The organism is Paenibacillus borealis, from assembly GCF_000758665.1.
Lineage (GTDB): Bacteria > Bacillota > Bacilli > Paenibacillales > Paenibacillaceae > Paenibacillus_AQ > Paenibacillus_AQ borealis.
Genome location: NZ_CP009285.1, coordinates 5,017,425 through 5,074,896, shown reverse-complemented (window position 1 = coordinate 5,074,896; position 57,472 = coordinate 5,017,425). Strand labels below are relative to the sequence as shown.

General features: G+C 51.3%; 61 protein-coding genes (1 of these 61 running past the window's edge). 52 read left to right on the top strand and 9 right to left on the bottom strand.

The window, feature by feature from the left end:
* On the bottom strand, positions 1-75 hold the 5' end (the start) of the coding sequence (locus PBOR_RS21480; RefSeq protein WP_042215195.1) for a LysE family translocator. 507 nt of this gene lie to the left of the window's left edge; 75 of the gene's 582 nt are visible here — the first part of the coding sequence; the start codon lies at positions 73-75; its stop codon lies beyond the left edge, outside the window.
* Between the two features lie 179 nt (positions 76-254).
* On the opposite strand from PBOR_RS21480, the gene PBOR_RS21475 reads away from it, so the two are divergent.
* Positions 255-647: a hypothetical protein gene (locus PBOR_RS21475; protein WP_218918846.1), complete on the top strand. Its 393-nt coding sequence runs from the start codon at positions 255-257 to the stop codon at positions 645-647.
* A 15-nt stretch (positions 648-662) separates the two neighbouring features.
* Here PBOR_RS21475 and PBOR_RS38490 read toward each other — a convergent pair whose 3' ends face one another.
* Positions 663-848 carry a DUF6199 family natural product biosynthesis protein gene (locus tag PBOR_RS38490; protein WP_483823614.1) on the bottom strand — a complete coding sequence of 62 codons (186 nt, stop codon included), beginning with the start codon at positions 846-848 and terminating at the stop codon, positions 663-665.
* Positions 849-970: 122 nt separating this feature from the next.
* Between PBOR_RS38490 and PBOR_RS21465 the strand changes: the two genes are divergently transcribed.
* Positions 971-1,420, top strand: coding sequence for an HIT family protein (locus PBOR_RS21465; RefSeq protein ID WP_042215189.1), 450 nt, complete (start codon positions 971-973; stop codon positions 1,418-1,420).
* A gap of 83 nt (positions 1,421-1,503) precedes the next feature.
* Here PBOR_RS21465 and PBOR_RS21460 read toward each other — a convergent pair whose 3' ends face one another.
* On the bottom strand, positions 1,504-2,088 hold the full coding sequence (locus PBOR_RS21460; protein WP_042215187.1) for a TetR/AcrR family transcriptional regulator: 585 nt from the start codon (positions 2,086-2,088) through the stop codon (positions 1,504-1,506).
* Positions 2,089-2,248: 160 nt separating this feature from the next.
* On the opposite strand from PBOR_RS21460, the gene PBOR_RS21455 reads away from it, so the two are divergent.
* The 4 genes from PBOR_RS21455 (at position 2,249) to PBOR_RS21440 (ending at position 5,956) form a co-directional block, all read left to right on the top strand.
* Entirely contained in the window at positions 2,249-2,989 is a 741-nt protein-coding gene (locus tag PBOR_RS21455) for an SDR family oxidoreductase (RefSeq protein ID WP_042215185.1), read from the top strand.
* A 197-nt stretch (positions 2,990-3,186) separates the two neighbouring features.
* Positions 3,187-4,020, top strand: coding sequence for a helix-turn-helix transcriptional regulator (locus PBOR_RS21450; protein ID WP_042215183.1), 834 nt, complete (start codon positions 3,187-3,189; stop codon positions 4,018-4,020).
* A 103-nt stretch (positions 4,021-4,123) separates the two neighbouring features.
* On the top strand, positions 4,124-5,332 hold the full coding sequence (locus tag PBOR_RS21445; protein ID WP_042215181.1) for a multidrug efflux MFS transporter: 1,209 nt from the start codon (positions 4,124-4,126) through the stop codon (positions 5,330-5,332).
* 27 nt (positions 5,333-5,359) lie between these two features.
* On the top strand, positions 5,360-5,956 hold the full coding sequence (locus PBOR_RS21440) for an isochorismatase family protein (RefSeq protein ID WP_042215179.1): 597 nt from the start codon (positions 5,360-5,362) through the stop codon (positions 5,954-5,956).
* Between the two features lie 75 nt (positions 5,957-6,031).
* On the opposite strand, the gene PBOR_RS21435 is transcribed toward PBOR_RS21440, so the two are convergent.
* Entirely contained in the window at positions 6,032-6,499 is a 468-nt protein-coding gene (locus PBOR_RS21435) for a DUF5677 domain-containing protein (RefSeq protein ID WP_157764095.1), read from the bottom strand.
* Between the two features lie 216 nt (positions 6,500-6,715).
* On the opposite strand from PBOR_RS21435, the gene PBOR_RS21430 reads away from it, so the two are divergent.
* On the top strand, positions 6,716-7,675 hold the full coding sequence (locus PBOR_RS21430; protein WP_042215175.1) for a LacI family DNA-binding transcriptional regulator: 960 nt from the start codon (positions 6,716-6,718) through the stop codon (positions 7,673-7,675).
* Positions 7,676-7,693: 18 nt separating this feature from the next.
* Here PBOR_RS21430 and PBOR_RS21425 read toward each other — a convergent pair whose 3' ends face one another.
* Positions 7,694-8,125, bottom strand: a complete 432-nt coding sequence (locus tag PBOR_RS21425; RefSeq protein WP_042215173.1) for a flavodoxin domain-containing protein — start codon at positions 8,123-8,125, stop codon at positions 7,694-7,696.
* Positions 8,126-8,281: 156 nt separating this feature from the next.
* On the opposite strand from PBOR_RS21425, the gene PBOR_RS21420 reads away from it, so the two are divergent.
* From PBOR_RS21420 to PBOR_RS21345, 16 genes are all read left to right on the top strand, one after another.
* Positions 8,282-8,974 (top strand): hypothetical protein, encoded by a 693-nt coding sequence (locus tag PBOR_RS21420; protein ID WP_052429588.1) that lies wholly within the window; start codon positions 8,282-8,284, stop codon positions 8,972-8,974.
* Between the two features lie 32 nt (positions 8,975-9,006).
* Positions 9,007-9,696, top strand: coding sequence for a response regulator transcription factor (locus PBOR_RS21415; RefSeq protein ID WP_042215172.1), 690 nt, complete (start codon positions 9,007-9,009; stop codon positions 9,694-9,696).
* Complete coding sequence (locus PBOR_RS21410) at positions 9,693-10,697, top strand: sensor histidine kinase (protein WP_042215170.1); 1,005 nt, start codon at positions 9,693-9,695, stop codon at positions 10,695-10,697. The genes PBOR_RS21415 and PBOR_RS21410 overlap by 4 nt, the downstream gene beginning before the upstream one ends.
* 98 nt (positions 10,698-10,795) lie before the next feature.
* A complete protein-coding gene (locus PBOR_RS21405) occupies positions 10,796-11,551 on the top strand; it encodes an ABC transporter ATP-binding protein (RefSeq protein WP_042138379.1) in 756 nt (251 codons plus the stop codon).
* Positions 11,548-13,485 carry an FtsX-like permease family protein gene (locus PBOR_RS21400; protein WP_042215169.1) on the top strand — a complete coding sequence of 646 codons (1,938 nt, stop codon included), beginning with the start codon at positions 11,548-11,550 and terminating at the stop codon, positions 13,483-13,485. The genes PBOR_RS21405 and PBOR_RS21400 overlap by 4 nt, the downstream gene beginning before the upstream one ends.
* Before the next feature lie 133 nt (positions 13,486-13,618).
* A complete protein-coding gene (locus PBOR_RS21395; protein WP_042215167.1) occupies positions 13,619-14,254 on the top strand; it encodes a hypothetical protein in 636 nt (211 codons plus the stop codon).
* Positions 14,236-15,015 carry an MOSC domain-containing protein gene (locus PBOR_RS21390; protein WP_081972135.1) on the top strand — a complete coding sequence of 260 codons (780 nt, stop codon included), beginning with the start codon at positions 14,236-14,238 and terminating at the stop codon, positions 15,013-15,015. Before PBOR_RS21395 ends, PBOR_RS21390 begins: the two co-directional genes overlap by 19 nt.
* 237 nt (positions 15,016-15,252) lie before the next feature.
* Positions 15,253-16,194 carry an ArsR/SmtB family transcription factor gene (locus PBOR_RS21385; protein WP_342671072.1) on the top strand — a complete coding sequence of 314 codons (942 nt, stop codon included), beginning with the start codon at positions 15,253-15,255 and terminating at the stop codon, positions 16,192-16,194.
* Positions 16,195-16,406: 212 nt separating this feature from the next.
* Positions 16,407-18,176, top strand: coding sequence for a glycoside hydrolase family 2 protein (locus PBOR_RS21380; RefSeq protein ID WP_042215165.1), 1,770 nt, complete (start codon positions 16,407-16,409; stop codon positions 18,174-18,176).
* Between the two features lie 138 nt (positions 18,177-18,314).
* Positions 18,315-19,958 carry a 3-keto-alpha-glucoside-1,2-lyase-like domain-containing protein gene (locus PBOR_RS21375; protein WP_042215164.1) on the top strand — a complete coding sequence of 548 codons (1,644 nt, stop codon included), beginning with the start codon at positions 18,315-18,317 and terminating at the stop codon, positions 19,956-19,958.
* A 598-nt stretch (positions 19,959-20,556) separates the two neighbouring features.
* Positions 20,557-21,870 (top strand): ABC transporter substrate-binding protein, encoded by a 1,314-nt coding sequence (locus PBOR_RS21370; RefSeq protein ID WP_042215162.1) that lies wholly within the window; start codon positions 20,557-20,559, stop codon positions 21,868-21,870.
* 98 nt (positions 21,871-21,968) lie between these two features.
* Complete coding sequence (locus PBOR_RS21365) at positions 21,969-22,892, top strand: carbohydrate ABC transporter permease (RefSeq protein WP_052429587.1); 924 nt, start codon at positions 21,969-21,971, stop codon at positions 22,890-22,892.
* 13 nt (positions 22,893-22,905) lie between these two features.
* The gene (locus PBOR_RS21360; RefSeq protein WP_042215159.1) at positions 22,906-23,718 is read left to right on the top strand and encodes a carbohydrate ABC transporter permease; all 813 of its coding nucleotides are present in this window, start codon (positions 22,906-22,908) and stop codon (positions 23,716-23,718) included.
* 91 nt (positions 23,719-23,809) lie between these two features.
* Positions 23,810-25,609, top strand: coding sequence for a cache domain-containing sensor histidine kinase (locus PBOR_RS35620; protein WP_167549560.1), 1,800 nt, complete (start codon positions 23,810-23,812; stop codon positions 25,607-25,609).
* A 1-nt stretch (position 25,610) separates the two neighbouring features.
* Complete coding sequence (locus tag PBOR_RS21350) at positions 25,611-27,212, top strand: response regulator (protein WP_042215157.1); 1,602 nt, start codon at positions 25,611-25,613, stop codon at positions 27,210-27,212.
* 81 nt (positions 27,213-27,293) lie between these two features.
* Positions 27,294-28,565: an ABC transporter substrate-binding protein gene (locus PBOR_RS21345; protein WP_042215155.1), complete on the top strand. Its 1,272-nt coding sequence runs from the start codon at positions 27,294-27,296 to the stop codon at positions 28,563-28,565.
* Between the two features lie 23 nt (positions 28,566-28,588).
* Here the strand turns inward: PBOR_RS21345 and PBOR_RS21340 are convergent, their stop codons facing one another.
* The gene (locus tag PBOR_RS21340; RefSeq protein WP_042215153.1) at positions 28,589-29,386 is read right to left on the bottom strand and encodes a lipase family protein; all 798 of its coding nucleotides are present in this window, start codon (positions 29,384-29,386) and stop codon (positions 28,589-28,591) included.
* 129 nt (positions 29,387-29,515) lie between these two features.
* Between PBOR_RS21340 and PBOR_RS35615 the strand changes: the two genes are divergently transcribed.
* The gene (locus tag PBOR_RS35615; protein WP_052429585.1) at positions 29,516-30,391 is read left to right on the top strand and encodes an alpha/beta fold hydrolase; all 876 of its coding nucleotides are present in this window, start codon (positions 29,516-29,518) and stop codon (positions 30,389-30,391) included.
* A gap of 77 nt (positions 30,392-30,468) precedes the next feature.
* On the opposite strand, the gene PBOR_RS21330 is transcribed toward PBOR_RS35615, so the two are convergent.
* The gene (locus PBOR_RS21330; RefSeq protein ID WP_042215151.1) at positions 30,469-32,340 is read right to left on the bottom strand and encodes an LTA synthase family protein; all 1,872 of its coding nucleotides are present in this window, start codon (positions 32,338-32,340) and stop codon (positions 30,469-30,471) included.
* 182 nt (positions 32,341-32,522) lie between these two features.
* On the opposite strand from PBOR_RS21330, the gene PBOR_RS21325 reads away from it, so the two are divergent.
* The 7 genes from PBOR_RS21325 (at position 32,523) to PBOR_RS21290 (ending at position 37,593) form a co-directional block, all read left to right on the top strand.
* Positions 32,523-32,777 (top strand): hypothetical protein, encoded by a 255-nt coding sequence (locus tag PBOR_RS21325; protein WP_039293813.1) that lies wholly within the window; start codon positions 32,523-32,525, stop codon positions 32,775-32,777.
* Positions 32,774-33,904, top strand: a complete 1,131-nt coding sequence (locus tag PBOR_RS21320; protein ID WP_042215147.1) for an SGNH/GDSL hydrolase family protein — start codon at positions 32,774-32,776, stop codon at positions 33,902-33,904. The genes PBOR_RS21325 and PBOR_RS21320 overlap by 4 nt, the downstream gene beginning before the upstream one ends.
* A 1,002-nt stretch (positions 33,905-34,906) precedes the next feature.
* A complete protein-coding gene (locus PBOR_RS21310; protein WP_042215142.1) occupies positions 34,907-35,440 on the top strand; it encodes a TetR/AcrR family transcriptional regulator in 534 nt (177 codons plus the stop codon).
* Positions 35,441-35,452: 12 nt separating this feature from the next.
* Positions 35,453-35,776 (top strand): DMT family transporter, encoded by a 324-nt coding sequence (locus PBOR_RS21305; RefSeq protein WP_042215140.1) that lies wholly within the window; start codon positions 35,453-35,455, stop codon positions 35,774-35,776.
* A 3-nt stretch (positions 35,777-35,779) separates the two neighbouring features.
* Entirely contained in the window at positions 35,780-36,133 is a 354-nt protein-coding gene (locus PBOR_RS21300; RefSeq protein ID WP_042215138.1) for a DMT family transporter, read from the top strand.
* Between the two features lie 149 nt (positions 36,134-36,282).
* Complete coding sequence (locus tag PBOR_RS21295) at positions 36,283-37,029, top strand: N-acetylmuramoyl-L-alanine amidase family protein (RefSeq protein ID WP_042215135.1); 747 nt, start codon at positions 36,283-36,285, stop codon at positions 37,027-37,029.
* Positions 37,030-37,068: 39 nt separating this feature from the next.
* Complete coding sequence (locus PBOR_RS21290) at positions 37,069-37,593, top strand: DNA topology modulation protein (protein WP_042215133.1); 525 nt, start codon at positions 37,069-37,071, stop codon at positions 37,591-37,593.
* Positions 37,594-37,684: 91 nt separating this feature from the next.
* On the opposite strand, the gene PBOR_RS21285 is transcribed toward PBOR_RS21290, so the two are convergent.
* Complete coding sequence (locus PBOR_RS21285; protein WP_042215131.1) at positions 37,685-38,218, bottom strand: CDP-alcohol phosphatidyltransferase family protein; 534 nt, start codon at positions 38,216-38,218, stop codon at positions 37,685-37,687.
* Positions 38,219-38,378: 160 nt separating this feature from the next.
* Here PBOR_RS21285 and PBOR_RS21280 point away from each other — a divergent pair, with 160 nt between their 5' ends.
* From PBOR_RS21280 to PBOR_RS21240, 9 genes are all read left to right on the top strand, one after another.
* Positions 38,379-39,260, top strand: a complete 882-nt coding sequence (locus PBOR_RS21280) for an AraC family transcriptional regulator (protein WP_042215129.1) — start codon at positions 38,379-38,381, stop codon at positions 39,258-39,260.
* A gap of 109 nt (positions 39,261-39,369) precedes the next feature.
* Positions 39,370-39,990: an immunity protein Imm33 domain-containing protein gene (locus PBOR_RS35060; RefSeq protein ID WP_047171601.1), complete on the top strand. Its 621-nt coding sequence runs from the start codon at positions 39,370-39,372 to the stop codon at positions 39,988-39,990.
* A 242-nt stretch (positions 39,991-40,232) separates the two neighbouring features.
* Positions 40,233-41,105, top strand: a complete 873-nt coding sequence (locus PBOR_RS21270; protein ID WP_042215127.1) for a hypothetical protein — start codon at positions 40,233-40,235, stop codon at positions 41,103-41,105.
* A 98-nt stretch (positions 41,106-41,203) separates the two neighbouring features.
* A complete protein-coding gene (locus PBOR_RS21265; protein WP_042215125.1) occupies positions 41,204-41,674 on the top strand; it encodes a hypothetical protein in 471 nt (156 codons plus the stop codon).
* A 22-nt stretch (positions 41,675-41,696) separates the two neighbouring features.
* Entirely contained in the window at positions 41,697-42,221 is a 525-nt protein-coding gene (locus tag PBOR_RS21260) for a hypothetical protein (protein WP_245647854.1), read from the top strand.
* 181 nt (positions 42,222-42,402) lie between these two features.
* Positions 42,403-43,434 carry a daunorubicin resistance protein DrrA family ABC transporter ATP-binding protein gene (locus tag PBOR_RS21255; protein ID WP_042215121.1) on the top strand — a complete coding sequence of 344 codons (1,032 nt, stop codon included), beginning with the start codon at positions 42,403-42,405 and terminating at the stop codon, positions 43,432-43,434.
* A complete protein-coding gene (locus PBOR_RS21250) occupies positions 43,431-44,243 on the top strand; it encodes an ABC transporter permease (RefSeq protein WP_042215117.1) in 813 nt (270 codons plus the stop codon). Before PBOR_RS21255 ends, PBOR_RS21250 begins: the two co-directional genes overlap by 4 nt.
* A 521-nt stretch (positions 44,244-44,764) precedes the next feature.
* Positions 44,765-45,262, top strand: coding sequence for a hypothetical protein (locus PBOR_RS21245; RefSeq protein WP_042215115.1), 498 nt, complete (start codon positions 44,765-44,767; stop codon positions 45,260-45,262).
* 27 nt (positions 45,263-45,289) lie between these two features.
* Positions 45,290-45,814, top strand: a complete 525-nt coding sequence (locus tag PBOR_RS21240) for a hypothetical protein (protein ID WP_042215113.1) — start codon at positions 45,290-45,292, stop codon at positions 45,812-45,814.
* Between the two features lie 13 nt (positions 45,815-45,827).
* Here PBOR_RS21240 and PBOR_RS21235 read toward each other — a convergent pair whose 3' ends face one another.
* Positions 45,828-46,805: a biotin--[acetyl-CoA-carboxylase] ligase gene (locus tag PBOR_RS21235; RefSeq protein WP_042215112.1), complete on the bottom strand. Its 978-nt coding sequence runs from the start codon at positions 46,803-46,805 to the stop codon at positions 45,828-45,830.
* Positions 46,806-47,023: 218 nt separating this feature from the next.
* On the opposite strand from PBOR_RS21235, the gene PBOR_RS21230 reads away from it, so the two are divergent.
* From PBOR_RS21230 to PBOR_RS21175, 12 genes are all read left to right on the top strand, one after another.
* On the top strand, positions 47,024-47,575 hold the full coding sequence (locus PBOR_RS21230) for a biotin transporter BioY (RefSeq protein WP_042215110.1): 552 nt from the start codon (positions 47,024-47,026) through the stop codon (positions 47,573-47,575).
* An 8-nt stretch (positions 47,576-47,583) separates the two neighbouring features.
* Positions 47,584-49,074: a class I adenylate-forming enzyme family protein gene (locus PBOR_RS21225; RefSeq protein WP_042215108.1), complete on the top strand. Its 1,491-nt coding sequence runs from the start codon at positions 47,584-47,586 to the stop codon at positions 49,072-49,074.
* A 5-nt stretch (positions 49,075-49,079) separates the two neighbouring features.
* Positions 49,080-50,231: a thiolase family protein gene (locus tag PBOR_RS21220; RefSeq protein ID WP_218918928.1), complete on the top strand. Its 1,152-nt coding sequence runs from the start codon at positions 49,080-49,082 to the stop codon at positions 50,229-50,231.
* Positions 50,228-50,608: an FAS1-like dehydratase domain-containing protein gene (locus PBOR_RS21215; protein WP_042215103.1), complete on the top strand. Its 381-nt coding sequence runs from the start codon at positions 50,228-50,230 to the stop codon at positions 50,606-50,608. The genes PBOR_RS21220 and PBOR_RS21215 overlap by 4 nt, the downstream gene beginning before the upstream one ends.
* A 5-nt stretch (positions 50,609-50,613) precedes the next feature.
* A complete protein-coding gene (locus tag PBOR_RS21210) occupies positions 50,614-50,958 on the top strand; it encodes a MaoC family dehydratase (RefSeq protein ID WP_052429584.1) in 345 nt (114 codons plus the stop codon).
* Complete coding sequence (locus PBOR_RS21205; protein ID WP_042215099.1) at positions 50,955-51,791, top strand: SDR family NAD(P)-dependent oxidoreductase; 837 nt, start codon at positions 50,955-50,957, stop codon at positions 51,789-51,791. The genes PBOR_RS21210 and PBOR_RS21205 overlap by 4 nt, the downstream gene beginning before the upstream one ends.
* On the top strand, positions 51,778-52,578 hold the full coding sequence (locus PBOR_RS21200; RefSeq protein ID WP_042215097.1) for an energy-coupling factor transporter ATPase: 801 nt from the start codon (positions 51,778-51,780) through the stop codon (positions 52,576-52,578). The genes PBOR_RS21205 and PBOR_RS21200 overlap by 14 nt, the downstream gene beginning before the upstream one ends.
* A complete protein-coding gene (locus tag PBOR_RS21195; protein WP_042215095.1) occupies positions 52,563-53,423 on the top strand; it encodes an ATP-binding cassette domain-containing protein in 861 nt (286 codons plus the stop codon). The genes PBOR_RS21200 and PBOR_RS21195 overlap by 16 nt, the downstream gene beginning before the upstream one ends.
* Positions 53,413-54,201, top strand: coding sequence for an energy-coupling factor transporter transmembrane component T family protein (locus tag PBOR_RS21190; protein ID WP_042215092.1), 789 nt, complete (start codon positions 53,413-53,415; stop codon positions 54,199-54,201). Before PBOR_RS21195 ends, PBOR_RS21190 begins: the two co-directional genes overlap by 11 nt.
* Positions 54,202-54,595: 394 nt before the next feature.
* Positions 54,596-54,772: a GNAT family N-acetyltransferase gene (locus PBOR_RS38630; RefSeq protein ID WP_218918927.1), complete on the top strand. Its 177-nt coding sequence runs from the start codon at positions 54,596-54,598 to the stop codon at positions 54,770-54,772.
* A 48-nt stretch (positions 54,773-54,820) separates the two neighbouring features.
* Positions 54,821-55,699: an aminoglycoside phosphotransferase family protein gene (locus PBOR_RS21180; RefSeq protein ID WP_218918845.1), complete on the top strand. Its 879-nt coding sequence runs from the start codon at positions 54,821-54,823 to the stop codon at positions 55,697-55,699.
* A 159-nt stretch (positions 55,700-55,858) separates the two neighbouring features.
* Positions 55,859-57,415, top strand: coding sequence for an ABC-F family ATP-binding cassette domain-containing protein (locus PBOR_RS21175; protein WP_042138297.1), 1,557 nt, complete (start codon positions 55,859-55,861; stop codon positions 57,413-57,415).
* Positions 57,416-57,472: the final 57 nt, after the last annotated feature.

Here is a 57,472-nt window from a genome sequence, read left to right as displayed (position 1 = left end):
TAGAATGACAATATTGGTAGGGCCGGGTGTGAAGGTTACCACAATACAATAGATGATAAAAGAAACGATATTCATGATGACCTCCAGGTGAAGTAGTCACATGAATATACACCCGGCAGGGAAATGGCTATAGTACATTATTGCAGGTATCACTAGAATAAAGGGCTGAATGCTTGCGCAGGGAGGTTGATAACACAGATGACCGCGAGCTTCCTACAGGCTCTTTCGGAAAGAGGGGGACACTTGAGGAGAAGATGTTTGAAGTCTATGAGACGGAAGAGGATGCGGCAGGTCTGTATATAAGTGGGCCTATGACGAACCAGGACTCCTCGCATCTGTTCAAGAAGGCGCTGGTCTACCAGGTGAATCCCGATGGAGGGGGCTTCGCAATAAACACCGGGAAGCAGAAGCTGCATCCCGGTGCTGAAGTGACAGGCAGGAAATGCCTGACGGAGCTATTCCATTATCTGAACAGTAACCTGTTGCCTGGCGAACAGGTTGAACTCTATTCCTGCACGGCCTATGGTACAGACCGTTTCCTTGAGCCTAGGTGCAAAGAGCTTGACCGTAACATTCACCTATCTGCATTTCAGCTGAAAGAGGATTTCGAATGGCTTCCCCGCCAGTTCATCGTGATCAGCAACTAAGCTGCACGGCAAATTTTACAGCAGGTTCAATATTCCCATTATCATAACGAAGGATCCGATCCATAAAGTTACGGCCCCGGAGAAGCGCATGGAGCTAATATAGGCGTCGCTGGGTTCGGCATCACCCTTCGTTTTCCAGCCTTCACTCATCCGCCAGCTGAAGGTGGGATTTCTGCGTACATATAAGCCAAATGCGTTGATGGCAATTCCGAATATTAAGATGACGATTCCGGCAAAAGTTCCGATGATAATCAGCTCCTCTGTATATTCACTGTTAGTAGTTATTAATTAATACGTTACTTGTCTAATGGGAGGTTTCACAAATGGAAGATTGTTTGATTTGTAACCGCATTCGTTTGATTAAAGAAGGCACGAATAAGTACTTTGTAGCCGAGCTGGAAACAGGGTATGTGGTGCTTGGAGACCATCAATATTTCGAAGGCTATACCTTGTTTCTGGGCAAGGAGCATAAGCGCGAGCTGCATGAGTTAGACGGCGGTTATAAGCAGAAGTTTCTGGTTGAAATGAGCCTCGTGGCAGAAGCGGTGCATCATGCATTCAAGCCGCACAAGCTGAATTATGAGCTGCTGGGCAACGGCGACTCGCATATGCACTGGCATATTTTCCCGAGACAGTTAACGGAACCGAATCCGACCCATCCCGTCTGGTGGACGCCCAGAGAAACGATGTACTCAGACAGCTGCAGACCAAGCGAGGAAAGACTGGCAGAACTGAAACAGGCATTATTAACCGAACTGAATAAGTTAATCTGATTCAGCGTACATAGTTGTTAAGCCGGAGGCCTGTTCCCCCGGCTGCGGATCCCGCATCTTTCCCTGGTGGAAGTGGTGCGGGATTATTTATGTCCGCTATACATTGTATTATCCTCAAATAAGCTTCGTACCTGCTGCGCCATCTCTTCGGGGGGATGCGGCATCCGGTTCCGGATCCACCACTCCACGGTGCCCACGAAGGCGGAGGCCATGAAATGGGCAATCAGCTGCGCATCCATCCCTTCAGGGACAGATTTCTCCATCTCCAGCTTACGAATTACATTCGCCGAGACGATCTCCAGCAGGCGTTCGCGGAATATTGTGGTCCGCGGATTGGCAAGCATCGCAGAGAAGAACAGGAAATTCTGTTCGAAATACTGGAATATCGGCTTCATCTCGCTGATCAGACCAGCATCGCCGTCCGGAGAGCCTGTCATATTACAGGACAGGAACATTGTGCCCAGGTGATCCTCGATGCATCTGTTGAGCAGATCATATTTGTCGGTGTAGTGCAGATAGACGGTTCCCCGGTTTACATTCGCCCGCTCAGCGATATCGTTTATCGTGATTTGCTCCAGTTCCTTCTCGGCAAAAAGCTCCAGGAACGCTCTGTTAATCGCTTCTCTTGTTCTCAGAATCCGTCTGTCGGTTTTGATTCCGGTACCCATTATGCTTTGCCTCCTCCAGTTAATGAACATATGGCCTGCGCCTGTTGTATATGGGACATTTCCGCTTACATTAGCGATTGAATTGTCTGACCTTCTCTATATAATAATAATCAACACCAGTAAGATAATCAACACACGTTGAATAAAGGAGAGGTCACAAGTGGAAAATACATCATCCAAGGTTATCATCATTACAGGAGCTTCAAGCGGAATAGGTGAAGCTGCAGCCCGGCTGCTGGCTCAGAAAGGTGCAAAGCTAGTCCTGGCAGCCAGAAGAACAGACCGTCTGCAGGTACTCGCCAGAGAGATTGTCCAGGAAGGCGGCGATGCGGTGTATCTGCAGACCGATGTAACTTCTGCGGAGGAGATGGAGAAGCTGGCAGGGTTTGCCCTCCAGCAATACGGGCGGATTGATGTACTGGTGAACAACGCCGGGGTAATGCCCGCATCCATGCTCCAGGAGCTGAAGGTACAGGAATGGGATCAGATGATTGATGTCAATATCAAAGGTGTGCTGTATGGCATCGCTGCGGTCCTGCCGGTCATGCGGGAGCAGCAGTCAGGGCATATTATCAACTTGTCGTCGGTAGCGGGTTATAGCGTGAGCCCTTCATCTGCCGTCTACAGTGCGACCAAATATGCTGTGCGCGCCATCTCCGAGGGATTGCGCCAGGAAGAATCAGCTTCTTCCCGTATCCGTTCGACCATTATCTCGCCGGGGATGACGGACACAGAGCTGACCCACACGATCAGCAGTCCGGAAATCCGGGCAATGGCGGGCGAGATGAACAGCATGGCTATATCTCCTTACAGTATTGCCAGAGCAATTGCTTACGCGATTGATGAACCTGAGGATACCAGTGTGAATGAGATTGTGATCAGACCCACGATCCTGCCGTAAGGCTGCGCTGTGACAATCAGTCGAAGCCGGTCAGCGGGGAAATGATACAAGCAGCGCAGCTCCTGTGAGCGGGAGGCGCTGCTTTTTGCTATATTGGCAGGGTGAGTTCAATAAAGGAATTATAAGGTGTGAAGCGAATTGTCTCAGAGAGTAACCATTACTTTCAACACATCTTGTATGGACATACGGAGGGAAACGTGAACATCAACAATCTTTTTTTTCATATCCATTACTGCAACTTCAGGAGATTCAAGGATACCCGGAAATATTCGACCCGAATCGCCCGTACTCTCGATCATCATGAGCTGATCCTGGTCATTGGGGGACAAGGCAGTGTGATGGTGGATCATAAGAAACATCAGTTCAAGGCAGGAATGCTGTTCTACATCCGGCCCGGTGAATTTCATTCGATGGAGTTTGATCTTGAGGACCCGCTCTGCTTCCTGGCTGTACATTTCAGTTATGCGCAGGTGAATCTGATGGAGGGAAGGTGGACTCTGGGGGAAGAGCCGGAGATGCTCCCGCTGCACACCGCACAGGACTTGACGGATTATTATCAGATTGAAGAGATCTTCAGCAAACTGGTTGAAGGCTGGAATGCCAAGCTGCCGGGTTATGAATTTACCGCGAAGACAGCACTGCAGCAGCTCCTGATTGCGATTTACCAGAACCACAAGCGTCATAATCAGAATTTCTCCACCTCCCTGAAGGTTGAGAAGGTCATCGGGTATATGCAGGAGCATATCAGCACAAGAGTCACCTTGCCGGAATTGGCCGGTCTGGTACAGCTGTCACCTGCGTATTTGTCCAGGGCGTTCAAGGAGATTACCGGCTATTCGCCTATAGAATTCTTCAGCAGAATCAAAATGGACAAGGCCAAGGAGCTGCTTCTCGAAGGCAGCGGCAAAAAAGTGAAAGAGATCGCCGGGGAGCTCGGGTACGCGGATGAATTCTACTTCAGCCGGATTTTCAAACGGATTGAAGGCATCAGCCCTTCTGAATTCAACAGCAAAAATGTCCATGAAGTTTAAAATAATGCATGGTATGGAGCCATTCCGGCTGATAATATGAGGATGTTATTGTGAAGTGCGCGCACACAATAGTGGATTCATAACAGAAGGAAGGCTTGTTGTCATGCCGGTATGGAGAAGAAATCTGATCGTATGCTGGTTCGGCATGTTCGTGACAGGTGTGGGAATGAGCCAGATTGCGCCGGTACTGCCGCTCTATATTCAGCAGCTGGGAGTGGATCATGCAGACTCCGTTGCACGGCTGTCCGGGTTTGCCTTTGGCATCACCTATATCATATCCGCTATCTTCTCACCCGTCTGGGGAATGGCTGCCGACAAGGTCGGGCGCAAGCCGATGCTGCTGCGGGCGAGTCTCGGGATGGCGCTGATTATCGGCTGTATGGGGTTTGCGCAACATGTGTATGTCTTAATCGGGTTGCGTCTACTGCAAGGGACAGTCACTGGTTACGGCACGGCCTGTACGACACTTATTGCCACGCAGACGGACAGGGAACATGCGGGGTATGCGCTGGGCACCTTGTCTACGGCGAACATCGCCGGTTCCCTGCTGGGACCGACCATCGGCGGCTTTATCGCCGAGAATCTGGGTGTGCAGAATACTTTTTTTGTGACCGGCATCCTGATGCTGATTGCCTTTGCCCTGACGCTGGCCTTCGTGAAGGAATCGTTCACCCGTGAGAATAACAAGACGCTGCGGATGAAGGAAATATGGGGCAGCGTCCCGCAGAAAAGCCTGACGCTTACCTTGTTCGTAACCTTCTTCATCTTATCGGTGGCCCTATACTCGATAGAGCCGATCATGACGGTCTATGTAACCCAGTTATCCCAGACCGCCAGTCATGTGGCGCTGATCGCCGGACTTACCTTCTCGGCTTCCGGGCTGGCCAATATTATGGCTGCGCCAAGACTCGGCAGGCTGTCGGACAGGATCGGTGCACATAAGGTAATCCTATTCGCTCTGATTGCGGCCGGACTGATTTTTATCCCGCAGGCTTTTGTCCGGAGTCCCTGGGAGCTGATGGGGCTGCGTTTCCTGCTGGGCCTGGCGGCCGGCGGACTGGTGCCTTCGGTATCCATCATGGTCAAAAAGATCACCCCTGCGGCGCTGACCGGGAGAGTGTTCGGCCTCAATATGTCGGCAGGTTATCTGGGCGTGTTCGGCGGTTCCGTGCTGGGCGGACAAGTGGCTGCGGCATTCGGCACGCGGTATGTATTTATAGTTACGAGCGGCTTGCTGCTGATTAATGCTGCCCTGGTGTACTTCAAAGTCTACCGGAAGCTGAATGCAATCAGTCTGGCAGCAGCAGAATAAAATCACACAATAAGAGGAGTGGAGAACATGGAAGAGTTGCATGAAACTGCAGCGTTAACCCTAGAAGCAGCCAGGACGGCATTAGTGGTGATCGACCTGCAGAACGGCATCGCCGGAGGCGGCCGTCAGGCTGCTCCTTATACGGCTGCTCAGGTAATAGGGAATGCGGTGAAGCTGGTGGATGCTTTTACGCAGAAAGGGGCATTTGTAGTACTGGTCAAGGTATCTACTCTGGACGGCAGGGACATGGTCAGACCTGTGACCGATTCCGTTTCGGCAGCCGCCGATTATCCTGAAGGCTGGGACCATATTGTTCCGGAAATTGCTGAGTTCAAGAATACGTATACGATAACGAAACGGCAATGGGGGGCCTTCTTTGGTACAGATCTTGACCTGCAGCTGCGCCGCCGCGGCATCCAGAGCATCGTACTCTGCGGCATTTCCACCAGTATTGGCGTAGATACTACAGCCAGGGAGGCCTATCAGCACGGCTATCAGCAAGTGTTCGCAGAGGACGCGATGACAGCAAGCACCAGGGAAGAGCATGATTATGTCTGCGGAACGATCTTCCCGAGAATAGGCCGGGTACGGACCAGTGAAGAAATTGCAGCAGGTTTGAACTAAGCACAAGTTACAGCTTACTTTATGAGCCGGGCTATGCAGTATTCAGGATTGCCTCCTGAGCTGCTGGCCCGGCTCTTATCTGTTCCGGACGGTTTCCAGCATAAGGGCTGTCAGCTCACAGGATTTGGCCAGCAAATACCCGGCTTCATACGGGAAGGAATAGCCTGAAAGGGGATGTTCGATGACAGGCAGCCATTCCTGCATATTGGTTTCATCTGCCATCAGCACGATATCGAAATTAAGCGGCCGGGGAGCTGAGGCGTCGTCATCCATATATAAGACAGCCCTTTCTTCAGGCAGGAGCAGAATGAATTTCAAGGTAATCGTATATTCGAGCATCAGGCGCAGTATGCAATAAGCCTCTTGGAAGAACCCAGAATTCAGCAGCAGGCGTTCTGCCAGCAATGATGTATGGAATTTGGTCATCAGCTCAAGCGAGACAAGAGACTCCATCGTCTGCGGAAAAGGGTGTTCGATCAGCTGCGTACCCATGCATCCGGCCAGATTCTCATACGTACCCCACAATTCCCTGTGGTGATTCATGATACAGGCCCCTGCTTCCTCGTTGTACATGTTCCATTCACCTCTTTTACATTACTTAACCATGATTCCGCCTGATTACAGAACCACTGTAATCTATGAAACGCCTTTCATGTCAAATGCTTTATTTATGTTCTGAATGTAACGGATTCCGGCGGTTTGGGGTAGAATTAAGAGGAAGTACAGACTGTACATAATACGCTGGGGGAAGGTGGGACTATGGCGAATATCAAAGATATTGCGAAGCTGGCCGGAGTATCGGTTACAACGGTATCCCGTGTTCTTAACGGTCACCCTTATGTAAGCATGGCGAAGCGGGAAGCAGTTCTGCAGGCGATGGAAACGGCCGATTATGAACGGAATATAAACGCAGTACATCTAAGCAAGGGCAGAACGAATCTGATCGGGGTAGTTGTTCCGTATATTACAAGGCCATATTTCGGGATGGTCGTGGAAGGTATCGCAGACGAGGCCATCAAGGACAATTATAAGCTGGTACTTATTCAGTCCAACTATGAAGCGGAGCGGGAGCTGGATGCACTGATGATGCTGAAGCTGAAGCAGATTGATGCGCTGATCATCTGTTCGCGGACCTGCAGCTGGGAGACTGTCGAGGAGTATACGCAGTACGGTCCTATTATTGTCCTGGAGGACGGCAGGGGACATCAGGTTTCTTCTATTTTTATGGATCATTATCAGAGCTTCACCCGTGCGCTTACCTATCTAAGGAGCAAAGGCCATCACAAAATCGGCTATTGCCTGGCCAGGCAGTCCAGTCCCAACAGCAATTTAAGGGAGGCGGCTTACCGGGATTTCTATAGAAGCCGGAATGAAGCTTATAACCATGATTATATGTTCTACGATTGTGTACAGCTGGAAGACGGGGAATGGATTATGCAGCGGATTCTGGAGATGGACGACCCTCCAACTGCCCTACTCGTAACAAGTGATCAGGTGGCGGCGGGAATTCTGGCCTTTTGCCGGGAGAACGGGATTGATGTGCCGGGACAGCTCGCCATTGTTGGCTTCGATAATCAGCCGATTGCCCGGATGATGCATATCACGACCTTCGAGATTCCGCTGGTGGAGATCGGCCGGAGGGCTTTTCTGCAGGCGGTAGGCGGAGGCCGGGCCCATGAAGAGATTCATCTGAACATGATTGAGCGGCAGACGGTATGAGTGAAGGCTAGGGCAGGTTTATTTGAAATGTTCTGAAAAAGTACGGATTCTCTCGACAAAAATACCTTTGAGCTGATCCGCATCCTTAGCGGGAGCGGCATAGGCTTTATACCCGCCAAAAGACTCGATACAAACGGATGCCTGCCTCAGATCCTCCGGAATATTATCTGTGATAATCTCTTCGGTTTTCTTGGGCTTCTCATTGCAGATATAGTAACCCATTTGCTTGTCGAGCAGCGCGGGTTTATTTTTTTTGATGAAATCGCGGACCGGCTTATAGATCTTGCCATCGCGTACACCGGCACCCAGAATGATGCGTTCATACTTCTCGATGTCCGGCTTCTCTGACTCCAAATTACATAACGTGCTTCCGGGGATATATTCTGCCAGCAGGAACGCGCATTGCTCTGAAGCTCCAGATTTGGTAGCGTATAGAATTAGTGATGCCATTCATGAGCCCTCCCAGTCGAAAAAATATCTTCGAATTCAATTATCTTGACTATCAAGATATATTTAATATTCTAAGACTTGCCCAAGCCTTTGTCAATTCATCAATGTGAAGTATAATTATCCAATAATTACAATTTCCAGCGGGGAGTAATGGGGATGAAGAAGCTTAGGATGATGGCATGGGGGCTGGCGGTTATGTGTGCTGCAGTTTTGTTGGCAGGCTGCAAGAATGAGGGGAATACCGTTAATAATGCTGCTGGTGTGACTGCTGGTATTACGGCGGTTAATGCAGCGGGGGATGCAACGGTTAAAGAAACAGATGATACAACAAATAATACTGCGGGTGAAACTGCCGGTAATGCAGCGGCCCTGACGCTGGACATGAGAGGTTTCTATACAGGGTTTACCGGACTGCCTAAGGATTATACAATGATGGATGCCGCAGCCCGCGGATATGTGGTTAAGCACAATTTAGAGGTAGTTGCAGGCGGGGCAGTATGGGACCAGTTTGTTGCAGCGTCTGCGCAAGGGCTGAATACGGGAGTTCGGCTGGCCAGTTTTTATGATAATGAAGGGGGCAGCAGTTCTTCTTATTCCGACCTATTCTTTCAGAGTGGCAAGTATTATTTATTTGAGGATGCCGCTGGGAGCCGGAAACAAGAGCCGTTCTCCTATTTACTGACGTTGAAGGGGAAGTTTGGAGGTCCCTCGAGAGACACAACAGTTATTCTCTTGACGAATGACAACACGTTAACCTTCGACAAGTATATGACAGCACTCTACTCCAGTAACTCTGAGGTTATCAAAAGTATTTTACCGTATCAATTTGTTAGTTACCAAGTGGATTAACGAATAGCATTTCTGCAGAAGGAGCGTCCATTTTGTTCAAAATCATGCTTATTGAAGACGACATCACGCTGTTCGGGGAGATCAGGGAAAGACTGTCCCAGTGGTCTTATGAAGTGTACGGAATCACGAATTTCGGCAAGGTTCTTCAGGAATTCACGGAGGTGAAGCCGGATCTGGTGGTGATCGATATTCAGCTGCCGCAGTTCGACGGGTTCCACTGGTGCCGGATACTGCGGGCTCACTCTAACGTGCCGATTATCTTCCTCTCCTCCCGCGATCATCCGAGTGATATGGTCATGTCCATGCAGCTGGGAGCGGATGACTTCATTCAGAAGCCGTTTCACTTCGAAGTGCTGATTGCCAAAATTCAGGCCACGCTCCGCCGGGTCTATAACTATAGCACCGAACGCACAGAACTGAAGACCTGGCGCGGGGCAGCGATTGAATTCGTGAAGAATACGGTCACTAACAATCAGGGGGCAGCGCTGCTGACGAAGAATGAGATGCTGATCCTCAAAATATTAGTGGAGCGCAAGGACCGCATTGTTGACCGTGAAGAGATGATTAAGAGCTTATGGGACAATGAGCATTTCGTGAGTGACAATACCCTCACCGTAAATGTAAACCGGCTGCGCAAAAAGCTGGAACCGCTGGGGCTTGAAGCTTTCATTGAAACGAAGGTCGGACAGGGGTATATGGCGACCGAAGAGGCGGCAGAATGATAAGGAAATACATAACCGAGAAGCGGAGCTGGCTGCTGCTGCTTGCCGTTCTGCAGCTCATTATTATATTCGTGGCTTATGTTGATGCGGCTATCCCGTTGCTGCCGGTGCTGTACATTGTGCTGTTGAATGTGCTGTTATGTCTGGCCTTCGTATTTCTGCGGTATTCCAAGGAGACAAGGTTCTACAGAAGTCTGGAAGCCTGGGATCAGACCTATGACCTTCATGCCGTGATTGAGCCCGGCAGTCCGCTGGAGCGGATCGTCCATGAGGCGGTTATCGCCCAGACTGACAGGTACAAACGCGAATCCTCCGCGAACTACCAGCTGCTGGAGTCTGAGAAGGACGAGCTGCTGTCCTGGATTCATGAGGTCAAAACGCCCCTCACCGCCATGCAGCTGATGATTGAGCGTCTGCCGGATGAAACTCTGCAGAGACAGCTGATGTACGAATGGCTGCGGATTCATCATCTGCTCGACCAGCAGCTTCATCAGAAACGGATTCCCTTTATGCGCAATGACCTGTTCATTGAGAATGTAAGTCTGGAGCCGGTTCTCAATAAGGAAATCCGGGCGCTGAAATCATGGTGCATTTCCAAGGGAATCGGTTTTGATGTGGAGCTTGAGGTGGAAGAGGTGCTGACAGACGGCAAATGGCTGGCCTTCATGCTCAGACAGCTGCTCACGAATGCAGTGAAATACAGTGCTGCCTCCGATATCCTCATCAGAAGCGGTGAAAAGGACGGCCATACCGTGCTTACCATCGAAGACAGCGGCCAGGGCATTGATCCCAGGGATCTGCCGCGGATCTATGACAAAGGCTTCACGTCATCGCGCGGCCGCCAGGATGGCGCAGCTACCGGAATGGGCCTCTATCTGACCCGGCAGGTGGCGGAGCCGCTGCTGATCAGCATTCATGCGGCATCCGTACCCGGGGAAGGGAGTATATTTACGCTTACTTTTCCCCGGGAGAACGACTTTCAGAGAATTACAGGCATGTGACAATAATGTCACATGCTTCTTCACATTGTTCGGCGAAGCGCAGGAAAATAAACCCCGGCCCGCTTATGATTGAGCTATAGAAAAGGAGTGGGTGAACGATGGTTATTATGCAGGCTAACAAAATCTATAAAACCTATGGCAATAAATTTAATAAGCAAGAGGTCTTGAAGGGGATAGATCTACAGGTGAATAAAGGGGAGTTCGTGGGAATCATGGGTCCTTCCGGTTCCGGGAAAACGACGCTCCTGAATGTCCTGTCCTCGATCGACCGGGTCAGCCAGGGGACTATTGAGATAGAGGGCAAGGAATTCACAGGGATGAAGGAGAAACAGCTGGCGGAATTCCGCAAGCAACATCTCGGATTTATCTTTCAGGATTATAATCTGCTGGATACGCTGACTGTGAAAGAAAATGTGCTGCTGCCGCTCTCGATCACCGGGATCCCGAAGAAAGAGGCGCATCAGAAGTTCGAGCAGGTGGCGGGCGAGCTGGGAATCTATGAACTGAAAGACAAATATCCGGCGGAAATTTCCGGCGGGCAGAAGCAGCGTACCTCGGCGGCGCGGGCGTTCGTGCATGATCCGAGTATTATTTTTGCCGATGAGCCTACAGGGGCTCTGGATTCTAAATCTGCGTCCGATCTGCTGAACAAGCTCGCCGATATGAACCTGAAACGCCAGGCCACTATTGTCATGGTCACCCATGATGCCGTTGCCGCGAGCTACTGCAGCCGGGTAGTATTCATCCGCGACGGGCAAATCTACACACAGCTGAACAAAGGCGATGAATCGCGGCAGTCCTTCTTCAACGATATTATTAACACCCAGGGCGTGCTTGGCGGTGCTGCGCAATGAGTCTGAATTACATCATCCTGCGTAATCTGAAGAAGAATATCAGGAACTATTATCTGTATGTCTTCGCTCTTGTGTTCAGCGTGGCCCTCTATTTCTCATTCGTGACGCTGCAATCCGACCCGGCTATGGATGCCGTCAGCGGTTCGATCAAAGGGGGTGCAGCCATTGGCGCTTCCTCCATACTGCTGATAGCCATTGTCGCGATCTTCCTGCTGTATGCCAATACGATCTTCATCAAGCGGCGCAGTAAGGAGATTGGGCTGTTCCAGCTGATCGGGCTGACGAAGGGGAAGATCTTCCGGCTGCTGAGTGCGGAGAACCTGATTCTGTATTTCGGGTCTATGATTCTGGGCATTGGTGCGGGCTTTGTGATGTCGCGGCTGATCCTGATGATCCTCTACAAAATTCTTGCCGTAGAAGCCCAGGCGAAGCTCCGTTTCTCTCCGGAGGCGCTTCAGCGGACGATTCTGGTCTTTGCTGCCGTGTACGTGCTGATTATGATCATGAACTACACCTTCATCAAAGCGCAAAGCATCCTATCGCTGTTCCAGGCGACATCCACTACCCAGGAGCGTATCCGCAAAATGCCGCTGTGGGAGATTATTCTCGGAGTGCTCGGCATCGGTTTTATTGCCGGCGGTTATTATGTATCCACACAGCTGTTCAGCGGCAAGTTTGTCACTATGACCGGCCTGATGGCCGCCATGATCGTCATCCTCGCTCTGGTCATTGCCGGCACTTATCTGTTCTATAAAGGCTCGGTCAGCTTCATATTTAATACGATCCGCAATAGCAAAAAAGGCTACTTGTCGATCAATGAAGTCTTGTCGCTCTCGTCTATTATGTTCCGGATGAAGTCGAATTCGCTGCTGCTGACGATTATTACGACGGTCTCTGCACTCGCTATCGGTTTGCTGTCCCTCAGCTATATTTCGTACTATTCGGCGGAAGCCACAGCCAAGCAGAGCTCCCCGCATGATTTCGGCTTCGCCAGAGCGGCCGTGAAGGAGAGATTCGTCCAAGCCCTGGATGAGCAGCACATTAAGTACACAGAGATTGAAATCCATCCGGTTCAGATCGAAGTGGACGCGCAGCATATCATGAGCAAAAATAATTTCGACAATCCAGATGACCTCATCCTCAGCACCTCCGTTGTCAGCGACAGCAGTGTGGAAGGTATCGACGTATTACCCGGGGAAGTCCGGATTATGGGCTACGACAGCACCCTGGACAAATTCATGGGACTTGATCCCGGAGAAGTCGGACTAATGACTGCTAACGGCAGTATTAAGCAGCAGTTAATCAGCTTATCTGCGGATGCGATCCTGCCCTACTATTATAGCGGCGGCGCCGGTGTGTTTGTAGTCGATGAGTCCGTGTATCAGGAATTGGCTAAGTCGCTGGACCCGAAGCTGCAGATGAAGAAAGAAGCGGATAACTATTACGGCATTGAACTGCTTGACCGCACTCAGAGAGATGCAGCATATCAAATCTATGTGGACCAGCATCCGGCAGCACCAAGCTTCGCCCAATATGAATTTGAATTGAACCAGCGTACGAATATGGGGCTCATTATGTTCATCGTCGGTTTCCTGGGCTTGACCTTCCTTATTACCTCCGGCTGTATTCTCTATTTCAAGCAGATGGATGAAGGCGAGGAGGAGAAGGGCGGATACACGATTCTGCGTAAGCTGGGCTTCACTCAGGGAGACCTCCTGCGCGGCATCCAGTTCAAGCAGCTGTTCAATTTCGGCATTCCGCTGGTCGTCGGCCTGTGCCACAGCTACTTCGCGGTGAAATCCGGCTGGTTCTTCTTCGGCACCGAAATGCTTACCCCGATGTTTGTGGTAATGGCAGTTTACACTGTGCTGTATTCGATCTTCGGCCTGCTCTCCGTGCTGTATTACAAGCGGGTGATCCGGGAATCACTATAAGTCATCACCCGAAGCCAAGGCCCCACTTTGTGGGGCTATTTTGCGAAACTTTGTGCAGTGGAAGGAACTGGACAGGTGTTTGCCGAAACGGTAAAGTGTATGGTCTATACTGTTTATACTGCAGGAGGCATCTATGAATTATAGTGAAGCGTTAAAAGCGGTATGTGAGCGTTACGCCGAATCTGGTGCAGACTGCAAATGGATCATCGTAGGCTCAGTCGCTTCGGTACTGCAAGGTGCGGGGATGACTCCAGGGGATCTCGATCTGTATGCACAGAGCGCAGGAGATGCGGCGGTTATTGCTTCTGTCCTTGAACCCTTTAGCTTAACGGTTAAACCTTCCTTGACATGGGAACAACCGGGCTGGTTATCGTCAATCGAGGAGCCATTGTTCACGCAGTCTTTTGCTTCAGGGTTCACCTGGACCAAAGGGAAATGGATCATTGAAGATTTTGATGTGGAAGTGGTACATATTTCTGATTCAGCGGGCATTCCTGATTCGGAAGACGGTGAGGGAATCTGGGAAGGCGGGCAGGCGATCTGGAGCTATGCTAAGCTGCTGCCTTTTGCCGGATATACCGTTCCTGTAGTCCCGCTGGAGATTCAGCTGGAGTCGAATATCCGGAGAAACAGGATGGACCGGGCAGAAGCCATACTCCGTGTGTTCAAGGATCGGGGCTACAATGAAACCTTACTGCAGAAGGCATTATCGGATAAGAGCAGAAGGATAATTGAAGATTCGGAGAATGGATGGAACATTACATTATAGACAGAAGAGGTGCGGAATTAGTGTCCATTACAGTTGGTGAAATTACGGCGATTAACCGCTATCCGGTGAAATCCTTTGCGGGAGAAGAGCTGGAAGCTTGTCAGATAGAATCTTACGGGGTACAGGGAGACCGGTACTGTGCTTTCTATGATATGACGAAGAAGGATTGGTGGCAGTATGTTACGGCCAGAAAGATCCCCAATATGCTTAATTATCAAGCGGAATATATCGGAGGGGATATCCGTGTGACGGCGGCAGACGGCAGAGTGTTCGGCTGGGATACGGAGCTGCTGAATGAAATCCAGAGTCTGACCTCCACGCAAATTACGATGTCCGGGTTCAAAGCGCCTCACCCGGAGGCGAAACATCCGCAGCTGTTATCTGTGGACGGGGCCAGTATTCTGCTTGTGACCGATAAGAGCATGAAGAAGCTGGAGGCGTTATGGGGCAAGCCTGTTGATCAGCGCCGCTTCCGGGGGAACTTCGTCGTGGAAGTGAGTGAGGATTCCCTTGGGGAAGAGGAATGGCTCGGCCGGCGATTATCGATAGGCGGTGCGGAGCTGCAGGTGGACAGCTATTGCGACCGCTGCGTTATGATTACGATGAACCCGGATACCCTGGAGCGGGACAGCTCACTGCTCAAGCAAGTGAATAAGGAGTTCAATCTGAACTTTGGCGTGTATGCTTCCGTGATCCGGACCGGGGAGGTCCGGCTGGGTGATCAGGTGGTTCTGCTGCCGGAAGGGTCCGCGGCGGAGTGAGTGCCCTAAGTTGACGCGGAACAGACATGAATGTTGTAGATAATGCAACTCTGATCCATCAATATGCGGGCATTCGGAAGGATTGTTGTACGAAATACAAGAATTCTTCTGGTAAGCCGCCTGAAGGCGGGGGAATGCTGCCTTTTATACAACATTTTTCGATTTGGGCTGATTTTATGAGGGGAATGTTGTATTTAGTGCAGGAATAGTTATAGATCTCAAATAGACAGTAAAGCGGTGATCGATATTCTGGAATTATCCATGGAACATCCTGATGAGCTGGTGAAAGTAACGCATGCGCTGTCTACAGAGCTTAGACTTAGAATGCTGGAGCTGCTCAACAGCCGGCGAATGAATGTAGTGGAGCTGGCGGAGGCGCTGGAGATACCGGTATCCACCTCCGCCTCGAATGTGAAGGTGCTGGAGCAGGCAGGGCTGATTGAGACCGAGCTGCTGCCTGCTTCGCGTGGCTCCATGAAGGTCTGCAGCCGTATCTATGATGATATCAAGATCATCATTAATGTGCCGGAACGCCGCGCACAGGCGGAGCAAGGGGACTATTGCTACGAGATTGCAATGCCGATCGGCAATTTCACGGCATGCGAAGTGGCGCCAACCTGCGGCATGGTCAGTGAGACAGGGCCGATTATTGTGGAGGACTCGCCGGCGGGATTTTTCCATCCGGACCGTGTTCAAGCCCAGCTGCTCTGGCTGCGAAAGGGGTATCTCGAATACCGCTATCCGCTGGAAATTCCACAGGGGGCAGCGGTCCGCCTGATCCAGTTCTCGATGGAGATCTGCTCCGAGGCGCCTAATTATGAAAACGACTGGCCTTCGGATATTACGCTGTGGATCAACAATGTGGAGGTGGGTACCTGGACCTCGCCCGGCGACTTCGGCGGCAGACGCGGGAAGCTGAATCCTTCCTGGTGGATCGATACGGGGACCCAGTTCGGCTCGCTCAAGACCTGGAGCGTAGACAATAACCGCAGCACGATCGACCACAAAGAGATATCCGCCGTCAATCTGAGCCAGCTGAAGCTTGCACAGCAGAGCCACGTGGATCTGCGGCTGGGAGTGAAGGAGGATGCGGTCTTTAAGGGCGGAATGAATCTGTTCGGACGGAAGTTCGGCGATTATGAGCAGGATCTGGTGATGAAGATCTTCTATACTGTATAGGAAACCGGAGTCACGGAATTTCGAAGACAAGCGGTGGACAGAGCAGCATTTGCGATGAACCTACGATATTTATGCAGAGAACCTGACGCCTTAGGCGCAGGTTCTTTTTTGCTGTCAATCTGTGATTGACATTTCAGCAGATTCTGCAATAATTAATACATATTTATTGTAATAAAACAAAATTATTGTCCTTAAGGAGCGTGTGCAATACTATGGCAACCGAGCATTATATCAAGGGTTATCCACGGCCGCAATTCGTCCGTGATGATTGGCAGAGCTTAAACGGGGAATGGGATTTCCGGTTTGATGATGCCAACGTTGGAGAACGGGAGCGGTGGAATGAGCAGCTGAACGGGGATCTGAAGATACAGGTTCCATTCACTTATGAGACGGAGGCCAGCGGGATCGGCGAGACGACCTTCCATCCTTATGTGTGGTATGAGCGGGAACTGCAGCTTCCTGCTGATTTGAACGGTAAGCGGGTGATGCTCAACTTCCAGGCGGTGGATTATACCGCGAAGGTATGGGTCAACGGGTGTTATGCCGGAGGACATCAAGGCGGTTATGCAGCCTTTTCGCTGGATATTACGGATTATGTGAACTCTGCCCCAGGAGCGGCCAACCGGCTGACCGTCAAAGCGGAAGACAGCCAGAGCTGTACTCAGCCGCGGGGCAAGCAGCGCTGGGTGGATGAGAACTTCGAGTGCTTCTATGTGCAGACGACGGGAATCTGGCAAAGTGTGTGGGTAGAATATGTGTCGCCCTCTTATCTCAAGGCTGTCAAAATCACCCCGGATCTCGATAACCGCTCAGTCCGTTTTGAATATCAGACACAGCTGGCAGATGACAATCTCCGCCTGGAGACTAAGATCAGCACGGGGCAGAAGACGTTCAAGCAGGTCTCACTCCATGTAGACCGGGCCTGGCTGCAGCTGGATGTGGAGCTGACTCATGAGGCGAACGGTCCCTGGAAGCTACAGTCCTGGTCGCCGGCGTCGCCGGTGCTGTACGAAGTGGAGTTTACTCTGTATAAGGATAATCAGATTATCGACCAGGTATATTCCTATTTCGGACTCCGCAAAATTTCGATTGAACAAGGCAAGGTGCTGCTTAATAATACGCCGGTGTATCAGCGGCTGATTCTGGATCAGGGCTACTGGCCGGAGAGCCATCTGACCCCGCCGTCCGAAGAAGCGCTGGTTGCCGATATCGACGCGATTCTGGCGATGGGCTACAACGGTGTGCGTAAGCATATGAAGATTGAGGATGCCCGGTTCCTCTACTGGTGCGATGTAAAGGGCTTGCTGGTCTGGTCGGAGATGGCGGCGACCTTTGAGTTTAACGATGAGGCCGTGGAGAACTTCACGAACGAATGGACAGAAATTGTCCGGCAGCAGTATAATCATCCTTCGATTATCACCTGGGTGCCGTTTAACGAATCCTGGGGCATTCCGCAGGTCTACACGAACAAGCTGCAGCAGAAATTCACCGAGGGGATCTACCATATCACGAAAGCGATCGACCCGAACCGTCCGGTTATCGTCAATGACGGTTGGGAGCATACCATCAGCGATATCATTACCCTGCATGACTATGAGGAGCATGGAGATGCCTTGCTTGAGCGTTATGCAGACTCCGGCAGCATACTTGGCAGGGCAGCCTCATTCAACAACTGGAAATATGCCATGGCTCAGGGCTACGAATACCGCGGCCAGCCGGTGATGGTCAGTGAGTTCGGCGGCATTGCCTTTAATACCGGCGAAGGCTGGGGCTACGGGGAGCAGGTGAGCAGCACAGAGGCCTTCATTGAACGCTTCCGCAGCATCGCCCAGGCGATCAAGGATACCCCTTATATTTGCGGCTACTGCTACACGCAGATTACGGATGTGCAGCAGGAAGTGAACGGGCTGCTCACTGCGGACCGGTCACCGAAGATTCCGCTGGAAGTGATCCGCAAGGTCAATCTGTCACTTACGGAATAAGCGTAACATTGGCACCCAAAAAACGGTGAATTATCGGTTCAAAGACAAGGGGAAGCCCTTTAGAATCTTCATTGAAAGCACTTACATATGAGTGCGGTCAACTGTTTTTATCATTGAAGATGAAGAGGAGGGGCTTACTTGTTAAAAAAATTGTTCACCTCGCTGTCTGCTTCCCTGTGTCTGCTTCTGGTCCTTACAGCCATCCCGGCCTTTGCCGCGAATGGTCCGGTGGTGTGGGGTACCTCGTCCACCATAACCGATATTAACACCTTCACGGATGCGGGCACCGATGCCCGCGGGCTCAGACCCGGAACCTTCGGGGCGGAATATGCCCGGATGATCAAGCTGGCGAACGGGGACTGGCTGGCGGTCGCTGCTATCTACGACAACAACGGCTATACCAAAGTCTCCTGGGGCGGCACCCGGCTGCAGGTCTTCCGCAGTACCGACAACTGCCGCACCTGGTCGCTGATGTCCACACTGTGGGAGGATGGCCGTGACCTGGACAACGGGCAATTCGTGCAGCTGGCCAATGGCGACATTCTGCTGGCGATGCGTTCGGTCCGCTGGCAGGAGTCGTACAAGCTGAGAGTGTATAAGAGTGTAAATGGAGGCGCGAATTGGAGCTTCCTGAGTACAATCGATGAGAATAACGGCAACGCCGGTTCTCTGGGGAACCCGGATAAAGGGGTATATGAGCCGCATATGCAGCTGCTGAACGACGGCTCGGTGGCTGTCATGTATGCGAGTGAGAAGCATGTGACCGAGAACCCTTCCTACAGCCAGATCATCTCCGAGAAAATCTCCACCAATGGCGGAGCCAGCTGGGGGAATGAGATTTATGTGGCCTGGGACCCGTCTAACGCCGGGGCACGTCCGGGTATGCCGGTCTGGAGCAAGATGACGAACGGACAGTATATTGTCGCTTTTGAGGTGTGCGGAACGCAGAACTGCCGGATTTTCACCAAGAAAAGTGCGGATGGCAAGACCTGGTCCAGCGGTATCGGCACCCAGGTATCGACCAATCAGCAGGGCGGGCCTTATCTCCTCTCCTTAACCGACGGCCGTCTGTTGCTCAGCTCCAACTCCAATGTGCTCTCGTTAAGTAATGATTACGGGACCACATGGGTGGATAATGATGTTCCGGCGTTCGGGAATTCGTGGTGGACGGCGATGTACCAGACCGGGGCGAATGAGATTGCTTTTGTGGATTCGGTCGAGCGGAGTGTTGGCGGGCATAATGTCCAGGTACGGTTCGGCACGCTCAGTGGTGCGTACAGCAACGATTTTGCTGCCAGTGACAACGGATGGGCCCGTTATGGGGGGACGTGGGCCGTGAGTGGCGGGACCTATAACCTCAGCTCGGTCAATGCGGACAAATCCGTGCTAACCCCTTATCCTTCCAAAATGAACTATACGCTGGAAGGCGACATCAGGCTGAACAACGCCGGCCAAGCCAGTCTGGTCTTCAATCTGACGGGTCCAGGTACCGGTGCAGATTCACAGAAAGGCTACGCTGCGGGGATTGATTCCGCCGGGCAAGTCTGGCTGGGGCGCTTCAACAACAATTGGACACCGCTCCAGAGTGTAGCAACACCCATTGCGGTAAACACCTGGTATCATATCAAGGTGGTTGTGAACAGCGGGAACATCAAGGTATACGTTGGTGATATGGCTGTGCCTAAGATTAACTTGAATGACGCGGTGTTTACCTCGGGGACCATCGGGGTGCGCGGCGGTTTCAATAACAGCGTAAGCTTCGATAATATAACAGTGAACTAATCTGCAATTCCTTTCTGGAGCCCATCGGGGCTTCTTTTTTTATTGATACAAGTACCAATCTATATAGTTGGATTTTCTCCACTTGCTTATGAACGGAGGCGCCTTTGCCGGGCAACAGTTGGTTAAACAGCACTTAATATGCCGGGATTAATCCAAAGTAGGGTGTATGTGTGAATTAAATGACGTTTATCCATCTAATCGCCTCAAATATTCCAAAACATCCAAATTAAGATACGTTTATCCAACTAATATTTGCAGAGCCAGAGCCAGAGCCAGAGTCGGAGTCAGAGCCAGAGTCGGAGTCAGAGACAGCGGGATGCGGCTCATGCGAGGATGACCGCCATTTTCTGCAGTTGCTAATTTCAACGGGGAACTGGCAGGACGGATTCCGCACCTTACGATTCTCCACCCTCCTTAAGATCGTCTACCCTCACGGCGGCTCCGCGCCATTAACACCTGTCATTTGTTCACCAAGGAGCGGCGGTTTGTCGGTTCAACCGTTGCCGCATCCCCTGTAGAGTAAGTAATAAGAAAGCCCTTACATTCATGCGTGAAAGGGCTCTCGCACACAAACTTTTGAGACGAGAGGGTTGTTCAAATGAGGATGAATAAGAAGTTCGCAAGTTTGGTATCGGCCGGGCTGACACTGGCCCTGATTCTGCCGGGGTGCTCATCCGGAAACAAAGAGAACGGCGAGCCGGCCAAGGCGGCGAATGAACCGGCAAAGACAGAGAGTGCAGGCGGCAGTCCGGTAGAGATCTCGTTCTGGAACATGTTCGGCGGCGGGGAAGGGGAATTCGTAGACCAGATTATCAAGGGCTTCAATGACTCGCAGAAAGAAGTGACCGTGAAGCAGCTCCGCCTCGAATCTAATGAGTACTATGCGAAGCTCAGTACGGCGTTGTCTTCCTCCAAAGGCCCGGATGTGGCTATTGCCCACGTGGACCGGATCTCGCCGTTCGTGAAAGCGCAGCAGATTGTTCCTGTAGATGAGCTGGCTTCCAAGGCCGGATTTGACCTCAAGGAGATCTCTGATTCCAACATGCAGAGTGTGTCCTACGAGGGTAAGCCTTACGCTGTCCCGCTGGATACCCACTTCCATATGTTCTACTACAATAAGGACATTCTCCAGAAGGCGGATCTGCTGAATGAGGACGGCACCCCTAAGCTTGGAGACATGACACCGGCGGGCTTCGAGCAGACGCTGGCGGATATTCAGGCCAAAGTGCCGGATGTACAGGCGATGGCTGTGAACACCCCCTATTTCCAGGAGCCGTTCCTCAATCTCTATTATGAAGCCGGCGGGGATATCCTGAATTCAGATATGACCAAAGCAAGTATCAACAATCCGCAGGCGCTGGATGTCCTGAAATTCTATCTGGATGTCTTCAATAATAAATATGCCGATCTTAATGACAAAACCCCATGGGATACCTTCCATAACGGCAAAGCTGCCTTCTGGTTCGGCGGTGTATGGGAAGCGGGGCTGCTCCTCGGGGATGAATCCCTGCATATCGGCGCGATGCCGCTTCCACCGATCTTCGGCAGCCAGACGCACTGGGCCAGCTCCCATACGCTTGTAATTCCGTCCTATGTCACTCCTGAGAAGCAGGAAGCGGCAGCCAAGTTCATGAAGTATTTCTCTGAAATAGGCGGAGAAACCTGGGGACAGGCGGGTCATGTACCTGCGAACAGCAAAGTAACCACCAGTGATGCATACAAGAGTCTGCCTTACCGCAGCGAATTCATCGAGGCCCAGAAGACCGTGAAATTTGCTCCGCCGACAGATAAGTATACAACCATCATTACAACGATCTCTGAAGAACTGCAGAACATCATTTTCGGCAGTGAGAGTCCGGAAGACGGGCTGGCGAAGCTGGAGAAACAGATTAACGAAGTGCTGGAGAACTAGCTCCCTCTGCAGGAAAAGTACGGCCCCCGCCGCCGGTAAGGGCGGGTGGCCTGTCTTTCCAGACCATAAGCAATCTTAATTGAAGGAGAGAATAACCGATGGAGCGGAGTGTAATAGAGAATAAGGCGGCAACGCCTCTTCGCAGGAGAGAGCCCATACACCTACTGAAGGAACTGAAAGCTATTTTTTATCTGATCCCCTTTCTGGTGCCGTTTACGGTGTTCTACCTGTGGCCGGTAATCCGCGGAGCCTGGATGAGCCTGCATGTCTGGGGCATTCAGGGGATGCAGAAGTATGTTGCATTGGCTAATTATAAGAAAATCTTAGAAAATCCGGATTTCTATTCGTATTTGTGGAACTCCTTTTATTTCGTACTGCTGTGCGCGCCAACCGTACTGGTACTTGGACTGGTACTGGCGCTGATCATCAATCAGAGAATTTGGGTACGAACCCTGATCCGTTCCGTGTTCTTCCTGCCCTATGTCCTGTCGGTCTCTGTGGTCAGCTTCATCTGGCTGAAGCTGTTCGATGCGAAGAACGGTCCGGTAAATGCTGTACTGCATGCACTCGGCATGAACGCGGATATCAACTGGCTCACCGATCACAGATTCGTGTGGTGGGCGATTACGATAGCGACAGACTGGTGGAGCGTCGGGTTTGTGATGGTGCTGTTTCTGGCCGGGCTGCAGGAAATCCCTACGGATCATTATGAAGCGGCGAAGATCGACGGCGCGAATGCCTGGCAGCGATTCTGGAGCATTACCCTGCCGGGGCTGTCCAGTGTGATGAAGATCCAGATCTTTTATCAGATTATCAACTGCCTCAAGCTGTTCGGACAGGTGCAGATTATGACCGGCGGCGGGCCGGGAGATTCGACCAATACCATGATCCGGTATATTTACGTTACGGGGTTCAAGAAAGATATGTTCGGCCTGGCCGCAGCGCAGTCGATGATCTTCTGCTTCATCATGCTGCTGATCGCCGTGGTTCAATTCAAAATCACAGACCGGAAAGACGGATAGGAGGGAGACGTTCATGAAGAAGTTTGCTTTAAATATTGCTGCTGTACTACTTGCGCTGCTGTTTATTTTCCCGTTGATCTGGATGTTCCTCACCTCCCTGAAGCCTGACGGTGTGAACGTATATACGCTGGCCGACTGGGTGAAATGGTCAGATCTGAATACCGACAACTATGTCAAAGTCATCCGGGATTCGCAGATTCTGCACTGGACCTGGAACAGTCTGGTCATTGGTGTCCTCACGACTGTAATCTCCATTCTGCTCAGCTCACTGGCGGCATTCTCCTTCTCCAAGCTGCCGTTCCGGTCGCGGGGAATATTCTATGTGCTGATCGTTTCAGGTCTGCTGATTCCGACAGAAGCGATCCTGATTCCGCTCTATGAAACTGCGCTGCATCTGCAGCTGATTGATAACATCTGGGCGATCGTTCTGCCCGGGCTGACCAACCCGATCGGCATTCTGCTGCTGAAGCAGTTCATGGACGGCGTGCCCAAGGATTACATTGAAGCCGCGCAGATTGACGGCAGCCGCAGCTTCCGGTTATGGTGGAGCATCTGTGTGCCGCTTACACGCTCAGCCATGGTCTCTGTAGGGATCTTCTTCTTTATTCTCTCCTGGAATAACTTCCTGTGGCCGTACCTGGCGATTACCTCGGAAGAGAATATGATTCTTTCGGCAGGGTTGCCCACCTTTTTGTCGAATAATAACATGTCGCTCAATCTGATTATGACGGCAAGTGCGATTGCGGCGATTCCGACGATTCTCGTCTTTATTCTGCTCCAGCGGCATATCGTCCAGGGCGTGGCGATGTCCGGGGTCAAGGGTTAATTCTTAACGCGAAAGGATAGTGGGCATGCTTACATCTCCTGAGAATTCTGCCAGGCCCATGCGGTCCCGCTTGATATCCTGGATCAAAATTATGAAGAGCAGCATGCGCTATAAGTGGATGCTGCTTCTTGTTCTCTTCTCCTTGACTCCGCTGGTGGTCATGGGGATTATTTCATTTTCGATCTCCAAATCAACGATCAACCACAAAGTAACCGAATATTCGGAGCATCTGCTGTACCAGACCGCCGACAATCTGGATACCCGGCTGGGTGTGTACAAGGATATGATGATGCAGGTGCTGAACAACAACGAGATCGTGGGGATGCTGCGGACTCTTGATCGGACAGACACGGCCAGCTATGATGTGGATAGTCTGTCGCTGACCACGAAGCTGTCCACGATCGTAGCGATTAATCAGGATGTGCAGTCGATTTCTTTTGTATCGGATAAGCATTATATCAAAGGAATCTACCGTTGGAACAAGCGCACCCCCGCCGAGGTAGAGCCGTTCCTGCAGACGCTTGAGGGGGGCAGCAACTTCCGCTGGTATCCGACCCGCTACGGGACCTATGTAGACAGTCTCAATTCCCAGAGCGCCCATGTCTTCTCGGTAGCCAAGCAATTGTACAAAATATCCGATGACAGTCCGCTGGGGATTGTAGCTGTCCTGGATATCCGGGAGGATGTCATTAAGGAGCTGGTCTCGAAGGCGGTGAGCAACAACCGGGATCTGCAAAGCTTCGTAATGGACGGCCGCGGCATGCTGGTCTCGTATCCGGACAGCGGGCTGATCGGCAGGAGTGTGACTGAGGTGCTGGGTGAGGCGGGTTACGAGAAGCTCACAGGTTCCGGGCCGGAGGAAATCAGATTTCCGCTCAGTTATAAAGGCGACAGCCTGATCGTAAATGCCAAGAAGCTGCACACCAATGATTGGGTGGTGGTCAATGTCATTTCCAAGGCTGCGCTGTACCAGGATTCAAACCGCCTGCTGCAGATTTTCATCTTCGTCGGGCTGCTCTGCATTATCTTCTCGGTCATTGCCGCGCTGGTGCTGGCCAATTCGATTACGAATCCGATTCTGAAGATGATCCGTCTGATGCGGCAGGTGATGTCCGGCGAGCTCAGCGTCCGCTACAAAGCCAAAAGCCGGCATGACGAAATCGATATTCTCGGCGATAATTTCAACTATATGGTTGTGCGGATCGACGAGCTTTTGAAAGCGGTATATCTGGAGCAGGATCAGAAACGGATGGCGGAGCTTAAGGCATTGCAGGCGCAGATCAACCCGCATTTTCTCTACAACACCCTTGATATTATTAAATGGACGGCTCTGATCCAGAAAGCCAATAACGCGGCAGAGATGGTCAGCTTATTGTCGCGGCTGCTGCGGATCAGTCTGGGCAAAGGGGAAGAGACCGTTACGGTGGAAGAGGAAATCGAGCATGTGCAATGTTATCTGGGGATTCAGAAGTTCCGCTTCAACTTCAATATTGAGACGGTTGTTGAGATGGACGACGATGTCCGCTACCTGCGGACGCCCAAGCTGATTTTGCAGCCGATTGTGGAGAACGCGATTATCCATGCTTTTGGAGATATGGAGTCCGGCGGCAGCATCCGCATCTCATGCAGCAAAGCGCCGGGCAATCTGGTATGGTTCGAGGTTGCGGACAACGGGAAGGGGATCGACCCGGCGCTTGCGCGCAGTCTGCTGGCCGGGCAAGTCCCGGAGGAGGAGAAGCCGGGAGGCATCGGGCTAGCCAATGTGGATGAACGGATCAAGCTCATTTGCGGAAAAATGTACGGCATCGAGATTCATAGTGAGCCCGGTACAGGAACATCCATACGGATCAAGCTGCCGCTCATGACAGAGGATATAAGGGGGAAACACTGATATGCACCGGGTCATTATCGTAGAAGATGAATTTATCGTAAGATATGGAATCCGGTCGATGATTAATTGGGAGTCCATCGGGATGGAGGTCATAGGCGAGGCGTCGAACGGCAGGGAAGCGCTGGAGGTGATGGGAGCCGGACTGCCTGATATCCTGATTACGGATATCAAAATGCCCGTGATGGACGGCATCGGGCTGATTGCCGAGGTACGGAAGCTATCCGCGGATATTAAGATCATCATCCTCAGTAACCTCGAAGATTTCCAGTATGCCCAGGAGGCGATCCGGTACGGGGTATCCGAATATATGATCAAATCGGATATGATGCCGCGTGACTTTGAGGAGGTCCTGCTGAAGCAGAAGGAGAGTCTGGAGGCGGTGCAGAAGAACATGCCCGCCCCTTCCCGGGCTGCGCACCCTGAGCCGGTGCACAGGGAGAATATCCTGCTGGAGCTTATAGAGCGGGGAGGGCCCCAGGGGCAGATAGATGCGGATAGGCTCGCGCAGGCTGGGCTTGCTGATTCACGGCCGCTGTATGTGCTGCACATCAGCCTGGGCAGCGGCGCAGAGCCGGGATATGGACAAGGGCAGACCGTGATCCGCAGTGCCCTGGAGCAGATTTGGGATGAGGGTGCCCTCGGCTACGAAATTTTCCCGGACCGGCAGGGCCAAATTAATACTATAGTGACCGCAGATCTTAACGCAGAGCCTGCCGGGGCTGCCTGGCTGGACCTCCTGCGCAGCCGTAGTGAAGCGCTTATCAGCCGCTTGTCGGACCCGTACGGCTGGACAGCGACGATTGGTATTAGCGGAGTGAACGGGCAGTGGGCGGAGCTGAAGACTGCTTATGCTCAGGCCGTGGAAGCCGCCGGGCACAGGCTGTTTATGGGGAGCGGGCGTGTTCTGGTTCACGGAAGCGAAGAACTCAAGGCGCAGCTGCAGCCGCTTGAGGCACTCCAGATCAGCAGCCATCAGATCCAGTCTATGGTGTATGCCTTCCAGTCCAGAGAGCTGGAGGAATATCTGAACCAGCTGTTCGGGCAGCTGGCTGTGCGCCGGGATGCGGATCTCGTGCAGATTATTTCCCTTGAGCTGCTGATGATCTTAACGACCCTTTGGCCTGATGTATCGAAGGATGCTGAACAGGTGCTTGAACTCAAGAAGCGGTACTTCGACGAGCTGTCGATGCTGGAAACGCTTGAGCAGAGCCGGCTATGGTTCATGCAGGCCTTCGAAGCGCTGGTGGAGCATATGAAAGACATGTATAATAGCGACCGGAACAGCATTATCAAGGCGACCCAGTATATTCAGCAGTATTATTATCAGGAAATCACGCTGCAGTCGATCAGCCGGCTTGTACACTTAAGCAAGAATTATTTCGCCAACCTGTTCAGGAAGGAAGTAGGCGAGAGCTTCCTGGAGTATCTGACCCGGATCCGAATTGAGAAAGCCAAGAGCCTGCTTACCGGAGAACTGAAAGCAGGAGATGTCGGAACCCTGGTCGGGATTCAGGACCCGAAATATTTCTCCAAAGTGTTCAAGAAGATCACTGGCGTCTCTCCGTCGGAATACCGCGGGCTGGTCCGTAAGAGCGGCCAATGAGTGCCGGATCGGTGGGAGTTTGTGCAAACGCTTACAAAATATGACTGGAATAAACCTGATCTGAAAAAGGGGGGAGCGAGGATGAATACCATAGGCCGTATGCTGCCCGTTCTGCTGCTGTGTCTGTTCCTGCTGCCGGGCTGTGCAGAACTCTCTTCCGGGAATCAAAGCCCCCTGGAGAGTACAATGCCTGTCGAAGTGTCCTTCTGGAATCCGTTCGGAGGCGGAGAAGGTGAATTCGTAGAGAGAATTATCAAAGATTATAATGCCTCGCAGAGTGAAGTATTTGTGAAGCAGCTCAGACTTGAATCTAACGAATATTATGCGAGGCTGAGCACTGCCTTGTCCTTCGGCAAAGGGCCTGATGTCGCCGTAGTCCATGCGGACCGGTTATCACCGTTCATTAAGGCGGGGCAAATCGTTCCGCTGAACGCTCTGGCAGAGCAGGACGGCTTCCAGTGGAGTGAAATCGGTGAACAGAACCTGCAGAGCGTCAGCTACAGCGGGCAATATTATGCGGTACCGCTCGATACGCATTTCCACATGCTCTATTACAACAAGGACATCCTGGCCAAGGCCGGACTGTTAACTCCAGATGGAACGCCGAAGCTCGAAGAGAATACACCCGCAGGGTTTATCCGTATGCTGCGGCAGATCGCTGAGCGGGTTCCGGGGGTACAGCCGATGGCGGTCAACACCCCTTATTTCCAGGAATCGTTCCTGGATCTGTATTATGAGGCAGGCGGTGAGCTGTTCAGTCCCGATATGAAACATGCAGCGGTCGATAATGAGAAATCGGTGAAGGTCCTGACCTTCTACCAGCAGCTGTTCGAAGAGGGATTAAGCGATCTGAATGACAATACACCGTGGGATTCCTTCTATAACGGCCAGGCTGGCCTGTGGTTCGGCGGGGTATGGGAAGCGGGCCATCATCTGGGCAATGATGATACCGAAATCGGTATTATGCCTCTCCCGCCGATCTTCGGCAGCGCCGCCCACTGGGGAAGCTCACATACGCTGGTTATTCCTGCTTACGTCAGCTTGGAGGAGCAGCAGGCTGCGATGGACTTCATGAAGTACTTCTCTGAGGTTGGCGGCCATATCTGGGGGGAGGCGGGTCATGTCCCGGCGAATCTAGACATTGCCGAGAGCCGGGCTTACCGGGAGCTGCCTTACCGCGAGCTGTTTATCCAGTCCAGGGATCAGGTGAAGTTCGCCCCGCAAACCGATAAATACGCGGCACTGTTCACTGCAATGTCGGAGGAACTGCAGAATATTATCCGTAACCGGATTCAGCCGGAAGCAGGATTGAAAGTGCTGGAGAAGAGCCTGAATCAAATATTAGCGAATTGATAACAGGTGAATGGCAACGGGCTTCAGGTAATCAATTCAAGCACCGGGCAGAAGCCGGGGTTTCCGGCACATAATAACGCTGTGAATTCCGGCCGGGCTTTTGACAGTACAGCGAAGTAGCTTCTAAGCACATGATTGAGTTCAACCGTCCCGTTCTGGAAAGATAATGAGTACAGTGTCTGAACATGGGTGTAATAGTATTTTTTCTCCTGCCGGGGAAGTTTGTAGATGGTCGGCGGAACATAGGTGGCTACGTCAAAGAGATTGGCATAACGGAAGCTGCTGCGGACATAGGTGCTGAATGCTTTGGCGAATGCCGGGTCACCCACACGCGGAGATCCATAGGTGTACAGGCGGGGAGAGCTGTAGGCTGAATTAGCGGCAATATCTATAGCACATAAGGTTGCTAGTGCTCCGCCGAGGCTGTGGCCTGTAACGTATAGCGTTTTCTCCGGTGACAAGGTGCCGAGTATGGAGAGGATTTCCTCTCTTGCCGACGAATAAATATCTGTGAAGCCTCTGTGCGTCAGGCAATCTTCCTTGATATATTTGAACTTCTTTTGCGCAGCATTCATGTTGGAGAGCCAATTGGTGGTGGAGCTGCTTCCGCGCCAGGCAATAATGATCTCCTGCGGTGATTCCAGAATGAAACCAAACGGCTCGGAGATACCGCCCATGGATTTCGCCCGGAAATTATGCACGACCGAGAAATCCGCCGGAACCACGAACGAACCGTCCGCATGTTCAAATTGTACATAGGTCTGCCCGCAGACGGCTGCCAGAAAGATGGCCCAGTCCTGTTCATTCCGCATGTTACCCATCGCGCATCCCGCCCTTCTTTTCTATCTGTGTATGATCGGCGGGCGGGATTGGTGCCTATGGATGAGCGGTTGCACCGGAATTTCTGGCCGAACCATAGGATTATCATACATAATGTGGAGGTTTGAATTTTGATTGAGGAACGTATTTCATTAGGGCGGTTAGCGATAAACGTCAAGTATTCATTAAGCAGTAAACCCGTTATTCTATTTCTTCATTTCAGCGGCGGGAACCTCAACATGTGGGAAGGCATTCTCCCGCAGTTCGCGCAGGACTACAGCATCATCGCTCCCGATATCCGGGGACATGGTAAGTCGGACAAACCGGAAACCGGCTATCATATCGATGAGATGGCAGAGGATATGTATCAGCTGCTGCAGCATTTGCAGGTAGAGAAGTGCCACATTGTCGGCAGCTCGATGGGAGCTGAAGTAGGCCTGAGTCTGGCGGCGGCGCATCCGGAGAGAGTGTTATCCCTGGTCTGCGAAGGCGCACTCAACAATGAATTTGGCGAATACGGATTATTCCAAGGTACGGCGGAAGAAATTGAGCAGAGAAAAGAACAGCTTCGTGCAGAACTGGGGGAGCGGGAGGAACGAATCTTTAGCAGAATAGAGGACTATGTCGCCGAACAACGGGCAGAGCTGACAGCGGAAGGACTGTGGAATCCTTATTTCTCGGCCTTCTATGAGCACAGCCTGCAGCAGCTGCCGGGCGGTAAATATACTTATTGTTATCTGAATCGTGTCCGGACCGAGTATATTGTGAAGTACTGGGATCTGTCGTTTGAGCAGTATTATCAGAAAATAGACTGTCCGGTGCTATTCCTCCCCAGCGAAGAAGAGTGGGGTGATGAGTCCATCCGCCGCAGTCTGGATGCCTTCGCAGGGCTGCTGCACAGCTATGAGATCACACGCATTCCTGACTCCCTTCATGCCTATGTCTGGATGCAGCTGCCGCTTCCGGCAGGTCAGGCTGTGAAGGATTTCCTGAACAAGCAGCGGTGATAACAGATTAAGAGCCCGGTCCTGGAGAAGCTTCTCCGGGGCCGGGCTCTAATATTCTAGCCTATAATGATTCTGACCTATTCTTCCTCAACTACTACCCTGTCCGGCAGCTGTGTCACATAACTGTCCGACATCCGCAGAAGCTCAAGTGCACGGGTGAACTCATCCTCTGTCGACTGAAGGAGCTCTGTCCCGTCACCGGATAACGTATAATGCTGTCCATCCTCGAACCCGCTGCCGGATAAGAAGAGCTCTTCGTTATTGACGAAAGATCCCGTAGGCAGATAATAGCGCTGAGGGAGCAGATTATAATGGGTCTGATTCAAGAGATCCTGTCCGAAATGAATGTGATAGTCCAGTGGCACGCCGAGCAGATTCGCTACGGTAGGAAGAATATCAACCTGTCCGCCTAACTGCTCCTTCACGCTTGGAGACGTAATGCCGGTGGCTGAAATGATGAGCGGGATATTGATCAAGTCGCGCTCATTATATTCATGGCCCAGAATTTCCTCCATTAAGACTTTATCATCATCCTTAAGCGAAAAAATAGGAAGCCCCCGATGATCGCCATATAGTACAACCACGCTGTTATCCCATACCCCGCTGCTCTTGAGTTCGTCAATGAATTGACCCAGCGCATAATCGGCATAGTTCTCGGCACGGATATAGTCTCCCACAAGCGTGCCTTCATAGCGTTCCGGCAGTGTCATCTTATATTTGCTCTCTGGAATGGTGAACGGATTATGCGATGACATCGAGATAACCTGTGAATAGAAGGGCTGTTCACTTTGATCCATCCGCGCAAGCTCTGCGGAGGTTTTCTTGTACAGGACTTCATCCGATGAACCGTAGAAGACGGTATCGTCTTCACCGAAGTAAGCCTTGTCATAATAACGGTTGAAGCCCAGTGCATCGTACAGCTCGCCGCGGTTCCAGAAGCCGACTTCATTCGTATGGAACGTTGCCGTGTCGTAGCCTTGGGCCTGCAGCAGCTTCGGCAGACTCGGCAGATCTTTAGGTGCATACATTTCCGTCGCCGGACCATCCGGCGGAACATAGAAGGAGGTATTTACGATAAATTCGGCATCCGATGTGTTACCTTGACCCACCTGCTGAAAGAACCGGGGGAAATAATAACTCTCGGCGGCAAGCTTATTCAGGTTAGGTGTAATTTCTGTTCCGTCAACCGACAGGTTGATCAGGAAGTTCTGGAAAGACTCCATCTGCAGGATAATCAGATTCTTCCCCTTGGCAGCCCCGTACATGACTGGATTGGCTATTGTCTGAATGCCTTTGGTCTTGTCAATGCCGGCCTGGGAGATTTCCGCAGGATCAATCTTTTCTTCTTCAGGTTCACCCAGCAGGGCATAGGCTTCATAGTTGAGAATCCCCATTTGTTCGGCCTTAACATTCTCATTCATACTGGCCTTGTTCGGAAAAATATTCATCATACACATGACAAGTGAAACACAGAACAGAACAGCGACCGCCTTGCGGTTACTGCGGCGGGACATCGAGTGCTTCCAAGCCAGCGCCTTCTTGCGTCTGAGCATAACCAGGCTGATGATGATAATGTCTACGAATATAAGCATATATTGAGGGTGCACGACGGCGAATATACTTTTCTTGACGGCTCCCACCTGCTTGACCTGGCCGAAGACCTGAGAAGTAGCAATGATTCCAAAGTGATTATGGTAGACAATGAGAGAGAAGAACAATACGGTAATAAGCAGATTGACGAGCATATAGATGGCAATTTTCCGTTTCGTGGCGAACCATTCAATGAGGCAGAACAGCAGCAGCACAAAAGGAATCTCTTTCAGCCATGTGGTCCAGGTCGGACCGTTTTCGAACAGGTAATACCAGGCGAAATAGCTTTTAACTAGCATGATTAGGGAGAAGAACAGAATCGATCTTTTACTAAGCGAACGTGATTCCTTAAACGGCATTGCGTATGCGCATCCTTTTCTATTTAATTCATTCATTCTATTACATGGTAGAGTTCAAAATCAACTAGATTCGAGGCAGCGGGATTGAAAAATAAAGGTGTAAATCCGCAGCTTTTACGTTATCCTCAAATAAGCGATCCGGAAATACAATAAAGAACTCAATCAGCGCAGGAGGAACATAGATGTCAAAAGAATTCTCACGGCAATATACCGAAAGTGTGAAGCTGGAATTATTGAACAGACTCGGACTGAAGCAGGTGTACTTCAAAGGGCAGCAAGGCGATGATCTGCTGTATGAGGCAACGGGCTTTGACCGCGGGACGGCGCATAAATTCTGTGTCAGAACGAAGAAGGGAACGATCGACGAGTGGGTGGGCGGCAAATGGATGAAAGTCCGCAGCTTCACGATTGCCACTGGGCGGGAGGGATCAGAATGAACGGGGATGCCCATTTACAGGTACAGCGGCTGGCTGACATAGAGCATTTGAAGATTCATGGCAGAACGGCCGGCGACTTGGACCCGGTTACGTTATTCTGGACGGGCAGTGCCATCGAGCTGAATGTCCAGGCTTCCGGGCTGTGGATTGAAGTGGAGTCCGGTTATGACCAATACGAATCCTGGATCAGTATCTTGATCAACTCCGTTCCGGTCAGCAGACAAATGCTGAATGCCGGAAGGCACTGGATCTGTGTATTCCGCGGGATGAATCCTGACGCCGTGAAGAATATCCGGATTGTAAAAGAGGTCCAGGCGATGAGCGGCGACCCGGGCTGTTATCTGCAGTTCCATGCGGTCCGGACAGACGGAGCGTTCCTCCCTATTGAAGCGAAGCCCTACCGGCTTGAGTTCATCGGTGACAGCATCACTTCAGGTGAAGGCGTCATCGGAGCCCGGGAGGAGTTAGACTGGATACCGGCGTGGTTCAGCGGTGTACATAATTACACGGCCCTGACCGCAGAAGCCGTAAATGCAGACTACCGGGTGATTTCGCAGAGCGGCTGGGGCGTGCTCACCAGCTGGGATAACAATCCGAATGGTAATATTCCAGATAGCTACGAGCAGGTCTGCGGTCTGCTTACCGGAGAGCGCAATGAAGCGCTGGGAGCGCATAAGGTGAATGATTTCGCATCCTGGCAGCCCGATGTGGTGGTTGTTAATCTTGGCACGAACGATAACGGTGCATTTCATTCTCCGGAATGGGTAGATGAGGCTACCGGACAGCGATATAAGCAGCGGCTGAAGGAAGACGGAAGTCATCATGAAGAGGACCTGGCAGCTTTTGAGGTAGCAGTGGTGAAGTTCCTGGTCAAGCTGAGACAATATAACCATAGTTCGCACATCCTCTGGGCGTATGGTATGCTGGGCATTCCGCTGATGCCGGCGATTTACCGTGCTGTGGATGTTTATATCCAGTCCACGGGCGACAAGAAAGTATCTGTGTTTCAGTTGCCGGATATGACTAGTGAAACGGTTGGAGCAAGAACCCACCCGGGGTTACTGGCCCATCAGCAGACGGCGCAAGAGTTAAGCGGTTATATTAAAGGACTTTTATCAGGATCATAAGCTGGTAGATAATCGAGTTCTTATTAATAGTGCGGGAATAATGGTTGCGGGACGCTCATCAGCAGATGGGCGTTTTTTGCTGTGTAGGGCGTGCCCGGATATGTGATATTCGTCTGTTGTGGATAAGTTTCCTTGGAATTTGGGGCAGATTCGTCTGCGTCTGAAGAAAGAATGCGTTTTTGCAGGAGTCCCTCTGATCCCGCCGAAAGTGGGCGGTATGAGCGAATCAAAGGGATAAATCCCTCTGAATAGCAGGTGGGAAGCGGAATGAGGGGCAGAAATGCCCCTGATTTCGCCGAAAGTGGGCAGCAGGCGGGAATGAGGGGCAGAAGTGCCCCTGAATCCGCCGAATGTAGGCGGGAAGCGGGAATGAGGAGCAGAAGTGCCCCTGAATCCGCCGAATGTAGGCGCGAAGCGGGAATGAGGGGCAGAAGTGCCCCTGAATCCGCCGAATGTAGGCGGGAAGCGGGAATGAGGAGCAGAAGTGCCCCTGAATTCGCCCAAAGTGGGCGGCAGGCGGAAATGAGGGGCAGAAGTGCCCCTGAATTCGCCCAAAGTGGGCGGCAGGCGGGAATGAGGGGCAAAAGTGCCCCTGAATTCGCCCAAAGTGGGCGGCAGGCGGAAATGAGGGGCAGAAGTGCCCCTGAATTCGCCCAAAGTGGGCGGCAGGCGGGAATGAGGGGCAGAAGTGCCCCTGAATCCGCCGAAGATGGGCGGCAGGCGGGAATGAAGAGCAAAAGTGCCCCTGAATCCGCCGAATGTAGGCGTGAAGCGGGAATGAGGAGCAGTATTGCGCTTGATTTCCCCAGGGAACTGTACAGAGGGAGCTGTCCCAGGAGAAGTCTAAGGGGAGCCCTGTGGTGGCCTAAAATCTCCAAAGTTGCTCAGGCCGGATAAGCTGCATAAACTCCAGTTTGATTCTTCCGCCGGGCGAAGTTGCTGCTGTCATTCACTTGACAAACAAACCGTCTGGACGGTATAGTAAATGCAGAGGTGATTCACATGAACAGTAATTCCAAACGCAACTTGATTCTGGCAGCCGCTTCAAACGTCGTGAAGCATCAAGGAATTGAGAAGCTGACGCTTGAAGCGGTGGCCGCCGAAGCAGGGGTGAGCAAAGGCGGTCTGCTGCATCATTTTCCAAATAAGGACGCCTTAATTCAAAGCATGGTGTCAGGAATAACCAATGATTTCATAACAGAGGTTCAGAATAGGTCGGCCCGGGATACACGGGATCAAGGGAAATGGAGCCGGGCCTATTTGCAGTCCACCGTTGAAGCAGATAAGGAAGCGCAGGGCATGAGCGTAGCGCTTAACGCAGCACTTTTTACCCACGGAGATCTGCTGGAGGACCTTCGGGAACAGTACTCCGTCTGGCAGCAGAACATTGAGAACGATGGACTTGATCCGGTAATTTCCACGATTGTCCGGCTGGCTGTAGACGGCTTGTGGTTATCGGAAGTATTTGGAATCGGCGATCTCAGCAGCGAAATGCGTGACAAGGTCATCAACAAATTGCTGGAGATGGTTAATTAGGAGGAAATCCAAGTGAATTCTTATGTATTATTGTCGTTGGCTATTGTGAGTGAGGTCTTCGGCAGCTCCATGCTCAAGGCATCGAACGGGTTCAAAAGGCTGCTTCCTTCTATCGCGGTGGTCGCTGGTATGGGGCTGGCGTTCTTCAATCTGTCACTGGCGCTGAAAGAGATCCCCCTCGGGACGGCTTATGCTATCTGGTCAGGTGTAGGAACGGCGTTAACCGCATTAGTCGGCGTACTCGTCTATAAAGAAAGTCTGAATGTCAAAAAAGTAGCAGGACTAGTCCTCATCATTGGCGGTGTGGTGCTCCTGAAGCTTTCAACGGGGGTGTGAATTGTGAAAAGTTATCTTGCATTAAGTATCGCCATTCTCTCGGAAATCTTTGGCACGACAATGCTCAAGCTCTCCGACGGATTCAGCAGTGTGCTGCCGTCTATTGGGGTAGTGATTGGCATGGGTCTGGCTTTTTACAGCTTATCCATTAGTCTCAGAACCATACCGTTAAGCCTGGCTTATGCCATCTGGTCTGGAGCAGGCACGGCTCTGACTGCACTCATCGGCATTCTGATCTGGAATGATCCTTTCAACCTGCTTACCGGCATCAGCCTGCTTATTATCATCGGGGGACTGGTCTTGCTGAATTCTTCAAATCATGCCCAGCAGGTAACAGAGAATACCCCCGCAAAATAGCATAAGATCCGCGAAAGACTGATTCAACGTCATAGTTATGACCTTGAATTGGTCTTTTTTTGTGCGATTTGGGTCTTGCCTATCAGGCAGCGGTATGCTGAAATGAAATGGGGATACGAAGATGAGGTAAGCGAGAAGGAGAGACCGGAATGAGGAAGATGTACATTATAGCTGCCGCATGGCTCTGTCTGCTAATGCTTGCGGCATGCAGTGATGGCGTCAGTAACGGTTCAGGCGGGGATAGTGCAGATTCAAGTCTGGCTGCGGCTCCGGCGGCGGGTAAACCGGAAGCAATCCATGAACCAGGCAGTACAAGCGGGCCTGCCAGCAGTGATCCGGTGTATTCCGGACCTGTTTATAAGGTTGTGATCGACCCCGGGCATGGCGGTGAAGATCCTGGCGCGACGTCCGTGAGCGGACGTTTTGAGAAGGAGTTCAACCTTAGCGTATCACAGCAAATAGCAGCGAAGCTGGCGGATGATCCGCAGATTCAGATTGAGCTTACCCGCACCGGGGATGCTTTCATTTCCACGCATGAGCTGTACCGGCCGGAGTTCGCGAATAACCTGCCGGCGGATTTATTTATATCCATACATGGTAATACCTATGAGGATGCTTCAGCGTCGGGCACGGAGTCCTTTTATTATCATGACGAATCACTGGCTTTTGCCGAGACTATACATAAGCATGTCATTCAAGCTACCGGGCTCAAAGACCGCGGGGTTAAGGTTGAAAACTTCTTTGTGCTGCGGGAGACGGAGATGCCGTCCGTGCTGCTTGAACTGGGATATTTGACGAACCCCGGAGATGAGACGAAGATGTGGACCGCTGAATTTCAGGAGGATGTTGCCTCTGCCATCATCGATGGAATCAGAGAATATTTGCAGCTGGATTGAAGAGGATAGCATTTATTTCATACTTAATAAGGAGAACTTATGAACCGGATATTAATTCTCGGATCAGGGGGATCGGGCAAATCTACGCTGGCCCGGGAGCTCGGAGGTATGCTCCAGCTGCCGGTCGTGCATCTGGATGCCCATTTCTGGAACCCGGGCTGGATCCCCAAGCCGGATGAGGAATGGGACGGGCTGGTCCGGCAATACACGGAGCAAGAGAAGTGGATAATGGATGGCAACTACTCAAGGACGATGGATATCAGGGTCAAGCGTGCGGATGTCATCATTTTTCTGGATCTGCCCAGGCTCTTATGTATGTACCGCATTGTGAAGCGGCGTCTGATGTACCATAACCAAACGAGACCCGACATGCAGGAAGGCTGCCCGGAGAAGCTCGATTGGGCCTTCGTAAGCTGGGTCTGGAACTATAAGACACGGAGCCGGGCTAATACCATCGCCAGACTCCGGCAGGCTGGTCCACATCAGCGAGTCATCACCGTAACCTCCCGACGACAGGTCAAAGCATTAATCAAGAGCTTCGCTGATGCCGGTCCCTTAGGCTAAATATTCGCGTTGTGCGGGACTAAAAGAATGAGTAATGTTATAGGAGAACCCATGGCGTGTGATGGGTTCTTTGAGGTGTTTGTCCTGAGGATTAGCGCCGCGTAAACAGCCCTTTCCGGTCCAGCTGCAGCTGGCTTGAGCTCAGAAGTATGACAAATTCCTCCACTGCGGACAAAGTAGCCACGGCGCATACAACAGCAGTCCAGACAACTTGATGAATATGCGGAAGCAGCAGCGGCGTGATGAATAACAGGAGTCCGGCGAGTTTATTGCCATAGGTATGGATGCTGCCGTAGGTCCGGAATCTGCGCAGCGCGGTCAGCATGGAGGCTCCCCGGATTAAGGCGATTAGGGTGATCCAGAGGAGGCCCCCCCGTGTAAGTCCAAGGAACGGATACAATGTATATAATGAAGCGCCCACCAGCGTCATGTCGGCCAGAGAGTCAAGCTTGGCCCCGAGGCTGCTGGTTGTCCCGGTCATTCTGGCAATCGGCCCATCCAGCATATCTGTAATTCCGCACAGGATATAGACAGTGGTGAAGCCCGTGCCCAGCGGCTCCAGCCCTAACAGCAGGAGTGCCAGCCCGATCCGGCTGAGTGTTAAGCAGTTGGGTATAAGCTTCATTTCGATCCTCCGTCTTCCCGCTGGGGGGAAATTGCTTTTTATATAGTATCTATGCTTCATTATCATTAAAATAGTGCTTATCCGTCAATCTCGTGCAGCAACTGTCGGACCCGGCCTCTGAATAGCTGTTAATCTGATGGTGAGGAAAGGGTGGTAAACGATGAACCTGCTCGAAAATATGAACGCCGCACTCTCCTATATTGAGGAGCATCTGGAGGGTGTGGTGGATGTCAGGGAGGCAGCGAGGCGGGCGTTATGCTCGGAGTATCATTTCACGCGGATGTTCTCCTTTCTGGCCGGTATTCCGCTCTCGGAATATATCCGCCGCAGACGTCTTACACTGGCCGCATTCAAACTGCAGGGCAGCCAGCAGCGGATCATTGATCTGGCTCTGGAATTTGGTTATAGTTCACCGGATGCATTCACCAAGGCATTCCAGCTGGTTCACGGTGTGACGCCGTCGGAAGCAAGAAGCGCAGGGACACCGCTGAAGGCCTTTCCTCGAATGACTTTTCAATTAACAATCAGAGGAGGCAGTGAAATGAATTACCGTATGGAAGAGAAAGCGGCTTTTAGCATCGTCGGACTGAAGAAAAGAGTGCCCATCCAGTTCAATGGGGTGAACCCGGAAATCGCGGCGATGTGGCAGAGTCTTACTATGGAGATCATTACGGAGCTGAAGCAGCTGTCCAACATCGAACCTGCGGGGATGATCAGCGCATCGGTGAATTTCTCCGAAGGGCGGATGGAAGAGCGTGGAGAGCTCGATCATTATATTGGTGTTGCCACTACCCTGGAATGTCCGCCGTCCTATGCCAAGCTTGAAGTCCCTGCGTATACATGGGCTGTATTTGAAGCAGTGGGGCCGTTTCCGGACACGCTCCAGAATATCTGGGGCCGGATTTATTCCGAATGGTTCCCCTCCTCCAATTATGAGCAGGTTGAAGGGCCGGAAATTCTGTGGAATGAGAGCAAGGATACGAACTCTCCTGCGTACAAAAGTGAAATATGGATACCTGTACAGGAATCGAAACTCCTTTAATTGTCCCTGGGCCTGAGCTTAAGATGGGTGGATTTTCCTGTCCAAATGAATCGTGTCTCCCGCAATGGGGTAATGGTAGTCTAGCACTACAGACTAGGAGGCACACGTTATGGAATGGACTTTGGAAGATGTGGAAGAAGTGAGCCGGCAGCATCCTAATTCTTTCTTTATTCCTTCCCTGCAAGAACGGATGACCCAGAACCCAGGAAGAATGGTTAGGCTGCATTTCATCCTGACGAACCCGAAAGAAGGAGAACCCCGCGCTGAACGGATGTGGGTGGAGATTACCGGGCAAGATCCGGTTACCGGACGTTATACGGGGCTGCTGACGAATGTGCCCGGAGTGATACAGACACTGCAACCTGGAGATACCGTGGAATTCGAGCCCAGACATATTGCCCGGACAATTCTGCGAGAAGGAGACCCGGCGTGGGTCGAGGCAGGCGAGAAGGCGGCGCTGGTGACCAAGAAATGCATGTTGCCCGGCAGCGGGGTTCGCTGGATGTACCGTGAAGCAGCCACACGGGAGCAGGATAGCGGATGGCGGCTATTCAGCGGGGATGAAGATGGAGCGTACCTGAGTGATCCCAAGAATACCGCGATCATGAATGTGTATGATCTGATTGACCGCGACCCGGGTTTACTGGAGCCTTTTAGAGGAGCTGTAGGTACGGCATTTGAACGGAGCGGCCCGGATGCAGCATGGGTAGAAGTGAAAAATTGGCGGTAAGCATAATATGCGGGGCTGGCGGTTCATAGAAATCTGTAACCGGCAGATGCTGGGATCAGATATAGGCAGTGCATAAGCATGGGCAAAGGCGCGGAGGGGACAACAGTTCTCTACCGCGCCTTTGTTGCTGTTTAGATGAGCTGGTGTGTTGAATCTTATTGATAATTATTAATTGTAACATTATTATAAATATTAGTATTATATGTAAAGTTAAATAATGTAAAATGAGGGAGTGCAATATTTTGTTGAGATTCCAAACCATGATAGTATCCTTTTTCCGCTCCAGACACGGCTGGTTAAAAGCCGGGATCGCAGCAGCAGTGCTGGTGATCCTAATTGGCGGTGCACTCTTTCTGCGCCCTGTTAAAGATGAGGAACCCGTAGCCCCAAAGGGAGGAATAATATCGCCAGTCTTTAACTTGCCGTCACAGACGGAGGGGATTCTCAATGCAACGATGTTAGGAATGATATATTATAACGGCAAAGTGTACACTCAAACGTATACGGAAATCCCGCCCGAACAAGCAATAAATTTGAGAGGGAAGAAGCTCGGAACGGCTAAAGGCAATCTTAACGGTTGGAAGCAGCAGGGGAAGAAGGACACCAATCTAGCTTCAACAGTTGACAAGGCAGATGTCTATGCTGTGAAAGGCTATAATAAGAATTTCCGAATAATGACATATTCTGAAGAGCATTCGTATGTTCAAACTGCATTTTATGAGTGTACGGGCGGGTTACCGTTAAGTGCGGGCAGAGATTTTTTCAAACCCTTTAAAATGGCTGGAAATGTGGTTAGTGCCCAATATCAAAGCTACTCAGAGTGGAGAACAGGTATAGATCAGTTACACCCGGTTCCTGATTTGGAATTGATCAACACCCTGGTTGATCAGCTGTATGATGCCAGATTATCTGTACATGAGGGCATGGATGGACAAATGGGCGACTATGACAATGATGAACGATACAGACGAATTACAATTCATTTAAAAGATGGCACTGAGGTTACTTTGATAATGATCAAAGGCGGCTACATTGATTACGGATTTGCCAGAATGTATTTCCAAATCGATAACGAATTCGCTACGCAGCTCTGGGATGCTTTGAGTCCGATTTAATTCTCTACCGGAAGTTTACGGAAGCGGAAAGGGGACATACATATGGGCAACCGGATATCTATGCCAGAGCACTTTGCGAAAGCATTGAGTCGTTAAAAATGTCGAATAGTCTGACCTCCTTTTTTATTGAGGTGCTGGCGCTCAGCGGGTCTATATTTGCAGAAAACAACCGCGAGAAAGAAATGGTGATCTGGTTAGCTCAGCAGGACCAGTCAGTGGTAGGCATAGGAACTGTCGGTTTTGATATCGATGATATGCCGTGGACTATAGAATCGTTTGAACGGGAAAGGATTTTTATCTTACACACGATTTCAGGAGCAATGGAACGTCATGGTTGGGAGCGGCTGAATTATGAACCCCGGGAAGATTGGATCATAGAATGCTTATTAAAGTTTCAGCGGATGATTTTTGCTTTTGATAAAGACAGCATTAAGATGGAAAGTTATTTAGAATGGTCAAAAATTGAAGAAGATGATAATAATCCTACGATCCCTATCGGGTACCCGAAATGCGGAATTCATGATATTTACTTGTCTTGCCACGGCTGTATATTGTGTAATAATACCTAAGAACATGCTGGAGGCGGATACAGTGAATAAATTATACTTATTGCTGCTCGCAGTACTGCTCCTAAATGGCTGTAGTACGGATAAGGAGGCAGAGCGCGCTGCTGGGCAGAACGTTATGCCGCAAGAAATGCCCGGAGACTTCGACTTTCTCGTCCGTTACGGCTACGGAGAAGCCACCAAGAATGAGATTAATACGTATCAGGATACAGTGGTAAAAGATCTGATCATGAACGGGACAGCAACGGCGGATGTTACTCTGTCTGAGGATGAAATGCGCAGCATCTATGACCAAATGAGAGAAATCAACATTATGGGTACAATGGAGCTTGTGCCCGCTAAGCAGAATTGTGCCGTCACCCCTTACCAGGAAGACAGCTGGCAGATTACTGTAGACGGAATTACACGTGATTTGAGCTGGTCCGGTGAGACTTGTGAGCTTACTGAAGATGCCGGGCAGCTACTGGAGCTGCGGACCTTCATCGCGGACATCGTAGCCGGTAAAGATGCGTACCAGGCATTGCCGGAAGCCGAAGGGGGTTATGATTAAGAATTTTGCATTTAAGGTGTACGTCTGCAAGCGTACTTCTTCAGTCCGATCCCAAGGGATCGGATTTTTGTTTTAATAAGGCGTGGGAAAAGCAATCCGGCGGATGAGGGGCAAGTTTATATTCAGTTTAAAAAAGTCGGTTACCATCCTAATACATTCAGTTGTCTAGGAGGAATAAAGAATGAATCAAGTACAAAAGAAGCGGTCAGTACAGGACAAGGGCAGTTATGCCATCGAAGCACATGGACTTGTCAAAACGTACGGCAGTAACCGTGCAGTAGACGGTGTTGATCTCAAGGTGGGCACAGGGATGATCTACGGTGTGCTGGGTCCGAACGGGGCCGGCAAGACAACCGTAATCCGCATGCTGGCCACTTTACTGCGGCCTGACGCAGGTTCGGCGCGTATCTTCGGACATGATGTGGTTAAAGAACCGCAGATCGTGCGTCAGTTAATCGGGGTAACGGGCCAATATGCATCGGTGGATGAGTCACTCAGCGCAACAGAGAATCTGATTATCTTCTCCAGACTGCTCGGACTGGGACGCGCCGAATCGAGAAATAAGGCTGAAGAGCTGCTGGAGGAATTCGGCCTGACGGAGGCAGCCAAGCGGCCGCTGAAGAATTTCTCCGGCGGGATGCGCCGGCGGCTGGATCTGGCCGCCAGTCTGATTGCGCAGCCGCCGCTCATTTTCCTGGATGAACCGACCACTGGTCTTGATCCGCGGACGCGGAATCAGATGTGGGATACGATCCGGAGGCTTGTAAATACCGGGTCAACCGTCTTGCTGACCACGCAGTATCTGGAAGAGGCGGATCAGCTCGCAGACCGGATTGCCGTCATCGACACCGGCAAGGTGGTTGCCGAGGGCACCGTGGATGAATTGAAAGCTTCAGTCGGCAACTCCTCACTGCATCTGAAGGTCCTGAATCCGAAGGATATGGGGAATGCCCGTCTGATCGTCGAGCGGGTGCTTCAGGTGCGGTCCAATGTATCGGCAGAATCCGCAAAGATCATGGCACCGATGGGCGATGTTGACCGGGTGACCGACCTGCTGGTCGCACTCCGCGAGGCGGGAATTTCGCTGCTTGAGATGAGCGTACAGAAGCCGACACTGGATGAAGTGTTCCTGACCTTAACCGGTGATGGCGTGAAGGAAGAGGCCGGATATGCATCCGGATCAGCCAAGAATAAAGAGGGGGTATTGGCATGAGTACTGTAATCAAGCCGGGTACAGAACGCCGTCTGAAGAATCATACCAGCTTCGGCCAGGCGGTGCGCAATTCATTAACGATGGCCTATAGAGGGCTGCTCAAGATCCGGCGGACACCGGAGCAATTGTTTGACGTCACGTTCCAGCCGATCATTTTCACGCTGATGTTCACTTATATCTTCGGAGGGGCTATTGCCGGTGATGTAGCAAGTTATTTGCCGGTGATCATCCCAGGGATCTTAGTACAGACCGTAATTACGACCTCTGTCGTCACGGGTGTCCAGCTGCGGGAGGATATGGAGAAGGGTGTGTTTGACCGCTTCAAGTCCCTGCCGATTGCGCGGATTGCTCCTCTGGCGGGCGCACTGCTCGCAGATACGATCCGTTATACCATTGCTACTGTGCTCACCTTCGTTATGGGGTACATCATGGGCTTACGCCCTGAAGGCGGCATCGGGAATGTCGCGCTCGCAGCGCTCCTTGTTATCGGATGCTCATGGGCAATCAGCTGGATCTTCGCCTTCTTCGGGGTTATCGCCCGGACGGCTTCCAGTGTACAGGGGATTTCCATGATCGTACTGTTCCCGCTAACCTTTCTCTCGAATGCGTTTGTGCCGGTTGATACGATGCCGAAATGGCTGCAGTGGTTTGTAAATATCAATCCGATCTCACATCTGGTCACCGCCGTCCGTAATCTGGTCAACAACGGAACGGTAGGCAGCGATCTGGTCTACTCGCTTATTGGTGCCGCAGTCATTGTCGCCATCTTCGCCCCGATCACGGTGCGTGCGTATATGCGCCGTACGTAATCCGCTTCAATTAAAGACGCTAACGGATGTAGAAATACATCAGGTTAGCGTCTTTTGTGCTTTTGGTAGGAAATGATGGATCAAATGTTGAAGTTTATTCTATATTTAACTATTTAACTATTTAGCTTAAACTGGAGAAATGGAGAAATTCCGGATTCGCAGCACATCTTGCCCGAGTTGAAAGTTACGGGTGGTCTGCTATGAGACTACCGCTCATGTTATAACTGTAATTTGTACAACTATAACGCTACATTTCTGCGCAGGAACAGTTTTAATTGCACTTTGTACACTTATAAATGGCTTCTTTGCTGTAAAAGAACAATTTCCCTATTTTTAATTGTACAGAATGCAGTTATTCCTAGACATGCGGTTTTTCGCCGCCTTTTAATTGCACTAAATACAACTATTTCCGCTATTCGCTCCACGCTGCTCCTAAAGATTAATGCTGCGCAAGCGTCTGGTCTGCTGCACAGGCCACGTACATTTTTAATACAAACACTATATAAGGAGAAAGAATTCAAATGATATATCTGCTTGATCCTAGCGGTAAGAAAAGATGGTATTTCGAAGTGGATGAGGAAGGCTGGGCGTTCAGGCAGATTTTGTTGGATGAAGGTAAAGAGAGTAAGATATCTAATCAAAAGAAATATGATTTTTTCTTATCTGAGACAGAATTACCATTAGATGACGGGACATTATTAAGAATTACTCAAGAAGAATTTGAAGAAGTGTGGAGTAGGATAAATAAAGATCAAACGGAGCGTTGGGTTGAATTGAAAAGCAAACTTCCATTGGGCACCAAAATTACTGGACCTATAGAGGTCCTCTACCCTCAAGGAGTAATTGTGAGTATTCCTGTTCATGATGCTTTGGCTATAGCTGATTATGATGAATGTGCTGCAAACTATAAGAACCGGAACATACATAAAGGTCTAAATGTAACAGCTAGTATTACAGGGTACGACGAAGTGAATTACTGGTTTGTTTTAGGGAATCCGAGAGTTTCAGATGTGCAATAAAAGTTGCGATCGCAAGAAAGGGTAATCATGAATAAATTTGCGGGAATAGGAACCAGTACAGTTAAATATGCAATCCTGAATTTCATGCTAGTCATTACTAATCTATTCTTATACGCTTCAGGGCCGGATGGCGGCGGGACCGGGGACCGGGAAGAAGGGTTATATTTCTATCAGCTGTATATGGTCTGTCTTCTCATAGGGTTCGTTGTTTATGGTGTATGGTCAGTAACTTCAGGAAGACACAGGAAGAGCATCAGAGGCTTAACTGCGGTTCCGGTGTTGTTGTCTTCGGTTTGTATCAGCGGCCTGCTGATATATACAGTCAGCAAGAACAAGAGCCTGTACGACGGAGTCTGGTTAAATGATTCAGGTTCGGACGTCTTAGCACTTAACGCAGACTTTCTAATCTACCTGATTTACTTCCTCCTGTTGTTCGCCATTTGCATCAGTGTGCTGGGGATTTTCTCTAGAAACAAATTATCTATACTTGGACTGCTGCTGAATCTGTCCTTGTTCTATCTGCACTTTCACGCTCTTGCGGTATGGATTTGATTACAGCCAGAGGCTAGATGGTAATGCTGACTTCCCCGCTTGAAAGATACTCCTCGTCACCATTCTCATATCTGACTTTCAGACGGCAGTCGTTATCAATATCAATGGCTGTCGCCCCGCGTTGTTTGTTATCCTTCACCACCGTTACAGGCTTACCAAGGGAAAGGATTCGTCGTCTATATTCGGAGAGAAACGGTCTGTCCGTTAAATGCGCATAGTATTCCATGAAATGATTCAGCACTTCTGCCGCGAGCCGGCAGCGGAGATCATCATAATAATAGCTTTCGGAAAATACAGACGTTGCAATCCCGCCAAGCCCGTCAGGAAAGCCGCCCGCCGGTAGAGTTACATTGATGCCAATGCCGAGAACGGCATAATCCAGCCGGCCGTTTTCCAGCGACATGGAAGCTTCGGTAAGAATTCCGCACACCTTTTTGTCATCCATGAATACGTCATTGACCCACTTAATCTGCGTGTCTTTACCGGATACGCTCTCGATGGCCAGGGCCACGGCGGCTGCAGCGGAGGTCGTCAGAAGAATGGATTCTGCCGCAGATAGCTTGGGGCGCAGCAGGATGCTCATGTAGATGCCCGTTCCCCGCGGTGAAAAGAAGGGCCGGCCGTTTCTTCCGCGGCCGGCAGTCTGCTCTTCCGAGAGGATCACTTTCCCTTCAGCCTCTCCATTTGCGGCCAGGATTTTTACTGCTTCGTTCGTTGAAGGTATAGTCTTGTAAACCTCAAGGCGCAGCTGTTGACCCTGGAGATTCAGGTGTTTCGAAATGGCACCGGCAGACAAAATATCCGTTAGAGGGGATAAGGAATACCCTTTATTGGTTACAGCCTGAATGGAATAACCGTCCGTCTGCAGCGATTTGATCGCTTTCCAGACTGCGCTGCGTGTTACGGATAACTGCCCTGCAATCTCCTCGCCCGATATATACCCGCCTTTGTTGCTACCCAACAAGGATAGAATTTGTTCTTTAACTGTCATGGATATAACCCTCCAGAAATATTACGTTCCGATCAAACCTCTCCGATTATATTAACATGCTTAGATAACAATAGGAAAACGAAGGTGTTATTTTTGCTTCATTGTGAACCTTGTTCATTAAATTGGTTTACAATAGGGTGAGTCTCCATTATAATTCAGCGTATTGGCTGTATTCTTTCCAGAGCACAACCTTTATTTAATCAATGGAGGTCAATATCTTGAAGACAAAAGAACTTGTGTATGCCGCATTATTCGCAGCACTCATTGCGGTGCTAGGCATGATTCCGCCTTTGCCCCTTGGCTTCATTCCTGTTCCGGTCACTGCCCAGACGCTTGGCGTTATGCTGGCCGGATGTTTTCTGGGCAGACGGATGGGGATCCTCAGCCTGGTTGTTTTTATCATTCTCATAGCCCTCGGATTGCCGGTGCTGACCGGCGGGCGCGGCGGGCTGGCGGTGCTCATTGGACCGTCTGCCGGATACATATTCAGCTGGCTGGTCGCGGCAGGCTTCATCGGCTGGTGTTCCGAGAAAATCTGGCGCAGGGTCCGCATCTGGAAACTGATAGCCGTCAACCTGATCTTTGGCGTATTGCTGGTGAATCTGATTGGCGCGCCTGTCATGGCCTTAATTACAGATACACCGGTCTGGACAGGACTGATCGGGGCTTTGGCTTTTCTTCCCGGAGATATGATCAAAGCGGTTATTGCGGCCGTAATAACGATGCAGCTGAAAGAAATCAGCCCCATTGAAGAAAAAGCGGGGATGTGAGCATACCCATGAACCTGGTACAGCACATTTTAGAACGTGGACAGGCCGCCCCTTCCCGCATTGCGATCTCGGACGGCCGGGAAGAACGCTCCTACGCCCAGCTCATGAGGCTGGTGCAACAGGTTGCAAACGGTTTGCGGCATGGCGGATACATCAAGCGGAATATTGCTGTCTTATCCGGTAACCGTATGGAATTCGCCGAGTTTGTTCTCGGCGCCATCTATGCGGGGTGCGTTCCCGTGCTGCTGGACCCCAAATGGCATCCGGTGGAGATGGATAAGGTTATCCGGCAGTGTGAGCCCGGACTGATCGTTTGTGAAGAGCGTTTTGCGGCTGATTTCACAGAACGTTATAGAGAAATCCCGCAGCTATACTTCGGTGGGGAGCAGAGAAACGGCAGCTATAGCGCCTGGCTGTCCGCCTTCGGACCGGATGCCGTTGCAGAGGAGAACCCCGAACTGCTGTTCATCGGGTACACATCAGGCACAACCGGCCTCCCCAAAGGGTACATGCGGACTCACCAGTCCTGGTTAACAAGCTTTGAGGCGACGGAGAAGGCATTCAGGCTGAACAGTATGAAGCACGTACTTGCGCCCGGGCCGTTCGTGCATTCCCTGTCGCTGTTCGCCATGATGCAAGCCCTGTATAGTCTGGCGACTTTTCATCTCCTGCCGGCATTCGATGCTGTGAGCGTATTGAATCTCTGCTCCCATGAACCTGATATGGTCCTGTTCGTTGTGCCTGCGATGATTGACGCATTGGTCCGGCATGCCGCTGCAACCACGGCCCCGGTATCTATACAGGCCATAATCAGCTCTGGGGGCAAGTGGCCAGTGACGTTGAAACAAAGATGCCGTGAGCTGTTCAAGGAGACGAAGCTCTATGAGTATTACGGCTCCTCGGAGGCCAGCTACATCAGCTATCTTGAAATGACCGGGGAGGAGGAGGCAGATTCCTTAGGCAAACCGTTCGACGGCGTGCAGATTTCCATCCGCGATGCGCAGTTTCGTGAGCTGCCTCCGGGTGCGGTTGGTGAGCTGTATATCCGGAGTGAAATGATGTTCACCGGGTATCACCTGCTGCCGGAAGAGACGGCAGGCGTGTTTCGCCGGGGCTGGCTGCGCACGGGGGATTACGTGCTCCTGGATCATGAAGGGGATCTGCACCTGGCCGGCCGCGCCGGCAGCATGATCAAGAGCGGGGGACTCAAGGTGTTTCCCGAAGAAGTGGAGACTGTGCTGCGACGTATTCCGGCGGTCCGCGAGGTTATGGTATTCGGCAAGCCGGATGAGCGGTGGGGAGAGCAGGTAACGGCATTGATTGAGTGGAGCGGAGAACAGCAGCTCAGTCTGGAGCAGATCAGGGATTACTGCCGTCCATATCTTGCAGGCTATAAGTTGCCCAGGCAGCTCGTTACTGTGGAACAGTTCATCTATACCAGCAGCGGAAAAATCGCACGCCAGCGGATGATGGACAATGTGAGAGAAGGGTCGAGATGAAAGAAATCAAAGAGGCCGTTCTGGTCATGGCCAGGCGCACACCTGTCGGGAAACTCGGCGGACAGCTAAGCATGCTTGAGCCGGAGCAGCTGCTTGCCCCGCTGATTCGTCTCCTCATTACGGAGGCACAGCTGCCCCCGGAATGGATTGATGATGTCATCATCGGCAATGTAGTGGGACCTGGCGGGAATATTGCCCGTAAGTCTGTGCTTGAAGCAGGATTGCCTGTTACGGTTCCGGGAGTCACAGTCGACCGTCAATGCGGTTCAGGGCTTGAAGCCATCATCATGGCGGCCCGCCTCATTCAGAGCGGTGCAGGAGAGATATTCCTGGCAGGCGGAGCCGAAAGTGTAAGCCGGGCGCCTTGGCGAATGTTCAAGCCCGGTACGCTGGCGGAGACGCCAACCTTATATACACGCGCACCGTTCACACCCATTGCTTACGGAGATCCTGACATGGGGCTTGCTGCAGAGTATGTGGCGGCCAAATACGGGATTACCCGTGAAGCGCAGGATCTGTATGCGCTGGAGAGCCATCTGAAAGCCGTCCGGGCTCAAAGTACAGGCAGATATGTACCGGAGCTTGTACCGCTTGAGGTCAACGGATTACGGATTGCAGAGGATGAATGTCCGAGACCGGATACAAGCCTGGGGAAGCTGCGCAGCCTGCAGCCTGTGTTTGCGGAGGATGGCACTGTGACTGCCGGAAATGCCTGTCCTATTAATGATGGTGCCGCTCTGGTGCTCATGATGTCGCGTGACAAGTGCGAACAGCTTAATCTAACTCCCATCCTCCGTTTTGTTGACTCTCAGGCTGCCGGAGTAGACCCCCGTTATCCGGGGATCGGACCGGTTCCAGCGGTCCGGAAACTGTTATGCCGCCAGGGGCTGACCATCGGAGATGTGGATATCGTTGAATTTAATGAAGCTTTTGCCGCTCAGGTATTGGCATCACTGCAGGAGCTTCAGCTTTCAGCGGATAAGGTTAATCCCGGCGGAGGCGCGTTAGCTCTGGGTCATCCTTACGGAGCATCCGGTGCGATCCTTATGACGCGTCTATATTCGGAGATGCTGCAAACCCCCTACAAACGGGGTATAGCTACACTTGGCATTGGCGGCGGGATGGGGCTGGCCGTTCTGGTGGAGGCGGTTATATGAACAAGATCCGCTTTCAGGTTCAGCTCACGACGGAAAATATCGTGCAGTATGCACACAGCATAGCTTCGCCCCTACAGAGAATAGGAGGAGCAGCCGTTGCTCCTTCGACTATGCCGGTCACATTCTGGAAGACAGCAGATGTCCCCTGGCTGCCCCTGAAAGCGGCAATGATTCACGGAACGCAGCAGTTTACTTATCATGCTCCGCTGATGGCGGGTATGAATCTGAATTGCGAACTTTCTTTGGTTGCCGTGAAGCACAAAGCCGGCAGGAGCGGCTTGCTGATGTTCTATACCCATTCTCTAATCTGCTATCACCGGGATAAACCCATTGCTGAAGCAGAAACCGTCTTGATCGGGAGAGGTGAAATGATATAAGAATCGTGATCTCTGCGGCGGACATCCGGCATTATGCCTCTGTCAGCAAGGATGAGGCCGCCATTCATCTGGATACAGCGGCTGCAAAAGAAGCAGGTTATGATGCCCCCATTGCCCATGGAATGTACATCATGGGCCTGGCGCAGTCTCTATATATGAAAGAACATCTCTCTTATTGGATTCAGTCCAACACTATGAGGTTTGTGAAGCCGTGTGTTCAAGGCTCGGCCGTATGCTTCCGGTATAACGCTAGGAGTAATGATCACATCCAGGTAACGGTAGCGACAGATCACGGGGAAATCATCGCTAAAGGCGCTTTTATCGTTGTAAAGGGGATCATGGATATATGAAGACGGCATTAATAACCGGGGCAACCCGGGGGATTGGGCGCAGTATAGCTGTAGAACTGGGACGCTGCGGATATCAGGTCGCCGTTAATGGTTTAAATGGCGGGAGTGTTAAGCAAGTAGTCGAGGACATCCGGGGGATAGGCGGCTTCGCGGAGGGATTCTGTGCCAATGTTGCCAATCCCGCTGCCGTTACGGTGATGATGGACGAAGTGGCCTGGAAGATGGGTTCCCTGGATATTTTAATTCATAACGCCGGCATTCTTCATGACCGCAGATGTGAGTTCATGACGGACCGGGAATGGCAGGCAGTCCTCGGCGTTCATTTGAATGGGGCATTCTACTGCATCCGGCGGGCATTAGCCCATCTGAGCCGGGACGGAGGTGACATTCTGCTGATGACCTCAACTGCGGGACTCACCGGTTCGCCGGGACAGGTCAATTACAGCGCGGCTAAGGCCGGACTTCTCGGAATGGTATGGACGCTTGCCGATGAACTGAAGGCCAAGCGGATCAGGGTTAACGGCATTGCTCCTGCTGCCTTAACCGATATGACCCGGCCGGTTGTTCAACATCTGACAGAAAAATACGCAGAGCGTAATGAGCCGCTTCCTGAGGTATGGAGCTTGGGTGAAGCGGAAGATGTGGCCCGGTTCGTGCGTGCGCTTCTGGATCACAAGGACCCGGGCCTGACGGGGCAAGTGTTCGGCATCAACGGACAGCAGATTACACCTTGGGAGAAGCCACGGCCGCTTGCTATAGTTACTTCTGCGCCGGAAGATTTTTTTGAATTAAGGAAACAGCGGAGGGAGCGCGGGGCAGATGCTTGCTTTTGATCAGGTCGATTATTATTACCGGAGCAGAAATCCGGTTCTTCGTCAATTAAGCTTCGAAATCCGCCAAGGCGAATTTATATCCATCATTGGCGGGAACGGAAGCGGAAAGTCAACGCTCGCCAAGTTAATGAACGGGCTCCTGCAGCCAAGAGACGGACAAGTAATGCTGGACCATTTAAATACACGGAATCCTGATGACCTTGGGAAGATTCGGGAGCAGGCCGGACTGGTATTTCAAAATCCCGACGATCAGTTCATCACAACCTCCGTTCTGGATGAAGTGATATTCGGACTGGAGAATCTGCGCGTATTGAGAGCTGATATGGCCGGGCGGGTGAATATGGCTCTGCAAGCGGTTCACATGGAAGATTATGCGGAAGCCATGCCGCATCAACTGTCAGGCGGCCAGAAACAGCGGGTTGCGGTTGCTGCCGTTGTGGCAATGGAACCTTCGATAATGATCTTTGATGAAGCGACCTCCATGCTCGATCCGCAGGGAAGAAGAGACATCCTCGAGCTAATGAACTCCCTTCACCGGCAGGGTAAGACCATCATTCAGATCACGCATCATATGGATGAGATTCTTTCCTCTGACCGTGTTCTGCTTCTGAGCAGAGGAGCAATTGCTTTCGACGGATCACCCTCCGCCTTGTTTAGCAGCGTATCCGTTACAGAGCATCAGCTCTCTCCCCCTTTTGCGGTAAGACTGCATCAAGCGCTCGGATTGAAAACCCCCCTGCGTGCGGATTGGAAGGAGACGGTGTCTGCCTTATGGGCTACGAGTTAAATGACGTAAGTGTAAAGTTGAATGGTGAAGAGATCCTTCAATCCATAAGCTGCACGCTTCAGGAAGGAAAATGGATTTCGGTAATTGGCCATACCGGAGCAGGAAAATCCACCTTTGCCAAAGGAATAAAGGGGCTGGTTCCTTTCTACAGAGGCGAATATACGCATGACCGCCAACCTCTGCCCAGGGACAGTAAAGGGAATATGAAGGCCGTCCCGCAGATCGGTTATGTATTTCAATATCCGGAGCAGCAGCTTTTCGCAACGACGGTTTACAGGGAGCTGGCCTTTGCTCTCACTGTGAAGGGGGAATCACCAGGGAAAGTGGAAGCAGCCGTCAAGACGGTTATGGAGCAGCTGGGACTCCCCGCAGATCTTCTCCAGGAGAAGCCGTTCCAGCTTAGCGGGGGGCTTAAGCGGCTTGTCGCTGTCGCTTCCGTGCTGATTACGGAGCCGGAGCTGCTTATTCTCGATGAACCGACCGCCGGACTTGATCCCGTGCACAGGACAGCGCTGCTGAGGCAGCTCAAGGCATGGCAGAGGGAGAAGAACCGGACAGTACTACTCATCTCTCATCAGCTTGAGGAGGTTGCCGACTATTCGGACGAGGTGATGATCTTCCAGAAGGGACGCTTATTGGCCCATTTGGAGGCGAATGAACTGTTTCTGAAGCATGCAGCATTGATGGAGCAAGCCGGATTGCCTTTGCCCGAGCCTGTACAGCTCTTAAGATTCATTGAGGGAATTTCCGGACGGACTCTTAAACCGGCGAGTTGCAGGGAAGAAGATATTATGCAGCTTGTGAGGAACGTCTGGCAGTCCAGAGGTCTTCATCATGAAGGATAACATCCTGCTGGGCCAGTATATCCCTTCAGATTCAGTACTCCACCGGCTAGACCCCCGTACCAAGCTGTTAAGTATGCTAACCTTTACAATTTGCTCTCTTTTAATCAATAATTATGGCGGATATGCTGTAGCGACTGTCTTTACGGGAAGCCAGCTGCTGTTGTCCCGGGTTCCGGTACGGATGTTTCTTAGAGGATTAAAGCCGGTTGCGCTCATCTTGTCCTTTACTTTTGCCTACCATCTCTTCAATACCAGCGGAGTACAGCTCTGGCCGGGTTCGGCCGTTAAAGTGACAGAAGAAGGAATAGAGAAGGGCCTCTTCGTTGTCTGGCGTATTCTCTTGCTCGTGTCGCTTGCATCGCTCCTAACCTTGACGACCAAGCCGCTGGATCTGGCAAAAGGCCTGGAACAACTGTGCAAGCCGCTATCCCGCCGGGGAGTTCCGGTTGAGGCCACTGCATTGATGCTCGTGATTGCAGTCCGCTTCATCCCGGTAATTATTCAAGAGCTGGACCGCATTATGCTGGCGCAAAGGGCCAGAGGGTATGACATTATAGCGCTTAAAGGCCATAAGCGGGTGTTTGCATATTTGTCATTGGTGGTTCCCCTGCTAATAACAACGGTTCAACGGGCAGAGCAGCTGGCAATGACGATCGATGCAAGAGCCTATGGGACTGGAAGGGACCGTACTTCTTATAGAGAGCTAAGATTATCGCGAATGGATTATACCGCCGGGGGAGTCACGCTTGCTTACGTGCTGCTGCTTCTGTACCTGTAGCATGACCAGAGAGCTTGATTAGAGCTTAATTAACTTCAATTCCGTATAGTTTATGTATAACGAAACCCTCCCTTAATCTGGAAATGGTCGCATGATATAATGAGCTTGCGATTATTCAGACCGAAGGAACAGAGGGGGAAGAAATGTATCTGCATAAAGGGAAACTGGTCATCCGGGATGCGGCTATAGGCGATGCAAGGCTGTTATGCAGCTGGTGGAACGACGGGAGAATTATGGCGCACGCCGGTTTTCCCCATGGAATAGGCACTACTGAACAAGAGGTACGAAGCAAACTGCAGAGCGGGGCGGACCCGGAACGGCAAGGCCGTTTGATCCTGGAGATCAGCGGCGTTCCGGTGGGGGAAATGAGTTACAGGTTCCGGGATATCACACAATTATCCTCGATACCAATCTTAAGAACACCAGAGCACAGCATGTATATGAGAAACTCGGCTTCCGGAAAATTGAAGTGCGAACGGATGCGTGGACAGATCAGCTTGGAGAATGGCAGAGTTTTATCGATTATGAGTTGACCCAAGCGGAATGGAGAGCAGACTGGCTACATGACTGAAAGGAGCCGTTGGGCATGATTATAATACCTGAACCTTTTACCAAAAGAATGAACGAACTCTACGGTAAGCAGGGCGTAGCATGGGCGGAGGCGCTGCCTGATCTGATTACCGACTGTGCAGACCGCTTCGGCATTAATCCGGAAGCTCCATTTTCCAATCTATCGTATAATTATGTACTCCGTGCAAAGTCCGGTAACGGGAAGCCGGCAGTCCTGAAATTATCCTTCATGAAGGACGAGCTTGCAAGGGAAGTTAGTGTGCTTCGCGCCTATGAGGGCCGGGGGGCGATTCATGTACTGGATGCAGATGAGGATTGGGGTGTGGCCCTGCTGGAAGGAGCCGACCCCGGCACACCGTTGTCGGCCATTGAGGATGATGCGAAGTCGACGAATATCTTTTGTGAAGTATTTCAGCGCCTTCAGCTTCCTGCACCAGCCGGCAGTCTGTACCCTTCCATGAAGCATCACTTCGCGGCCATAGAGCGATACCGCGAGCGGTTCGGCGATGGAGAAACTGCAGCGCCGCTGGCTGAGAGCTGGGTGGAGAATGCCGAAGAATGTCTGGTTTATCTCATTAACACCACGGAAGAGAATTATCTGCTGCACGGTGATCTGCATCATGACAACATCCTCCGCCAAGGGGAAGAGCAATGGGTAGTCATTGATCCTAAAGGCATCATCGGCGATCTTCATTTCGATACGATCCAGTATTTGCTTAACTATACGGATCGGGGTGGGGATTCCGAACAGGTGCTGCGCAGCCGGATTGGGATGATGGCTGACCGCCTTGGCCTGGAGCCCCGCCGAATCGCGATGTGGGGTGTGGTGCGGGGTGTGCTTGAGGCATGCTGGACGATTGAAGGCGGAGGGACGGACTGGCACAGAGGCATCCAAATAACGGAGCGCTTCGCCCAATGCATGGATTGAGACCAAGAACGATGTCTATGTTCCAAGAGAGGTCAAGGCTTACGACACTAACCCCATGTTAGTGTTTTTTCGCCTTTTTTTGCAAACCGTCTGGAGTTGTGGCGCTTTAGCCTTTATAATATGACGAGAATATAGAATAAAGGAAAAGGTGTTAATTTCATGAGCATATTAAATGTAGAAAAGCTGAGTCACGGTTTCGGAGACCGGGCCATATTCACCGATGTGTCCTTCCGCCTGTTGAAGGGCGAGCATATCGGTCTGATTGGTGCCAATGGTGAAGGTAAATCGACCTTCATGAATATCATTACCGGCAAGCTGCAGCCGGACGAAGGCAAGGTGGAATGGGCGAAACGCATGCGCGCCGGTTATCTGGATCAGCATGCTGTACTTCAGCAGGGACAATCCATCCGTGATGTTCTGCGCGGAGCCTTCCAATATCTGTTCGATATGGAACAAGAGATGAACGATATGTACGGCAAGATGGGCGAGGTCACCCCGGAGGAGCTGGAGCAGCTGCTGGAGGACGTTGGAACGATTCAGGACATGCTGACCAGCCAGGATTTCTATATGATCGATGCCAAAATCGATGAAACGGCCCGCGGACTGGGTCTTACAGACATCGGTCTGGACAAAGACGTTAACGATCTCAGCGGCGGTCAACGGACCAAGGTTCTGCTGGCTAAGTTGCTGCTGGAGAAGCCGGACATCCTGCTGCTCGATGAGCCTACGAACTATCTGGATGAACAGCATATCAACTGGCTGAAGCGTTATTTGCTGGATTACGAGAATGCCTTCATTCTAATTTCGCATGACATTCCGTTCCTGAACAGCGTAATCAACCTGATCTATCATATGGAGAATCAGTCGCTGTCACGTTATGTGGGCGATTATGAGTATTTCCAGCAGGTGTATGAAGCGAAGAAATCGCAGCTGGAATCGGCCTTCAAACGCCAGCAGCAGGAAATTGCCGACCTGAAGGACTTCGTTGCGCGTAACAAGGCCAGCGTAGCTACCCGTAATATGGCGATGTCCCGGCAGAAGAAGCTGGATAAGATGGATGTCATCGAGATTGCCAAGGAGAAGCCGAAGCCGCAATTTAACTTCAAGCAGGGCCGGACCTCCGGCAAGGTGATTTTTGAAGCGAAGGATCTGGTGATCGGCTACGATTCCCCATTGTCCAGACCGCTTGATCTGAGCATGGAGCGGGGACAGAAGATTGCCCTTGTAGGTGCGAACGGGATCGGTAAAACGACGCTGCTGCGCAGCATTCTCGGCCAGATTCAAGCCATTTCAGGCTCGGTCAGACTCGGGGATCTGCTGGAGATCGGTTATTTCGAACAGGAAATGAAGGAATCGAATTACAACACCTGTATTGAAGAGATCTGGAACGAGTTCCCGTCCTACTCCCAATTTGAAATCCGGGCGGCACTAGCCAAATGCGGCCTGACGACCAAGCATATCGAGAGCAAGATTGCGGTCTTAAGCGGCGGCGAGAAAGCCAAAGTACGTTTGTGCAAGCTGATCAACCGTGATAGCAACCTGCTTGTACTGGATGAGCCGACCAACCATCTCGATGTAGATGCCAAGGAAGAGCTGCAGCGTGCGCTCAAAGCTTATAAAGGAAGCATCCTGCTGATTTCCCATGAACCTGAATTTTACCGCGATATCGTGACGGATATCTGGAACTGTGAATCGTGGACAACTAAAGTATTCTAAAGAGCCGGCAATAATGCCGGTCTGACGGTGACCCGTAAGAGGGCAGCTTTGAATAAA

Bases quoted from the DNA above. Each gene is read 5' to 3' on its own strand.
- PBOR_RS21295 (WP_042215135.1), top strand. From the start codon at position 36,283: ATGAGGAAGATGTACATTATAGCTGCCGCATGGCTCTGTCTGCTAATG.
- PBOR_RS21445 (WP_042215181.1), top strand. From the start codon at position 4,124: ATGCCGGTATGGAGAAGAAATCTGATCGTATGCTGGTTCGGCATGTTC.
- PBOR_RS21175 (WP_042138297.1), top strand. From the start codon at position 55,859: ATGAGCATATTAAATGTAGAAAAGCTGAGTCACGGTTTCGGAGACCGG.
- PBOR_RS21365 (WP_052429587.1), top strand. From the start codon at position 21,969: ATGGAGCGGAGTGTAATAGAGAATAAGGCGGCAACGCCTCTTCGCAGG.
- PBOR_RS21250 (WP_042215117.1), top strand. From the start codon at position 43,431: ATGAGTACTGTAATCAAGCCGGGTACAGAACGCCGTCTGAAGAATCAT.
- PBOR_RS21200 (WP_042215097.1), top strand. From the start codon at position 51,778: ATGCTTGCTTTTGATCAGGTCGATTATTATTACCGGAGCAGAAATCCG.
- PBOR_RS21475 (WP_218918846.1), top strand. From the start codon at position 255: ATGTTTGAAGTCTATGAGACGGAAGAGGATGCGGCAGGTCTGTATATA.
- PBOR_RS21435 (WP_157764095.1), bottom strand. From the start codon at position 6,499: ATGAATCACCACAGGGAATTGTGGGGTACGTATGAGAATCTGGCCGGA.
- PBOR_RS21320 (WP_042215147.1), top strand. From the start codon at position 32,774: ATGAACGGGGATGCCCATTTACAGGTACAGCGGCTGGCTGACATAGAG.
- PBOR_RS21420 (WP_052429588.1), top strand. From the start codon at position 8,282: ATGAAGAAGCTTAGGATGATGGCATGGGGGCTGGCGGTTATGTGTGCT.
- PBOR_RS21240 (WP_042215113.1), top strand. From the start codon at position 45,290: ATGAATAAATTTGCGGGAATAGGAACCAGTACAGTTAAATATGCAATC.
- PBOR_RS21265 (WP_042215125.1), top strand. From the start codon at position 41,204: ATGTCGAATAGTCTGACCTCCTTTTTTATTGAGGTGCTGGCGCTCAGC.
- PBOR_RS21410 (WP_042215170.1), top strand. From the start codon at position 9,693: ATGATAAGGAAATACATAACCGAGAAGCGGAGCTGGCTGCTGCTGCTT.
- PBOR_RS21345 (WP_042215155.1), top strand. From the start codon at position 27,294: ATGAATACCATAGGCCGTATGCTGCCCGTTCTGCTGCTGTGTCTGTTC.
- PBOR_RS21215 (WP_042215103.1), top strand. From the start codon at position 50,228: ATGAACAAGATCCGCTTTCAGGTTCAGCTCACGACGGAAAATATCGTG.
- PBOR_RS21425 (WP_042215173.1), bottom strand. From the start codon at position 8,125: ATGGCATCACTAATTCTATACGCTACCAAATCTGGAGCTTCAGAGCAA.
- PBOR_RS21205 (WP_042215099.1), top strand. From the start codon at position 50,955: ATGAAGACGGCATTAATAACCGGGGCAACCCGGGGGATTGGGCGCAGT.
- PBOR_RS21280 (WP_042215129.1), top strand. From the start codon at position 38,379: ATGAACCTGCTCGAAAATATGAACGCCGCACTCTCCTATATTGAGGAG.
- PBOR_RS21325 (WP_039293813.1), top strand. From the start codon at position 32,523: ATGTCAAAAGAATTCTCACGGCAATATACCGAAAGTGTGAAGCTGGAA.
- PBOR_RS21245 (WP_042215115.1), top strand. From the start codon at position 44,765: ATGATATATCTGCTTGATCCTAGCGGTAAGAAAAGATGGTATTTCGAA.
- PBOR_RS21390 (WP_081972135.1), top strand. From the start codon at position 14,236: ATGGAACATTACATTATAGACAGAAGAGGTGCGGAATTAGTGTCCATT.
- PBOR_RS35620 (WP_167549560.1), top strand. From the start codon at position 23,810: ATGAAGAGCAGCATGCGCTATAAGTGGATGCTGCTTCTTGTTCTCTTC.
- PBOR_RS21310 (WP_042215142.1), top strand. From the start codon at position 34,907: ATGAACAGTAATTCCAAACGCAACTTGATTCTGGCAGCCGCTTCAAAC.
- PBOR_RS21370 (WP_042215162.1), top strand. From the start codon at position 20,557: ATGAGGATGAATAAGAAGTTCGCAAGTTTGGTATCGGCCGGGCTGACA.
- PBOR_RS21465 (WP_042215189.1), top strand. From the start codon at position 971: ATGGAAGATTGTTTGATTTGTAACCGCATTCGTTTGATTAAAGAAGGC.
- PBOR_RS35060 (WP_047171601.1), top strand. From the start codon at position 39,370: ATGGAATGGACTTTGGAAGATGTGGAAGAAGTGAGCCGGCAGCATCCT.
- PBOR_RS21430 (WP_042215175.1), top strand. From the start codon at position 6,716: ATGGCGAATATCAAAGATATTGCGAAGCTGGCCGGAGTATCGGTTACA.
- PBOR_RS21350 (WP_042215157.1), top strand. From the start codon at position 25,611: ATGCACCGGGTCATTATCGTAGAAGATGAATTTATCGTAAGATATGGA.
- PBOR_RS21235 (WP_042215112.1), bottom strand. From the start codon at position 46,805: ATGACAGTTAAAGAACAAATTCTATCCTTGTTGGGTAGCAACAAAGGC.
- PBOR_RS21195 (WP_042215095.1), top strand. From the start codon at position 52,563: ATGGGCTACGAGTTAAATGACGTAAGTGTAAAGTTGAATGGTGAAGAG.
- PBOR_RS21460 (WP_042215187.1), bottom strand. From the start codon at position 2,088: ATGGGTACCGGAATCAAAACCGACAGACGGATTCTGAGAACAAGAGAA.
- PBOR_RS21395 (WP_042215167.1), top strand. From the start codon at position 13,619: ATGAATTATAGTGAAGCGTTAAAAGCGGTATGTGAGCGTTACGCCGAA.
- PBOR_RS21285 (WP_042215131.1), bottom strand. From the start codon at position 38,218: ATGAAGCTTATACCCAACTGCTTAACACTCAGCCGGATCGGGCTGGCA.
- PBOR_RS21405 (WP_042138379.1), top strand. From the start codon at position 10,796: ATGGTTATTATGCAGGCTAACAAAATCTATAAAACCTATGGCAATAAA.
- PBOR_RS21440 (WP_042215179.1), top strand. From the start codon at position 5,360: ATGGAAGAGTTGCATGAAACTGCAGCGTTAACCCTAGAAGCAGCCAGG.
- PBOR_RS21330 (WP_042215151.1), bottom strand. From the start codon at position 32,340: ATGCCGTTTAAGGAATCACGTTCGCTTAGTAAAAGATCGATTCTGTTC.
- PBOR_RS21340 (WP_042215153.1), bottom strand. From the start codon at position 29,386: ATGGGTAACATGCGGAATGAACAGGACTGGGCCATCTTTCTGGCAGCC.
- PBOR_RS21290 (WP_042215133.1), top strand. From the start codon at position 37,069: ATGAACCGGATATTAATTCTCGGATCAGGGGGATCGGGCAAATCTACG.
- PBOR_RS21400 (WP_042215169.1), top strand. From the start codon at position 11,548: ATGAGTCTGAATTACATCATCCTGCGTAATCTGAAGAAGAATATCAGG.
- PBOR_RS21255 (WP_042215121.1), top strand. From the start codon at position 42,403: ATGAATCAAGTACAAAAGAAGCGGTCAGTACAGGACAAGGGCAGTTAT.
- PBOR_RS21190 (WP_042215092.1), top strand. From the start codon at position 53,413: ATGAAGGATAACATCCTGCTGGGCCAGTATATCCCTTCAGATTCAGTA.
- PBOR_RS21225 (WP_042215108.1), top strand. From the start codon at position 47,584: ATGAACCTGGTACAGCACATTTTAGAACGTGGACAGGCCGCCCCTTCC.
- PBOR_RS21360 (WP_042215159.1), top strand. From the start codon at position 22,906: ATGAAGAAGTTTGCTTTAAATATTGCTGCTGTACTACTTGCGCTGCTG.
- PBOR_RS21180 (WP_218918845.1), top strand. From the start codon at position 54,821: ATGAACGAACTCTACGGTAAGCAGGGCGTAGCATGGGCGGAGGCGCTG.
- PBOR_RS21380 (WP_042215165.1), top strand. From the start codon at position 16,407: ATGGCAACCGAGCATTATATCAAGGGTTATCCACGGCCGCAATTCGTC.